This is a genomic window from Serratia sp. M24T3 (assembly GCF_000257645.1).
In the GTDB taxonomy this organism is placed as follows: Bacteria; Pseudomonadota; Gammaproteobacteria; order Enterobacterales; family Enterobacteriaceae; genus Rouxiella.
On the sequence record NZ_AJHJ01000019.1, the window covers coordinates 1 to 57,059 of the forward strand.

Consider the following 57,059-nt stretch of genomic DNA (forward strand, 5'->3'; position numbering starts at 1 on the left):
ATCAGTCAACGAACGCAGTTTGATTTGGAGATGATGAACGAGCTGGGCTATTGCTCTGGCATCGAAAACTACTCGCGCTATCTGTCTGGCCGGGGCGAAGGAGAGCCGCCTCCGACGTTGTTTGACTATTTACCGGCTGACGGCCTGCTGATTGTCGACGAATCTCACGTGACTATTCCGCAAATTGGCGGCATGTACAAAGGTGACCGTTCACGTAAAGAAACGCTGGTCGAGTACGGATTCCGCCTGCCTTCGGCGCTGGATAACCGTCCCATGCGTTTTGAAGAGTTTGCTGCCGCGGCGCCGCAGAGTATTTATGTGTCGGCAACGCCGGGCACTTACGAGCTGGAAAAATCCGGCGGCGATATCGTTGAACAGGTTGTTCGACCGACCGGACTGCTGGATCCGCTGATTGAAGTTCGTCCGGTAACGACTCAGGTTGATGACCTGTTGTCCGAAATCCGCAAACGTGTGGCTGTCAACGAGCGCGTGCTGGTAACGACGCTGACCAAGCGTATGGCCGAAGACCTTACTGAATATCTCACCGAGCACGGTGAAAAGGTGCGTTATCTGCACTCGGATATCGATACCGTTGAACGCGTCGAAATCATTCGCGATTTGCGTCTGGGCGAGTTTGATGTATTGGTCGGCATCAACTTACTGCGCGAGGGGCTGGACATGCCAGAAGTGTCGCTGGTGGCGATTCTCGATGCCGATAAAGAGGGCTTCCTGCGTTCGGAACGTTCTCTTATCCAGACCATTGGCCGTGCGGCGCGTAACCTTAACGGCAAAGCCATTCTTTACGGCGACAAGATAACCAAATCAATGGCCAAGGCGATTGAGGAGACCGAGCGCCGTCGCGCCAAGCAGGAGGCGTATAACCTTGAGCGTGGTATCACGCCGCAGGGTCTGAACAAAAAGGTCGGCGATATCCTGCAGCTTGGGCAGCCGAAATTCAAAAAGAACAAGGAACTGCGCGACGCTCAGGCAGCTTCTACTGTCAAGGCGCTTACGCCAAAAGCGTTGGAACAGCGTATCAAGGAACTGGAGGCGCAGATGTATCAGCATGCGCAGAATCTTGAGTTCGAGGCTGCGGCCAACACGCGAGATGAGTTGCATGCCCTGCGCGACCAGTTCATCGCTATGTCCTAAATACCTATATCTTTCACGCCGCAGGTGCGTTGGCTTCCTTATTCGCCCCAGTCACTTACCTGTGTAAGCTCCTGGGGACTCATTCCTCGCCGCCTTCCTGCACCGTGAAATCTATAAGGTATTGAATACCTATATCTTTCACGCTCTAACTTCGTACGCCGCCTTCGTTAACCCCGGTCACTTACCTGTGTAAGCTCCTGGGGATTAGCTCAGTTGCTGCCTTGTTACACCGCGAAATCTATAAGGTATTGAATACCTATATCTTTCATGCTCTAACTTCGTACGCCGCCTTCGCTAACCCCGGTCACTTACTTGTGTAAGCTCCCGGGGATTAGCGTGGTGTGCCGTGAAAGGTATGGGTAGAAGGGCCAAGAAGTGGTAGACTTCGCGCCCCGACTTAATCAGTGACTGCTTCTATGACCGACATCAAACCAAAAGATCCCCTTCACGGCGTTACGCTGGAAAAACTACTCACCGAGTTGGTGGAAAATTTTGGCTGGCTCGCGCTGGCGGGGCAGGTGAATATCAACTGTTTCAAGAGTGATCCCAGCATTAAGTCCAGCCTCAAGTTTTTACGCCGGACGCCGTGGGCACGCAAAGAAGTTGAAACGCTGTATCTGGATTTTGTCGAGGGATTGCTAAAGCCGGATATGAGCCCGGTGAGTAAAAGACGCACCGCGCCTGCATCTGCGGGTAAGCCTGCTGCGGGTAAAAAAGTCAGCAGCGCCAAACCTGCTGCCGACAGTCCGTGGAACAATCATCCGCTGCTCAAAAAAGACGATGCTGATAAAGCGTAGGTTCTCATTAAATGCAGCCTGGGCGCGGTGGTGAAATCACCAAGGCGCCTGAAAAAATACCAGCCGCATCACTATTATTTTGTGTTTTTGACCTTACCCCATGCGCTGCAGCGCTTCTTCCAGCGCCATTCTCAGCAGCTCTCTGTCGTGACGATAGGGCACGTCCAGTGCTTCAAGCGGTCGTTGGATAATCAATCTGCTGCTGGCCTCACCAAGATGAGTACCAGGCCCGACGATAGCGGCAGTGATTGCCGGTCGGCCAATCTGCTTTTCTATCATATTCAGCTTGTCTTGCAGATTCAGCGACGCGGCAGCCGGGCTTAACTCTTTGCCGAGATTGCTGACATAAACTATGTGCGCTCGGCTGCGGCGCAGTTCGGTGGTCAAATCTTTCAGTAGCAGCAACGGCATAAGGCTGGTAAAGAAGCTGCCCGGTCCGATGACAATTAAATCCGCCTCGGCAATTGCATCCAACGCCTCTTTTGTTGCGCTGACCTGCGGCTCAAGCATTAACTGACGCGGTATTGTGCAAAGCTTGTCGACCGCCACTTCGCCATGAATCAAATTACCTTCAATATCAATGGCCGCCAGATCCACCGGATCTTCCGACATCGGGATCAGTTCGGCGTCGACTTTAAGTAAACGACGAACCAGATTCATCGCTTCAAGTGGGCGCACGCTGAGGCTATCGAGTGCGCGGAGGATAAGATTCCCCAGATTATGGCCATCCAGCTCGCCGCTGCCGCTAAAGCGGTATTCAAACATCGCCGACGCCACGCTGGGTTCGGTGATAAGCTGGTTAAGGCAGTTACGCATATCTCCCCAGGCGATACCGCCGACCGAGCGGCGAATTCTTCCCGTCGATCCCCCATTATCAGTGGTGGTAACAATCCCGGTAAGCCGTGATCCCAATGTCGACAGCGAGGACATTACCCGCCCCAGTCCGTGGCCGCCGCCTAACGCGACTACCCTATCTAAATCAGCCAACGCCCTATTGCGCATAATTCCTCTTCATCCTTGACGCCAAAGCTGGGTTATTTTGCTTTATCTTCCCCGCTTACATACTGATGTAATTCACGGGAATGCTAAATCTTGCCGCTTTATGTGACGTCAATATTTCGGTAATTGTCATGGTCTGGCGTTTTAGACACTAACGACAACAACGTGATAACTGATTCGACCGTTAAGGCCTTTGATTTGTTCCAACCTTTAAATACTGGAACCTAAGGCAATAAGATGCGTTATATGTATCAATGTAAAAAATAGTTTCTGAAACAATTTTACCTAATTTTTCGTTAAGTTGTTATCAATCATATCGCTGAGATCGTTAAGTAAAAGGCGCTTGATTTTATGGGTTATTTTGAAGCTATTTAACGAAAAATTCGTTGTATATCCATATACATAGCGAAGAAGATCCTTGGCGGTAAGGTTTTTACGGCGCTACAATAGTGTTCAACCGCGTTCTTGTAGGCTTTGGCTGACAAGAATTGAACTCCTAGCCTTGGTACCTAAGTTTTTTGCCGCCGCGCTTTCTGTTGCCGGCAATAAATACGGTGCCCTGGCCGTGGCTTTACGTCACCAGGGTGCAGGGTAGAAATGCCCGCATCTTCCCGTATTTGGAAAGGTGTTAACAAGGTGCAACAACTAACTGACGCATTTGCGCGCAAGTTCTATTACTTGCGCCTATCGATCACTGACGTGTGCAATTTCCGTTGCACGTATTGCCTGCCCGACGGCTATAAACCTCATGGTCACAACAATAAAAGCTTTCTGTCACTCGACGAAATTCGGCGGGTCAGCCGCGCTTTTGCCCATCTTGGCACTGAAAAAGTTCGTTTAACCGGCGGCGAACCTTCGCTGCGTCGCGATTTTGCCGAAATCATCGCTGCCGTACGCGAAAATCCCCAGATTCGCCAACTTGCCGTGACCACCAACGGGTATCGCATGGCGCGTGACGTTAAAACCTGGCGTGACGCGGGGTTGACGGCAATCAATGTCAGTGTTGACAGTCTGGATGCGCGTCAGTTCCACGCCATCACCGGGCAAGACAAATTTCGCGAAGTGATGAACGGTATTGATGCTGCCTTTGAGGCGGGTTTCGCCAAGGTGAAAGTCAACGCCGTACTGATGCGCGACGTCAATCATGCCAGCCTGCACACCTTCCTTCACTGGATCAGAGATCGTCCGATTCAGCTACGCTTTATCGAGCTGATGGAGACCGGCGAGGGCGGCAGTCTATTCCGCAAACATCACATTTCCGGTGAAGTTATCCGCCAACAGCTGGTTCAACAGGGCTGGACATTAATGGGCCGCAGCCGCAGCGACGGCCCGGCGCAGGTCTTTACCCATCCTGATTATCTCGGTGAAATCGGCCTGATTATGCCTTACGAAAAAGATTTCTGCGCCAGTTGCAATCGCCTGCGGGTGTCTGCTCTGGGCAATCTGCACCTGTGCCTGTTCGGCGAGCAGGGGATTCCATTGCGAGATCTGTTGGCTGATGATTTGCAGCAGGATGAGTTGATGACGCGGATTCAGGGAGGGTTGAGCCTTAAAAAGCAGACTCACTTCCTGCATGATGGCAATACCGGTATCACCCAGAACCTTTCATTTATTGGCGGCTAAACGCCTAGGAAAACCCCGTTATGAGCAAAGGTAGCAGCGAATTTATCGCCATTTCAGTCGCCATTTTGACCGTGTCCGACAGCCGTACCGAAGCGGAAGACAGTTCTGGGGAATACTTGCGAGAGGCGGCCATTGAAGCCGGGCATCATGTTGTCGACCGTCAGGTAACTAAAGATAATCTGTATCAGGTCCGCGCAATTGTATCGCAGTGGATCGCCGACGAGCAGATTGGCGCGGTGCTGGTGAATGGAGGCACCGGATTCACTACCGGTGACCATACTCCGGAGGCGCTGAAACCCTTGTTCGATCGCGAAGTTGAAGGTTTTGGCGAGCTGTTCCGCATGGTTTCCTATGAAGATATCGGCACCGCAACGATTCAGTCACGCGCGCTGGCCGGCATGGCCAATCAGACAGTGATTTTTGCCGTGCCTGGCTCGACCAATGCCTGCAAGCTGGCTTGGGAACACATTATTTCGTCCCAGCTCGATGCGCGTAATCGTCCTTGCAACTTTATTTCTCACGTAAAAAAGTAAAACCAAATTATGTCTACACTGACGCACATTAATGCCTCCGGCGACGCTCACATGGTCGACGTGTCCGGCAAAGCCGAAACTGTTCGCGAAGCGCGCGCCGAAGCGTTTGTCTCGATGGCAGCCAGCACGCTGGAGATGATTATCAAAGGCGATCACCACAAGGGTGACGTGTTTGCCACCGCGCGCATTGCCGGTATCCAGGCTGCTAAAAAGACCTGGGATCTGATTCCGTTGTGCCATCCTCTGCTGTTGACCAAGGTTGAAGTCAAGCTGGAAGCGCAGCCGGAATTTCATCGCGTGCGCATCGAAAGCCTGTGTCGTCTGTCAGGCAAGACCGGCGTGGAAATGGAAGCCTTAACCGCCGCCTCTGTTGCCGCGTTGACTATCTATGACATGTGCAAAGCGGTGCAGAAAGATATGGTTCTCGGCCCTATCCGTCTGCTGGAAAAAAGCGGCGGTAAATCCGGCGACTTCAAGGCGGAACAATGATCGATATTTTGTTCTTTGCACAGGTTCGTGAGCTAATTGGCACTGGTAGCCTGCAGATTCATGCCGAATTTTCCAACGTGGAAACCTTGCGTCAGGCACTTTCGCAGCGCGGCGATCGCTGGGCGCTGGCGCTGGAGTCAGGCAAACTGCTGGTGGCAGTGAATCAGACTTTGGTTGAACCTAATCACCCGATTAAAGCGGGTGATGAAATTGCCTTTTTCCCACCGGTAACCGGAGGCTAACTGATGCAGGCAACACGAATCGTGGTTGATGCGGCGCCGTTTAGCGTCGGGGAAGAATACCAGTGGCTGGCTCAGTCAGACTCTGACGGCGCGGTGGTAACCTTTACCGGCAAAGTGCGAAATCACAATCTTGGCGACAGCGTTAGCGCGCTGACGTTAGAGCATTATCCTGGAATGACGGAAAAAGCGTTGGCTGAAATTGTCGAAGAGGCGCGTCAGCGTTGGCCATTACAGCGGGTGAGTGTTTACCACCGTGTCGGCGCGTTATTTCCCGGTGATGAGATAGTATTTGTCGGCGTGACGAGTGCTCATCGCGGTATGGCGTTCGATGCCACAGAATTTATCATGGATTATCTCAAAACTCGCGCGCCGTTCTGGAAACGTGAAGCCACTGAGCAGGGCGATCGATGGGTTGAATCAAGAGAGTCTGATAAAACCGCCGCCAGTCGCTGGTCCTCTTCGTCCTAGGCACTGTAGCGGCGTTGGCTTCACTCGTTCGCCCGAATCACTTACTTGAGTAAGCTCATCGGGACTTGCTCCTTTGCCGCCTTGCTACAGCACCTATGACTTTGAGGAGCACGGGTTTGCCGCCAGGCACTGTAACGGCGTTGGCTTCACTCGTTCGCTCGAATCATTGACTTGAGTAAGCTCATCGGGACTTTCGCTGCTTTGTAAACCAACTGTTTACTGGTAACAGCTGTAACACCCAGCGGCTGGAATTTATGATAGTCTTAGGTTACCGGTAGGCTGCATGTTCAGCCTTGTTTTTGCCCTCCATGTAAGAGGTAAGCATCATGGATCGATATCCACGCTCTAATGGTTCAATCGTTGAACGCGCAAATAGCGGTATCCAGGCCTATATGGCTCAGGTATACGGCTGGATGACCTGTGGCTTGCTGCTGACGGCTTTCGTGGCCTGGTACGCGTCACGCTCACCTGCAATCCTCGGTTTTATTTTCTCAAGCCAAATTACTTTCTTCGGCCTGATTATTTTACAGCTAGGTTTGGTTTTCGTTATTTCCGGTATGGTCAATCGCCTGAACGGCACCGTCGCGACAGGGCTGTTTATGCTCTATTCCGCGCTGACCGGGCTAACCATCTCAAGTATTTTTATCGTTTATACCGGATCTTCGATTGCGGCGACCTTTGTGGTTGCTGGCGGTATGTTCGGGGCGATGAGCCTTTATGGTTACACCACCAAACGCGATTTAAGCCGCATGGGCAGCCTGCTGTTTATGGCGCTGATCGGTATTGTGCTGGCGTCGGTGGTGAATATCTGGCTGAAAAGCTCGGCGTTGATGTGGGCAGTAACTTACATCGGTGTCGTGGTATTCGTGGGGCTGACCGCGTATGACACGCAGAAGCTGAAAAATATGGGTGAGCAGTTGTCGGTGAATGATAAAGACAACTTCCGCAAATATTCCATTGTTGGTGCGCTGACCCTGTATCTCGATTTTATCAACCTGTTCCTGATGCTGCTGCGTATTTTCGGCAACAGAAGATAAGTTGATTTTAAGCCCTAACCCTAGTTTTCATGGGTAAGGGTCCAGAAGAGGGAGCTGCAAGCACGATGCCTGCCGCTCCTTTTTTTGTCCCGTATTTTATACGCTAATTTTTAAAGCTATTTATTTCACCAGATAGTCAAGCGCCAGCTCTACCGGCTGTGTTGCTCGGGTGTCCCATTGGCGAACCATCAATGGCAGCAGCCCGGTATAGCGGCCGGAAGGTAAGTGGGTGTTGTCTTGTCGTAAAGCATAAACGCTGCCGCTGGTGAAGTTATTCACCCCTGGTCGTGCTTTTTTACATGCCGAGCTGTTCATCGGCGTCCAATTTCCTCGTGCCGAGACCACAACGGTGCAGCTGTTGATCAACCCTGCGCGTAAATTAAGTACGAATTTTTTACCGGTTTTTTGATTGACGACCTCTGCCACCAGCGGGGTCATTCCCGCGTAATCCCCGTCCTGAAAAATATTATCAATCGGAGTCTCTGCCAGCGGGCCTTCACCAGGACGTACCGCGGTGATTCCGCTGCGGAAATTGTCCGTCTCGATGAGTTTCACCAGCGCGTTCTCGCCGGTTGATTTCAGCGTTTTTTTCACCACGGTATGCTTTTGATTGAACGGGGATTTCTGCGGTTGGTACTGGCTATATTGATAATGCAGCATCTGATTGGCAATCAGCTTGCCATTGCTCTTGACCGCGATAGGCAACCAGCTGACCACGCTGTTGCCTTGAGGAACACTGGCGGCATTTTCCTGTGGGTCGATCCAGATGCTCAACGTGGTTGGGCCAGACTTGCTACAGGTTTTTTCAAGATTACTGACACCGCAGGCGTTTTGCTGAGCCAGCCGGAAGATGACAGGGACCTCTTTGCCCAGATTATCCTGCGCTACTGATTTCAGTAGCGAATATTCAGACTTATGGGTGAACTTGCGCCCTTCGACCAGAGGCGAAAAGCTGAGTTTGCTGGCTTTGAAACTGAAGGTTTGTGGCGAGGTGAATGCCGCAAAATCGCGGTAATCTTTTTTGACATGCCCGGTACCCATTACAGCTGTTTCAGGTTCGATCACCATGTTTTGGACTTGAGACAGAATATAGTCGCCGCGAATGCCTTCAGATCCTCGATCTTCTCCAAGCCGAGCGTTCATTCCTACAACTTTGTCATCCAGCATTGAGAATAATGGGGATCCAGAGTTACCCCCAGCTGATTCGCAGTTTGATGCATAGTTGTCAGGTCCAAAATCAGATGAGCGATTAATAGTACAATCTTTCCCTTTATAATCGACAAGCATGGCCCTTTTTTCTCGTTGTACCGGGTCTGGAAGTGGATGGAAACGGTCATGTTTATACAAGCCGTGGCCAATCAGACTAACGCGTTCATTAATCGGGTGACGAGCCGATAGCGCCAGTCCGCCAAAAATCGGTTTAATGGCGGCTTCGCGATATTCCAGAGGATCAAGCCTCAATAAAGACCAATCGTGTAACATGCCGGTAGCACTGGTTGCCAGCAGGCGGTCGAGTTTTATTTTGATAATCTCGGTCAATGTGGCAGCGGGGTCAGATTTAGGCTCACACTCTTTAGTTTGATAATTGAACCACATTGATTGACCTGGAATGAGCCCGACTTTCTCTTCAGGCTTCCCGCCTACAACGTGGTGATTGGTGATCACTGCATTACCGGTACCCAGTAACCAGCCGGTTCCGCCATTAAACTTTTTGGTCACCAGCATGCCGATAGCATCACTGAGTTGATAGAGTTCAGGATGACTGTTTTTGAGGCAGGAAACCGAGCGGCGGTGAGAAAAATCCATCTCGCTGTGAATTTTGGGGGGAAGGCTCACTGCATAACCGGCAAGAATGGCGCTGTCGCCTTTGCCGGGCGTTGCCCCCTGTGGGTAGACAACCCGGACTATCGCGGTGTCGCCATTAATCGCCACGGCATTGAAGAAGCCGTAACGTTTGAATATCGCAGCCAGTTCCTGTGAGGTATAGCGATGGGCCTCGCTGCGCGACGGGGAAGAGACTTCCAACACGGCGCCCTGACTCAATGAAATTTTACTAAAGGTCAGAGTTATCGTGGTGCCTTCCAGGTGCCTGACTGACGCCTGCGCCGCGTTATCGGCCGCCAGTTCTTTTACCAGATCGCGGGGTGCGAGCGGTTTATCTTCCACGGCATAAGCCGTTGTCTGCTTGCTGGCCGGGCTCGCTAAAGAGGGCGAGTGTGCGATCGCCTGACCCGAAGTCAGCGCCAATACAATAGCAGTGGGAACTGCCTTCATCATCCAGTTGTTATTCATCTTAAACTCCTTTTAAAAACAAGGTAATAGTCGTTATTCGGTTGCCCGGAACCTTGCCTGAGAACAACGACTGTTTTTATGCTCGAGACCTGTTTTTGATAAAAGGGAGAAAAAGTTGTTTTTGATTCACTTCTGGCATTAAGAAAGGCGATAAAGATGACATTTATTAAGTATAAAAAAAGGGCCCGTCAGGCCCTTTAGAATTCACTATTATTGCTGTTACTTTATTCGCACGCCGGTGGTGGGCACTTTTCTAAAACTCCACCAAACCTGCGCCGCATTTAACAGTACGAGAATGGCGGTGACCAGAAACACCCAGCGGAAACCGAGCATTGCCGAGACGCCGGAACCAATTAACGGACCCGCAACGTTACCCAGATACATGAATGACTGGTTATATCCAAAGATGCGGCCTGTCACCTGATCGCTGCTGTATTTTACCAAAAGCGCCTGAACCGCGGGCATTAATGCTCCATCGCCGAATCCTAGCAGGAAACGCAGAATGCCCAGCTGCACAGGGGTGGTGATGGTTGCCATAAAGCAGAACAGAATAAAACAGAACACCAGCGCGGCGATCAGCACCCGATGTGCGCCGATGCGATCGCCAAGTTTGCCGAGCTTGGGGGCAGCAAGCAGAGCAGAAATCCCCGGCACCGCCGCGATCACCCCGCTGATAAACGCGATGTTGTCGCTGTTGCCGGAAAGATTGCGAATAAACAGGGTCAGAATCGGGCTGATGGAACCATTCGCCAGCTGAATCATCATGGTGGTGACAAACAGACTTATCATTAGCATCGGATAAGGCAGCGAGCTGAATACTGCTTTTCCGCTGAGGCGATTGGCTTTAGATATCGGGACCACGCGTTCTTTAATCAGAAACAGAGTGATCAGGAAGCTGATAAACAGCAGCCCGGCGGTGACGAAAAATACCATCCGCAGTCCAAGATGATCGGCCATAAAACCGCCCAGTAACGGGCCGATAATCACCCCGGCAACTTGTCCGGTAGACAGTGTTCCCAGCGCCCATCCGCTTTTATCGCGCGGTACCTGTGAGGCGACCAGCGCCATGGCATTGGGGATATATCCGGAGGTTAGACCCATCAGGGTGCGAAAGATAAACAACTGCCAGACGTTTTGCGCAAAGCCCTGTAAAACCATGACAATTGCCATGCCCAACGCGGCGCGCAGCAGCATCAGCTTGCGGCCTTTACGATCGGCCAGGCTTCCCCACAGTGGTGCAACGCAGGCAGAAACCAGGAAAGTGCCGCTAAACACTACGCCAGACCAGATGCTCAGCGCTTCGTGGTCGTGGACGCCCAGTTGTTCAACATACAGCGGAAGAAAAGGGAGGATTTCACTCATCGCCAGACCAGTAAAGAAGCAGCCAAGCCATACAGAGATTAAATTAAGTTTCCAGGTTTCCATTTTGACGGCGATGCCTTAGGGATGAAATAGTTAACCATGGGAATCATAGCAAGCTAATCCTTTCGACGACGTATTAAAAGTGGCGTGTTTTCATTGAAAAGCCAATTTTACGATGCTGTATCAGGCAGAGGCGATTATGCCGAACAAAATATCGTGCTTATCGATTTACTCCGACTCATTTACAGCTTGAATCATATAAATGCGCGCGTTGACAGGTTATCTGTTAGAATCCTCGCAACTGGCGCACTGCAGTTTGTGCCGAATCCTCGTGGTAATGCCTCATTTGCCTCGTCTGATCATCCACTCTTGAAACTGCACCGAACCTGTTCGGGTTAGAGTGGATTGGAGTTTTTCCCTATATGTCATTTGATTCTCTCGGCCTGAGTGCCGACATTCTGCGTGCTGTTGAAGAGCAGGGCTATACCTCACCTACGCCTATTCAACAGCAGGCAATTCCTGTTGTGCTGCAGGGCCGTGATTTGATGGCAAGCGCACAAACCGGTACTGGTAAGACCGCTGGTTTTACTCTGCCTGTTTTGCAATTGCTTCTTAACACTAGCGTTCCGATTCAGGGACGTCGCCCGGTTCGTGCGCTGATCCTGACTCCAACCCGCGAATTGGCGGCACAGATCGGCGAAAACGTGACGGCTTACAGTAAACACCTGAAGCTGCGTTCGCTGGTGGTGTTTGGTGGTGTGAGCATCAATCCACAAATGATGAAACTGCGTGGTGGTGTCGATATTCTTATCGCGACACCAGGTCGCCTGCTGGATCTGGAACACCAGAGAGCCGTTGATTTATCTCAGGTTGAAATTCTGGTTCTGGACGAAGCCGACCGCATGCTCGACATGGGCTTTATTCACGATATCCGTCGCGTACTGGCTAAACTTCCGGCCAAGCGCCAGAACCTGCTGTTCTCCGCGACCTTCTCCGACGAAATCAAAGGGCTGGCCAGTAAATTGCTGACTAACCCGGCTTCTGTTGAAGTTGCGCGCCGTAACACCGCTTCTGCACAGATTGAACAAAGCGTGCATTTCGTTGACAAGCGTCGTAAAAGAGAGCTGTTGTCACAAATGATTGGCACCGGCAACTGGCAACAGGTGTTGGTTTTCACCCGCACCAAGCACGGCGCCAACCATTTGGCTGAACTGCTGAACAAAGATGGCATCACTGCCGCTGCGATTCACGGTAACAAAAGCCAGGGCGCTCGTACTCGCGCATTGGCCGATTTCAAAGCCGGCGGCATCCGCGTATTGGTGGCGACCGATATCGCTGCTCGTGGTCTGGACATCGACCAACTGCCGCACGTTGTTAACTATGAGCTGCCAAACGTGCCGGAAGATTATGTGCATCGCATCGGTCGTACCGGTCGTGCAGAATCTACCGGTGAAGCGATTTCACTGGTTTGCGTTGACGAACACAAACTGCTGCGTGATATCGAACGTTTGCTGAAGCGCGAAATTCCACGTATTGCACTGCCAGGCTATGAGCCGGACCCTTCTATCAAAGCTGAGCCGATCGTTAACGGTCGTCAGGGCAGCGGTGGCGGTCGTGGTGCTCCACGTCAGGGCGGCGGCGGTCAACGTTCTGGCGCTCCGCGTCAGGGTGGCAACGGTCAGCGCAGCGGCAACGGCGGGAATGGCGGCAACGGTTCAGGTGAAAGCCGTCCAGCACGTCCAAGTCGTGGCAGCGCGGCCAATGCGGGCCAGCGTCGTTCAGGTGCCAGCGCATCTGCAGCGGGTCGCAGCCGTAAGCCTTCAGGCGAATAATTCAGCCTACCGATGATTGGGTTAACTTGATGCCCTATCTGGTGATCTGAAGATTGAAGCCCTCTCTCGAGAGGGCTTTTTTATGCCTGTGGATTTGCAAAATAACTAGAGCCAAATCCGATAGGCGCAGCGCCTGGCGCCTTGCAGGATATGCTCGGTGCGCTCCACGTTGGCGTCCAGAGTTTGGCTAAATACTTCACGTTCCGCCCGACAAAATCCCTGACAGGTAGTTGCAGCCGCGCAAATCGGGCAGTGATTTTCTATCAGCAGATAGCTGTCGTCCTGCTGTTTTTCCCATCCTGCCATATAGCCTTCGCGCGTGCGGATCGCTGCCAGTCGGCCGAGTTTTTCCTCAAGCGAATCCGCACCCTGCATCGCCTGCTGATAATTTTTCAATGTTTCAGCCTCTCGGGTTGAAATCAGCTGATTCAGTGCATCTTCGCCCAGCGAGGAGCGGATCATTCTGAGCAGTTGAACGGTTAAATCGGCATGCGTATCAGGAAAACGGGCATGTCCCGCGGCGGTGAGTACCCAGTACTGCGCGGGCCGTCCCACGCCTTGCGTTATTGCCTTATTTTCGACCAGTCCTTCTTTTGCCAGCTTCACAAATTGCTGCCGCATGGCTTCGCCAGTGGTGCCGAGGATCTTGCCCGCGTCACTGGCCTGCAGTTCGCCACGGGTTTTAAGCAGCATCAATAGCCGCTCGGATACACTCTGTTTTACACTCTCTGAATTTTCCAAGTCTTTGCTTGACATATTGGTTGTTCGGGTCCTAGATTAAGCAGGAATTATTATTCCAAGTGAAAACTTGTTTTAATGTAGGCTAATCACCCCGGGAGTGCAATCCCGCTGTGATGATCGATGAAAAGGATGCCAGCAATGTCAGAAAGTCACAGTGGATGGGGCAGTTTATTTACTGCCGAGAATCGAGGCAGCGCAATTACCTTGAGCACCGGCGTCGCGCTTTATGCCACCAACAGTTATATCGTGATCACAATCTTGCCGTCGGTGGTGCTGGATATCGGCGGAATGGCCTGGTACGCCTGGAATACTACGCTGTTTGTGATAAGTGCCATTATGGGCTCGGCGTTGTCTGCGCGATTGCTGAATAAATCTGGGCCACGCTGGGCCTATCTCAACGCGACGGCAATTTTTATGCTTGGCGCAGCTATCTGCACCGTGGCGCCTTCGATGCCAATACTGCTGTTGGGCAGGGCGATACAGGGTCTAGGCGGAGGATTTTTGTTTGCACTTTCGTATGCAATGGTCAATCTGGTGTTTCGGGAAGAGCTTTGGCCGCGAGCGATGGCGCTGATATCGGCAATGTGGGGAGTTGCTACGCTGGTAGGGCCTGCGGTCGGTGGGATATTTGCCGAGCTGCACGCCTGGCGCTATGCCTTTGGCCTGTTGTTACCGGTTACCCTGCTGTTTGCGGTGTTGGTATGGAAAAGCCTGCCTGCTCGCCAGCATAAACCAGCTCCAGCCGAACCTCTGCCGCGATTACAGCTGGTGCTGCTCGCAAGCGCAGTACTGGCAATCTCGGCGGGCAGCCTGTCGCCGCACGGGTGGGTCAATTTTTCAGGGATTGCCGCGGCCATTGTGCTGGTGCTGTGGTTACGAAAAAGAGAATTCAGTCGCTCTGTACGCCTGTTGCCGCGCAACGCCCTGTCATTCACATCTCCGCTGTGCGCGCTGTTTGCCACCATGTCATTGTTGATGATTGGCATGGGCTACGACATTTATGTGCCGTATTTGCTGCAACATCTGCATGGGCAAACGCCTTTATTGGCGGGTTACATCACAGCCGCTGCCGCCGCTGGATGGACTGTCGGCGAAATGTGGAGCGCCGCCTGGAGCGGTAAACGAGCTTCGGCAGCGATCAAGGCTGGACCGTTGATCATGTTGCTGAGCTTGCTTTGTCTGCTGGTTTCGCTGCCGCTAACGGTTGGCGCAGCCTGGCTGCACATGAGCGGTATCGTGATAGGGCTGAGCTTGCTGGGCTTTGCGACCGGACTTGGCTGGCCGCACCTGCTGACTCGCGTTTTGCAGCAAGCCGAGGCACAGGATAAAGAAAAGGCCGGAGCATCGATTAGCGTGGTGCAATCCTTTTCTGCGGCAATGGGCACCGCGCTGGCGGGAACCGTCGCCAACCTTGCCGGAATCAACTCGGTGGGGGGAGTGCAGGGAGCAAGCCAGGCTGCATTGTGGCTGTCGCTAATGTTTTTACTCGCCCCTCTGGCTGCAATAATCACCGCGCGACGGGCCACGCGAGAACAACCGGTGCGAACCCGGCAAGAAAGCCTCAACTATAAGTAAGCTGGCCATTGCCTTGGCAAGCCGTTCGCCCGTATCATTGCGCGTCATTTTTAAGGGTAGAACGGCTATGCGAGTATTATTGGCTCCGATGGAAGGCGTATTAGATCCGTTGGTGCGCGAGCTTTTGAGCGAAGTAAACGATTACGACCTTTGTATCACCGAGTTTTTAAGGGTGGTCGATATGCTGCTGCCGGTAAAATCGTTTTATCGCCTCTGCCCCGAACTGTTAAACAATAGCCGCACACCTTCGGGCACGCGGGTTCGAGTCCAACTGTTGGGGCAATATCCGCAGTGGCTGGCGGAAAACGCTGCCCGCGCTGTCGAGCTGGGTTCCTGGGGCGTTGACCTCAACTGTGGTTGCCCGTCAAAGACGGTTAACGGCAGCGGAGGAGGGGCAACTTTGTTGAAAGATCCCGAGCTTATTTACCAAGGTGCGAAGGCCATGCGCGAGGCAGTTCCTGCGGACTTACCCGTGACAGTTAAAATACGTCTGGGCTGGGACTCTCTGGCACAAACGCTGGAAATTGCCGACGCGGTGCAACAGGCAGGCGCTACCGAGCTTACCGTCCATGGGCGTACCAAGGAAGACGGTTATAAAGCCGAGCGAATTAACTGGCAGGCAATCGGAGAGATCCGCCAACGGCTAAGCATTCCGGTGATCGCCAATGGTGAGATTTGGGATTATGCGAGTGCGCAAAACTGCATGCAGGTTACCGGCTGTGATTCAGTGATGATCGGGCGCGGTGCACTTAACGTACCGAATTTGAGTCGAGTCGTGAAATATAACGAGCCGAAAATGCCTTGGCCCGACGTCATTACCTTACTCAAGAAATATACCTATCTGGAAAAGCAGGGTGACACAGGTTTATATCACGTAGCCCGTATCAAACAGTGGCTAGGATATTTACGAAAAGAATATTCCGAGGCGACTGAGGTATTTACTCACGTTCGTGCACTCAATACTTCCAAAGATATTTCGTTAGCCATTCAGGCATTATAAATTTAGGCCACCCTCGGGTGGTCTTTTTATTGGTGTTGTGAATATATAAAATACTAATCAATTACAGTAAATATCAATATTTTAAATTCCTTAATATTTTAATCTCATCATGAGATTTTTATTTCACTCTGTTAACGTTTCGTCTTCGGATTAATAACCCAAGGATGAGGTGATGACGCGACGTCTGGCAAAAATGGGCGATAAAACCACCCATGGACATATAATCAGCGCCTCCTCAAGCGTTTACGATGAAATGAAGGCGCTGGTCCGCACCGGAGATAAAGCCTGGTGCCAAGAATGCAAAGGCAGCTTTCAAATTGTCGGAACGTATTCCGGCTGGATAGATGAATACATGCTGGTAGGAAATGGGGATCGCGTTGCCTGTCGATGTAAAAGCAATCAAGTTTGGGCGACGTCTGGCTATAGAGGAGACAGTCAGGTCGCCGCTCGTGCTGTGCCTGTTCCACAAAAAGAAGCCGCGCCGCTGCAACATGCACAGGCGGCGAAAAAATCCCCGCAAGTTGTTGAGCAAGTTTCATCGCCACCGCAGCCAATGCCGCTCCCCGCGAGGATCTATGAAACTCAGCGCCAGATGGATGATTATGACGCGGACGATATGCGCTATGGTGATTTGACCGATGAACAACTAAAAAAAGATTTTGGGTTAATTCACATCTCGCCGCATGTTGATCCGTTTGAAGGGGTGAAGTTTATTCCCTATGGTTCGCATCCTTCTCCCTATCCTATTGCATCGGCCAGGCAAAGTATCAGTCTGGAAACCAGCGCCGAAATGCTTTTTGACGAGTTTAGAAGTTTGTCTGATATGTTCTCGTGGACCGGTGAATATAAAGGATTGGTACGGAAAATGATTACCCATATGCAGTATGGCGATGGGAAACCTTTTTCAGACCCGTTATTGGATAAGGCTATGAAGGAGCAGATTTTAAATGATAAATCGGAAGGGAGTACTTTATTAAAAATTAGGGAAGTGCTGTCAGAAAATATAACCGCTACCAATAATTACTACCCATTAACAGCCAGGTTTAAATTTAAAAAAGCAATTAATAGGGATGCTAAGCTTCCTAAGTTTGACGACATAATGGATCGTATTAATGGTTTGGGAATAAGCGTACATGACACGTGGGCAACACATATTACTTTACTGTCTTTGCAAATTGACGGCAATGACTTTGAAGCCGAGATTCATTATCACATACAAGACCATTTTGGTTTGGATAATGATGATATAAGACATTGGCTTTATCAAAATGTGAGGGTTTTCTCAATATGGTTTGTTCTCCAGCGTTGGGATAGATATGCGTTCAAGCCTTTTACTACAGAAATAAATGTGATAGTAAAAATAAAAGGAACTAGAAGTGAGTAAAATAAAAAAACTCTTATTAATTTTTGTTATTGCTGTTACTTTCCTAATATGGAGCATGACTCGTCCGGTGGAAATTATCGCTGTGCATGACGGAGATACTTTATTGGTTAAAAACTTCCCATTGTTTAAATACCAAAAAATTTCATGGTGGGAAAATAATAAAAAAAATATTCACGAGAAATACAAAATACCTTCATTATACAATGATGGATCTTATATGGTATTTATCTTGAATTATGGAGAAGGGTATAGAGTTGATAGAAATACCGATCAGGATTCAGATCTACTTTGTTTCGAAGATATGAAAGTAGCTGCCAACTGTATTGAAAAAGATCCTCTTTTCATGGTTCATAGAGCATCTGCTTCAAGAGTCTATTATCATTAAGATTTCTAAAACGGGTTCACAGATAAAAAGCCCAGCTTTCTACAACAGCCCTTTCATTAGATAAATTAATTCAGTGATAAACGCACAAAAGGAAAAAATGAATAAAATAAAATTTTTTGTTGTTATTGTTATGATCTCTTTTTCGTGTGTAATATGGAAATTGACTCGGCCGGTAGAAATTATTGCTGTGCACGATGGAAATACTTTGCTGGTTAAAAATTTCCCATTGTTTAAATATCAACAAATTTCGTGGTGGGAAGAAAACAAAAAAATATTTATGAAAAATATAAAATCCCTTCACCTGATGCCTATGGCCAATACATGGTGTTTGTTTTGAATTTTGGGAAAGGGTATAGAATTGACAGATGGGTTGATCAAGATTCGAATTTACTTTGTTTTGAAGATATGAAAGTAGCGGCCAACTGTATCGAAAAAGATCCTCTTTTTAGGGTTGTTAGGACATATAACTCAAAGATCTATTACCGGTGATTTCTACAAGTTGATTGATAACGTTAATAACCAGTAGAAAGGCTGCTTCTGAATGGAGTTTATTACAGCTTAATCAAAAGGAAAGGATGATGACGCGACGTCTGGCAAAAATGGGTGATAAAACCACCCATGGACATATAATTAGCGCCTCCTCAAGCGTTTACGATGAAATGAAGGCGCTGGTCCGCACCGGAGATAAAGCCTGGTGCCAAGAATGCAAAGGCAGCTTTCAAATAGTCGGGACATATTCCGGCTGGATAGATGAATACATGCTGGTAGGAAATGGGGATCGCGTTGCCTGTCGATGTAAAAGCAATCAAGTTTGGGCGACGTCCGGCTATAGGGGTGAAAGTCAGGTCGCCGCTCGCGCTGTGCCTGTTCCACCAACAGCAGCCGGGCCGCAGCAACATGCGCAAGCAGCGAAAAAATCGCCGCAAGTTGTTGAGCCAGTTTCATCGCCACCGCAGCCACTGCCGCTTCCCGCGAGGATCTATGAAACTCAGCGCCAGATGGACGACTACGATGCGGACGATATGCGCTATGGTGATTTGACCGAGGAGCAACTAAAAAAAGATTTTGGGTTAATTAATATCTCGCTGCATGTTGATCCGTTTGAAGGGGTGAAGTTTATTCCCTATGGTTCGCATCCTTCTCCCTATCCTATTGCATCGGCCAGGCAAAATATCAGTCTGGAAACCAGCGCCGAAATGCTTTTTGACGAGTTTAGAAGTTTATCTGACATGTTCTCGTGGACCGGTGAATATAAAGGATTGGTACGGAAAATGATTACCCATATGCAGTATGGCGATGGGAAACCTTTTTCAGACCCGTTACTGGATAAGGCTATGAAGGAGCAGATTTTAAATGATAAATCGGAAGGGAGTACATTATTACAGATTAAGGAAGTTTTAACCAACGGCATTGATTATAAAAAAGGTTTTTATCCAGCCGAAGCCAAATGGATATTTATAAAGAAAATAAATGAACAAACAAACCTGCCAAAATTTAACAATTATTTGAATTACATAAATGGATTAGTGATCAGTGTTCATGATATTTGGTCAGCTCATATTACGTTAGAATCATTGATAGTAACTGGAAAAAAATTCCATGCAGTAATTGATTATCGTATCCAAGATCATTTTGGTCTAGATAACACTGACATAAATCATTGGATTTATAATAAAGTAAATATTTTTAATATTTGGTTTGTTTTACAACGCAGTAGCAAATTTGGCTTCAAGCCTTTCATTACTGAAATAAATATTAAAGTGGATGTTTATGGTGAAAAGGATGTTTAAATTCAAGATTGTTGTAATTCTTATAGTTATACTGTTTTATTCTTTTATATGGAAGGTTGGACAACCTGTAGAAATTGTTGCTACCCATAATAAGAGTGTGATTTTAGTTAATAACTTCCCTTTCTTTAAAAGTTGGCAGATTAATTGGTGGGAAATTAATAAAGAAAAAATACATAAAAAATATGGAATTCCAGAAACCTACAGAGATGGAAGTTTTGGTGTTGTAATTCATGATTTCGGTAATGGCTACCGTGAAGATCGGTGGATTGATCAGGATTCTGACCTACTTTGTTTTGATGATATGCAAATGAAAAAAAATTGCATTAAGAAAAAAATTCTTATGACCATAAATAAGTATAAAGAAAGTAAAATATATTACAGGTAAATTTTGATATTTTAATTAACCCCAGTAAATACACCAAATTCATCAGATTTAAGAGTGTAAAATAATACATGTAAAAACATCTTTGAAAAAAATCACCTTTTTATAAATGTTAAATCGGAGGTAAATAGTGAAAATAAGATTGAGATTTTCGTTTATTTTACTATCGAACTATATAAATTAATTACATTACTTGACAGTTAGTTTGGCCTAGATATATTTTTGCTATACATGAGTAATTACCTTGTTTTTTAAATGGTTCTCATTTTTAAAAATAGGAAAGAGCTTGATGGTAAAGAAATTATGGAATACCGGTTGTAAATAAAAACGGAAACTGTAGTTTTTTTATTTTTGTATTAGTGATGGGTTTAGGATTGATAGTGGCTAGGATCAAAACTTTAATCTGCTCAGCTTTGAGGAGTTGAAAGAAAAACATAATTGTATCGATCAAGTTTCTCTTCTTAATTTTTTGGTGCTCCAAATACAAAGCTGTATTATAGGTGGTTTTTAACTAAATCCATTATCATATCCAAGACCATTTCGGTCTCGATAACGATGATATAAGGCACTGGCTTTATAGCAAAGTAAATATATTTAATCTATGGTTTGTACTTCAACGCTGAGATAAATATGTATTCATGCCTTTCATTACTGAAATTAACGTCGTTGTAAAAATACAAGGGGTAAGACATGAAAAAAATTAAAGTTGCTGCGGCAATCAGTTTAATTGCTGTTTCTCTTATAGTATGGAGAATAAGTCGGCCGGTGGAAATTATCGCTGTGCATGATGGAATGACTTTACTGGTTAAAAACTTCCCATTATTAAAATATCAACAAATTTCATGGTGGGAAGAAAATAAAAAAAGGATTCATGATAAATATAATATTCCTTCAATTGATCGGCTTGGGCATTATATGGTGTTTGTTTTAAACTTTGGGGAAGGGTATAGAGTTGATAGGAATACTGATCAGGATTCAGATCTACTTTGTTTTGAAGATATGAACGTGGCTGCCAACTGTATTGAAAAGGATCCTCTTTTTATGGTTCATGGAGTTTCTTCCTCAAAGGTCTATTACGATTAATTTTCATAAAAGGGGTAATATATAAAAGCCTGGAATTTTATATCAGCCATTTCATTAGATAAATTAATTCAGTGATAAACGCATAAGAGGCAAAAAATGAATAAAATAAAATTTTTTGTTGTTATTGTTATGATCTCTTTTTCGTGTCTAATATGGAAATTGACACGGCCTGTGGAAATTATTGCTGTGCACGATGAGGATACTTTACTGGTTAAAAATTTCCCATTATTTAAATTTCAACAAATTGCATGGTGGAATAAAAATAAAGAGATGGTTTATAATAAATACAAAATTCCATCACCAGATAGCGATGGGCATTATATGGTTTTTGTCTTGGGATATGGCGACGGATATAGAATTGACCGATGGGTTGATGAGGACTCCAATCTACTTTGTTTTGAAGATATGAAAGTAGCTGCCAACTGTATTGAAAAGGATCCTCTTTTCATGGTTCATAGAGCATCTGCTTCAAGAGTCTATTACCATTGAAGCATTTTCAATACCGCTCAAGACAAAAATGCCCAATGCTCAGCACTAGGCTTTTAAGGTATAAATCTGACCGGCCCAATATTAGGCCAGTCATTCTACACGGTTTAGAAGTGCGTATTGATCGACATATAGGCTGTGCGACCGGACTCGTTGTAAGTATATGCTCCAGCACCGTAAAGATATGCACCAGTAGTAGTGTTACCTGTTGTCTGCGCATTGCCTTCGCGGAAGTGGCGTTTATCCAGCAGGTTATCGATTCCCGCCGTGATATCGACGTACTTATTCACGGTATAAGTCGTGCTTAAACCAAATAGCGCATAAGGACTGACTGCCCAGGTTTCGGAACCGGTAGCGTCGTCGCCTTTATAATTATATTTTTTAGGTTTTTGTTTACCGTACCAGGTCATGGTCCCGCTCACTGACCAATTTTCTCGAACCTGCCAATCTACCGTCGAATTAATCGTGAATTTGGGGATTACCGACAAATAGTCATTGGTGGTCTTATTCTTGTTCTCAATATTATAGGTGAAGTTATTTTGCATGGTAATGGTCTGGCTAATCGGGAAATTAAATGTTCCCTCAATACCTTGCACCACCGATTTCGGCACGTTTTCCCATTTATATACATCTGAGGTCCCGTTGGAATATTCCGCCGAATAACCCGCCTCAATCTTGTTGTGATAATCATTGCGATAGTAAGTCAGACCGGCCTGAACATCTTGGTGATGATATTCAATACCGATCTCCTTGTTGACGCTGGTCTCGGCTTTAAGATTTTTATTACCCTGTAGGTAACAAGAACCGGCGCTGGCGTAACAGCCTTGCCCGTTGCTGTAGAGTAAATAGTTAGGGTTAGTCTGATAAAGGTTAGGCGCTTTATAAGCTCGGGCAATACCCATTTTTAAGGTGAAATCACTGCCCAGACCTTGAGACAGGTTCAGTGATGGACTGAAGTTTTTGCCAGTAATGCTTTGATAATCAAAACGTAGTCCCGGCGTCACGGTTGTGGAGTCGGTGACTTCAATATTGTCTTCGGTGAATAGTGAATAGATATTTGCAGATGAGTACGGGCTGCGGCCGGTGCTGCTCAGGCCTTCTACCGTTCCGCCTTGCGCGGTTTGTGTATCGGAGATCGGGTCTTTCATCGTTTGATGATTCCACTCGGCCCCGAAGGTGGCAGTCTGGTGGAAATAAAGCTCAAGCGGGATATTAACCTCGGTGTGCGCGTTTACGTCACTGAGATCAATGGTCGAATACCCTTGATTAGTCGTGCTAAAAATCCCCTCGGTGCCACCGGCAAGACCTTCATTTAGGCGTTTGTTACGGGTGCGCTCGTACTGGACATAGTTGGAGGTGGTTACGCCATTGTCCCATGCACCGGTGTGCTTCAGATTCAGGGTTTGGCGATATAACACGTTGGTTTCTTTGCCATAGTTTGCGCTGACCAGCGCATTGGTGTTGGTGTTCTGTGTATCTCCCGCGTAGAGATTTCCCTGACGGCTAAATCCGGCAGAAAGCTCTAAAGACTGCATGGGCATAAATTCCCAACGCAGGACGCCGTTAATGTCTTTATTAATTACGCCTTCACGACCCGCGGGGACACTGGAGGCATAAGTGCCGGTGCGCGGGGCTTCGTGGCTGGCATTGATGTTTTGCGCATCGGCCTGAGTTTTAGACCAGCCGCCGTAAAGCTTAAAGGTCAGGTTGTCGGTGATACCGCCAGAGAGACTGGCGTTAGAACGCTTGGTTGCGCCTTCGCTTTTATGTTCTGGAGCATTGAAATAGGTATTGAACGAGCCGTGCAGGTCCTGGGTAGTCGGCTTGGTGATGATGTTGATTACACCGCCCGCGGCACCACTGCCATAACGCGCCGCTGCGGGCCCGCGGATCACCTGAATGCTTTGCACCATTTCTGGTGGAACCCAATCGGTGTCACCTCGGCTGTCACGCTCGCCGCGCCAGCCGTAGCGCACCGCATTTTTACTGCTTACCGGCATACCGTCGATCAACACCATGGTATTTTCCGGGCCCATGCCGCGAATATCAATCTGGCGATTGTTGCCGCGCTGGCCGCTGGTTGAGTTACCGGTCAGATTCACTCCCGGCATGGTACGGATAATCTCAGAAAGATCGCGTGCCGGTGGGTGCTTTTTGATTTCATCTTCAGTGATGACTGAAACACCTGGCGCCTGCAAGGTCTGCTGCTTCGCGGTTACAGTAATGGTATCGCCAGGCTCTTGATCTTGTTTATTTTTCTTGGCAGCTGCAGGTTTGGACTCATTGTCTTTGATGCTACTGATTTGTTCGGCTTGAGATATTGATGGTAAGAGCACGCTAAAAGAGGTCACTGAAAATAGCGTCACCTTGGTATAAAACAGGATATTTTTCATAATAATAGCAGACCATTCCGTTGCTTATAATTAGTGCGGCTGTGTTAAAAATTAAATTTATAGGGATGAATTTTTTTGCGCATGAGAATGCTATCAATAATGATTATCGTTATCAATGCAATGTTGTGTAGAGTTTTGAGTGTTTTAGATACGAAATGAGAAATCTAAATGAAAATTTGTGTAACTCGTTGTGTTTTTCTGAGGGCGTTGGTTTCTTTTTTAATAGAAATTTACAGCTAGGGCAGTGAAAATTACACTGCCCTAATTTTGCAACAAGAGGGGTGAGATTAATGAGTGGAAGTTTGCGGTTCGATTGGGCTTTCTGAAACTGCGTTAATTTTTTCCAGTGATTTGCCTTTGGTTGTTGCGCCAAAGATAACCACGATCAACACGCCGGCCAGCAAAATCGTGGTCGTCATGGTAAATACGCCTGCAAAACCCAACGAGGCCGAAAATACCCCGATGATAGTCGGTGCCATGATGCTGCCAATACGGCCAAAGGCGCTGGCAAAACCGCAGCCTGTTGCGCGAATAGCAGTAGGGAAGCTCTCTGGCGTGTAAGCATACAAGCCGGCATAGGCGCCATTCAGAAAGAATGACAACACCGCAGCGGATGTAATGATCGACACATGGCTGGCCGATTGGCTAAGAAACCAGGCGCTGATCGCACCGCCTATCAAATACAGCGCGATGGTGTGCTTGCGATCCAATCGATCGGAAAGCAATGCCGCCGAGAAATACCCCGGAATTTGTGCGATATAAATGATAATCGAAAATTCAAAACTCTTGGTTATCGTGAAGCCTTTGGCAATCAGTAGTGATGGGATCCAGGCAAAGAATCCGTAATAGCAGAAAGTCACCACAAACCAGATCAGCCAGATAACTATAGTTTGCTTGCGCATCGAGGCAGTAAACATCATGCCGACCGACTGTAAGAATCCTAGTGGCGCACTACGCGTTTCAACCTCGGCGGCTGCCGTCGAGAAGGGGATGGCAGGCAGAGGTCGCCCGGTCGAACGTTCAACTTTTTTCTCCAGCGTGGCAATGACTTGCTCGGCTTCTTTGACTCGACCGCGATTAAGCAGAAAGCGCGGCGATTCCGGTAGACTACGACGCCACCAAAGCAGCATCAGGATCGGCAGTGCGGTCATGACCTGCGCCCAGCGCCAACCTTCATCAAATGAAGGCACAATAAAGCGACCAATCAGCGCCGCACCTACAAATCCAAACGAGAAAAAGCCCGCCAAAGCGCCGATAAACCAGCCGCGTTTTTTAGGTGGGATAAATTCGCTCAGATAAGGGGCGATAATAACGCTTTCTGCGCCGACGCCGACCCCTGCCAATACGCGGGCAATCAGGAAGCTCGGATAGTTAGGGGCTATGGCGGCAAATATCGTCATCACACAGTAAATGGCCAAAGCCCAGCACATCACGGATTTGCGGCCAATGCGGTCACCGAGATATCCAGCCATTAGCGCGCCAAACAATACTCCAATTGGCGTGGCGGAGCCTACCAGGCCAAGCTCGGCGCTGCTAAGGCCCCAGACGGCGTGAACGGCGGGCATTAAAAAGGCGATAATGGCGATATCCATGCCGTCAAAGGTGTAGCCGAGGCCGCCGATAAACAGCAGGAAATAATGGGGCGCGCTCAAGGGTAAGCGGTCTAAACGTTGTAACAATGACATAGTGGCGATCTCACGGGTAGGAGGGGACTGCCTGTACAAGGCAGCCGAAGCTGCCCTGATGCCTTAATTGCAAAAGATTAGCGCGACAATAAACCGCTATCTTTAACCACTTCACCCTGACGAATAATCAGCGGCATATGTTTTCCCTGGCCGCTGAGTAAACGGATATCGCTGAGCGGACAGCCGTCGACCACAATCAGGTCTGCACTGGCACCCACTTCCAGACAGCCAATTTCACCCTCCATCCGCAGCAGTTTTGCCGCCAGACTGGTTGCGCTGCGGATCACTTCCTGAGTTGGCAGTACCCGAGATCGAATCTCGAACTCTTCTGACTGATGCACGTGCATATCACCCAGCAGATCACTGCCATAGGCCATTGGCAGTCCAGCTTCATACATGATTTTCAGGCTATCAAGGCCTGCGAGACGGACGTCGTCGATTTTAGCGATCGAGTCAGGCTGTAAACCGTACTGCGCGCCTTCAAGTTTTAACATTTCATAAGTGACCAGCGTCGGGCAGGCCATCGCGCCTTTCGCCGCTGCGTGGGCGGCGGTAGCCGGTGTGATCAAGTTGCAGTGTTCCAGTGAAAGCACCCCGGCATCTACCGCGCGACGAATGGCTTCATCGGTATAAAGGTGGGCGCTGACATAGGTCTTTGCGTTGCTGGCTTCTTCAACGACGGCCTCTAGCTCAGACACTGAGAAGCTCAAAAATTCAATAGGATCGCTAGGCGACGAGACGCCACCGTTTGCCATTATCTTGATGAACTGGGCGCCGCCTTTAATCTCTTCACGCGCGGCGCTGCGAACTTCATCGACGCCGTTACAGACACGTCCCAGGGCACCCAGTTTGTCGGCGTAGAAATCAACATTGCGGCGGTCAAAGCGGCCACGATAGTCGGTGTGCCCGCCGGTTTGTGACAGTGCTTTGCCGCAGACCACCAAACGCGGGCCGTTGATCAGTCCCTCTTCCTGTGCCTGTTTCAGGCCATAGTCCGCGCCGCCGACGTCACGGACTGTGGTAAAACCGCGCATCAGCATTTCGTTCATCAGTTTTGAGGCACGAGCAGTGACCAGTGAATCAGGCAAAAGGGCATTGACGCCGAGGTTGGCGCTGCTGGCGACGACGTGCACGTGGCAGTCGATTAATCCTGGCATCAGCGTCTTGCCCGCCAGATCGATAACGATTGCGTCAGTGGCGTCGATAGTGTCTGCCGAGACCGCAGCAATGCGCCCGTCGCGGATCAACAATTGATGATTTTTTAAAGGCTGATCGGCATTGCCGTCGACCAGATTGGCATTGATAAAAAGGATTGCGTTAGTTGAGGATGTCATAGTCTTAGCGCTCTCGCCTATCTTGGGGTTGTGATTAAATAACTGAAAAATAGCTAATATTATTTTTTTAATTGCCTGCTTATTCTATGAACAGGCTTTTGCAGCATCGGTTATCTGTTTGAAATAATGAAATGAAAAAGGCGCATGCCGCCATGCGTCAGAGGAATGAGGAGACACGGCAAAATTAAACATGCGTTATTGATATTATCGCTTGAGCATTTTTTGCTGATATAAAGGTGTCTGGACGCAATTTAACCATGAGACGAGCAGTGACTATCGTTAACTATATCTCCCGTCGTTACCTGACAACATTTGCTTCGCTGTTGCTGATTGCCGTAAGCGGTTTATGGAATCCATTACCTGCGGCATTGGCTGCGATTCAACCGATTGCAGCCCCGGCAATGACCATCGTAAAGCCGGTAATCGACTGTGCCGATCTGGCCAATGTTGACCTCTCGGCTATTGGCGGAGCAGGTAGCAAAATCATGTCAGTCAGGGAAGTGGTTAAAGGCGATATTTTTTGCGAAGTTAAAGGTTTGCTCAAGCCAACCATCAATTTCACCGTTTTATTGCCGATTAACAGCTGGAGTCAAAGATACTTGCAGGTGGGCTGCGGCGGGCTGTGTGGGCGAGTATTGCTGCAGCTAGACGGCGCGGCAGGATGCAGGCCGCTTGAAACTAGCGGCTTTGTCATTGCCGCAACCGATATGGGCCACGTCACTGGCGAGGCAAACTTCGGCAATAATCCGCAAAAAAGACGCGACTTTGCCTATCGCAGCGTACATCTCACCAGCGTTGCGACCAAACAGCTTATTACGACTTACTATGGACGAGCAGCGGCTTACTCTTATTTCAGCGGGTGTTCTGACGGGGGGCGTGAAGCATTAGTCGAGGCACAACGTTATCCCCACGATTTCAACGGGATTATCGCGGGTGCGCCGGTTAACAACTTTCAGGTGCACAAAGCGTTGGATCACGGCTGGGAAGCGGTTTCCAATACCGATGCCAGCGGTAATGCCATCATTACCGCGCAACTTTTGCCGCTGATTCACCAGGCAGTCTTGCAGCAGTGTGATGCACAGGATGGTCAAAAAGACGGCCTGATTGCTGACCCGCAAAGCTGTCATTTTGATCCGTCGGTATTGAGCTGTGCCGATCTCAGCGCGGATAATATTGCCGGGGAAGATTGTCTGTCGGAACTGCAAATTAGTGTGCTGCGCAAAATTTATGGCGGCCCGCGCGATAGTGTTACTGGTCAGCGCTTGACGGCGGGCGGCCCATTGCCGGGCTCAGAGCTTGGATGGGCAGGACTCTTTGTGCCGAGGAAAACTGGCGATCTGAATTACAGTCAGGGGGTGGCGCTGTCGACGTTGAAATATCTAAATTATGAGAAAAATCCACCGGCTAGTTTTACGCTGAAAGATTTGAAGTTCAATCAGCAGACGCTGGCCGAGCTGATTAAGCTGCATCCGTTGTACGATTCCAGCAACTCCAGCCTGCAGGCGTTTTATGCCGCGGGCGGCAAACTGATTTTATGGCACGGCTGGGCCGACCCAAGTATCACTCCACTTAACACGTTGGCCTATCACCTCGCAATCGGGCAAACCATGGGCACAGTCGAGCGTGATAAATTCGAACGTCTTTATATGCTACCCGGTGTATATCATTGCTCCACCGGGCCTGGGCCTAGCCAGATTGATTTCCTGACGCCGATGCTTGAATGGGTTGAACAGGGCAAGGCACCTGATGCGCTGGTTTCCTATCAAACGGTGCCGGGGCAGAAAAGCAAAATTGTCACCAAGGCTTTGCAAGGGGATATGCGTCTCGAATACGTTGCCGAAGGTGCGCCTTCAAGACCGGTTTTCCCCTATCCAGACTACGCGGTTTACAGTGGTAGAGGAGATGAGGGGCAGGCGGCGAGCTATTTGCGAAAACGACTGGCGACCGTGCCGACCCGCTATCCGTGGTTGGGTGATAAAATGTTTACGCCATATCAGGTGATGAATTAAGGGGCTGAAAAGGTAATAGGCCCTCGTATTCCAGCAACCAACGTTTAAACAGTTTTGTGGCGCGGTTTTCGTGGCGTTGCTGCGGCGTAACCAGATAAAATCCGCCGCCCTGTTGTGCCGATGCAGCACAGGCGCGTACCAGACTGCCCTGTTTCAAGGGGCGATCGATAATGCGTTTCCAGGCCAACGCAATGCCAACCCCTTGAATTGCCAGCTCAATCAGCGGAGGGTAATGATTAACGCGTAAGGTGTTGCTTAGGTTAATGGGCGGCAATCCGTTGAGGTCCAGCCATTCCTGCCAGCCAATCCACTGGCGCTGTGCATCTTCAAGAACCAGCAAGGTTTCCTGCGCTAACTCCTGCGGTGAAAAGGCTTCTTTACCTGCAAGATATTCTGGTGAACACACCGGGAATATCTCCTCGTCAAACAGACGAATAGTATCAAAATGAATAATATTGCTTTGCTTGAGGTAATACATTCCAACGTCAAATTCAAAGCTGGAGAGGGTGCTAATACCGTCGCGCATAATCAGGTTAAAACGAATATCGGGATAAGCCTGACGAAAAGCGCTAAGCCGCTCGGGGATCCAAAATTGCGCAATGCCGGATGAGCAGGCGAGATTAATCTCATTCTCTCCAGCGTGCTTCATCACTCTGGCAGTGGCGTCTGCGCACTCTTCCAGCAGGTAGCGCACCCGATGCAGATAACGTTCACCGGCGGTGGTCAAAACCAGTCCGTTGTGTTGCCGCAGCATCAGGGTTCGCCCCAGAGACTGTTCGAGTGTGGCTATCTGCCTGCTGACTGCGCTTTGAGTCAGGTTGAGTTCTTCGCCGGCACGGGTAAAACTTCCCAGTCGAACGGTGGCTTCGAAGGCGACCAGAGTATGTAAAGGAGGAAGGGGGGATAACGCCATATTACTGTTCTTTTTATTGTGCAAACATGATTGGTAATATGAGCAAGATGATTTAACCGGTCAATCTCTCTGGCTGTTCCTGCCAGTAGATTTTCTTATACTTGCGTGTGGAGTCTACGTTGTTGAGGTTGGTGCAGTCGCTATGAAAGTGTTCACTTACCCGCAAACGCAGGGCACATCTGATGCAATAACTATCTTGTGACAGACTTTGTCACAAATGCGCCCAGTAAATCCGAGTGCGCGGAGCATTTTACTCCCTTATAATTCGCCAGCAGTATTCGCCGTTATATTAATGACAACTTTTTTAAATACAGAGCAATGCATGTGAAAATCCGTCTTTTGGTACTGAGCTTTTTAGCCCTCAATGCAAGCATGATGATGCCTGTCGATGCCATGGCTGGCAGCAAGACGCCGGTTGTCGCTCCTTTAGTTCAAATCGCTTCTGGCAGTGCCATGGTGGTTGATCTCAAAACCCATGAAGTGATTTATTCGCGCGATCCCGATCAGGTCAGGCCGATTGCCTCCCTGACAAAACTGATGACGGCGATGGTGACTCTTGATGCCAAGCAGCCGCTCGATGAAGTGATCTCGGTTGATATCCATAATACTCCCGAGATGCGCGGCGTGTTTTCCCGCGTCAAAGTAAACAGTGAAATTACTCGCCGCCAGATGATCCAGTTGGCTTTAATGTCTTCTGAAAACCGTGCCGCGGCCAGTCTGGCTGCGCACTATCCGGGTGGCTACGACGCGTTTATTCGTGCGATGAATGCCAAGGCGAAAGCGTTGGGGATGACGCACACTCATTACGTTGAGCCGACCGGTCTTTCCATTAATAACGTATCTACGGCGCGTGATTTGACTCGCCTGCTGATGGCAACCCGAATGTATCCGCTGATCGGTGAGCTGAGTACCACTCAGGAAAAAACGGCAGTGTTTAGCCATCCGGCCTACGCGCTACCGTTTCGCAATACCAATCATCTGATCATGAATAATAAGTGGGATATTCAGGTGACCAAGACCGGTTATACCGATGAGGCGGGGCATTGTCTCGCGATGCGTACCGTAATTAACGGTAAGCCGGTAACGCTGGTGGTATTGGACGCGTTCGGCAAGTTTACCGCTTTTGCCGATGCTTCAAGGCTGCGTACCTGGATGGAAACGGGTAAGAGCGTGCCGGTGCCGCAAATAGCTAAAGTTTATCGCAAAGAGAAAGACCAGCGCCGCACTGAGCCCACAGTAGAGCAGGCCACCGACTAATAGAAGACAGGTCGAAATATCCACCCGGCAGAGTCCAACGCCGGGTGGATATTATCTGAGAAAATCAGGTAGAGGTAATCAGAGAGGAAACGTTAGAAGATAAGTTTAAATACGCCCGTTATGGTCAGCAGACCAACGATAAAGATAATGGCAATAATCCATAGAAAGATTTTCATATTTTCTCCTTGAGTAGGTACGCCGCAGAATAAGCATCGCTAATTCAATGATATTCATTACTCAAGTATAGTTCCTGTCTGTAAAAATTCCTTTCAAGCCACAAATTTACGCGACATCACTTCAGGCAGTTTCAGGTGACATTGCCGCGCGCAGCCCACACAGCGGGCTGGTCAACGGGATCCCAAATTGCGTGAGATTCGCCGCTCCTGCCATCGAAGCCTGGGCTAGCACTACCACTTCGGCACCATTTTGATAAGCCTTGTCTGCGGCAGCGGCAATCAGCTGCAAATATCCGGCGCTGTTCCCCTGTTTGAAACGCTCCCAGGCCTCGGCGACCCATGAAAAACTGATATCAGCCTCTCTCTCGCCCTGAACGTCAGCAAACAGCTTTAAGGTGGGGCCTTTTGTCGTCTCAACGGCATACAGCACGGTAATGTGCCCCTCTGCGGCCAGCGCGGTTTCAGCCAATGCCCGGTCGACGCGCAGCATACGCACCGACGTCTGTTTTGCCGCATCTTCCGCCGCCGGGCCTAACGTCGAGCAGGTCAACAAAACGACCTCTGCGTCTTCGGCAAGCTGCAAGAGAGTCTCAACCGTTTGCTGACGGATACTTTGTGTCAAACCTCCCGCCATCTCGCAAGCCTGCAATAAATCCTCTCTGACATGATGGCGAAGATACTGTGCAGGAATATTCAGTTCGACTGCCGCAGCTTTAAATACGGCAATATTGCTTTCGGCGGTGTGCAGTAAATGGATCCTCATGAGCGCTCCCTGAAAGTCGTTTTATTAAATGTAATGTGCCTCACAAAGGTAATCGATTTTTCCCCGTGGAAGTGGTTTTTTTGTCAGTTAATGCTATCCCTTTTTATAGGGGTTTAAGACCGCTCAAGTCAGATGTATTATTTGGTTCGTTTAATGACGCAGTAAAATAAAGGTCTTTTGTTTAAGTGTCGTTTAAACACCCCGATATTGCCTGTTTTGTGCACTTCCGAGCTGTAAATAAATGTTATTTACTATGAGCGCATTTTTCGTGGTTATTAATTAATTGAATTTAAAGTGTTTTTTAATGTACCGCTTGGTACGAAATTGATTACTTTCAGCTAACATCTCCGTATAATCTTTTTCACATTTTTCGGGCCCTTTTTTAGGTCCCGGCATTTACTCGTCATGTAATGTGCGTAACCAGGAGAAATATCGTGAAACGCAGACATTTTCTGACTTCCCTCGGTGTGTTGTTAGTCAGCACAGCCCTGAAAGTCAAAGCAAAAATCATCTCAGGCGGAATGCCATGGGTTGTCCATGCCGTCAGGCCACCTAAGCCGGTTGTTGCCGGTGGCTGGTTGTTCTTCAATCCGCTGGAGGTCACGACGATAGAAGCTATCGCCGATCGCATAATTCCTGCAGATGAGCTGAGCATTGGCGGTAAAGAGGCTGGATGTGCGGTGTTTCTTGACCGCCAGTTAGCCGGTGATTACGGCAGCGCGGTTAGCGTTTATCGCCTTGGCCGTTTTGTTGAGGATGGTTTACCGCAGGCGGGCCCACAGTATAAAGACGTCCCTTCAGAACGTTATCGCCTGGGTCTGGCATCAATCAATGAAGCTTCCAAAGCACGTTACAGCGGCAAAACATTCAGTGAGCTGACCGCAGAGCAGCAGGATGATTTACTCAGCAAAATAGAAACCGGTGACGTTCCTCTGGCTGGTGTCAACGGCAAATTCTTCTTTGCCCAGCTGATCCAGAACATGCGTGAAGGCTTCTTTGCCGACCCGATTTATGGCGGCAACAAAGATATGGCGAGCTGGAAAATGCTTGGCTTCCCGGGTGCGCAATATGACTTCCGAGACGTGATCGACCGTCGTGGTGAAGACCTGCACATCATCCCTGTGAGCATGGTCAGTAACTACAAAAAATCATAAAAAGCCGGTCATCGAGCGGGCATTAGATTCACCTGGAGAGAATTTATGAGCAAAGTAAGAGAGAAGGTCGACGCGGTTATCGTCGGTCTCGGTTGGGCAGGTTCGTTGATGGCTAACGAACTGACACAGGCTGGTTTAAACGTTGTCGCAATTGAGCGTGGCTCCTGGCGCGATACCAGCACCGATTTCCCAACCACTATCGATACCGACGAACTCCGTTTCATCAGCCGTCGTGCAATTTTGCAGCCGACCGCTGTCGAAACCATGACCTTCCGTAATAACCCGATTCAACAAGCATTGCCGCTGCGTGAGTTCAATACTTATCAGTTCGGTATGAACGTTGGCGGTGCGGGTACGCACTGGAATGCCATGACCTGGCGCTTCCTGCCGAACGACTTCCAGACCTATTCCAATACTGTAGAACGTTACGGTAAGCACAAGTTCCTGGAAGGCATGCAGGTGCAGGACTGGGGCGTCACCTATAACGATCTCGAACCGTTCTATGACAAATTCGAACGTTTTGCCGGTACTTCAGGCAAAGCCGGTAATATCAAAGGCGAGAAAATCGACGGTGGTAACGTCTTCGAAGGTCCGCGCAGCCGTGATTATCCCCTGCCTGCACTGAAGCGTACTCAGCTGTCGATGATTTTCGACAAGGCGACCCGCGAGATGGGCCTGCACCCATTTGCAGTGCCGGCCGGCAACACTTCTGGCGCGTATACCAATACGCTGGGCATCAACATGGCGCCGTGCACCTACTGCGGTTATTGCGAATTCTTCGGCTGTGGTAACTGGTCCAAGAGCAGCCCAAATGCCTGTATCTTGCCTGCGGTAATGCAGCGTCCAAACTTCTCGGTGATCACTGATTCTGAAGTACTGCGCGTTAACAAAGCGGCAGACGGTAAAACCGCGACCGGCGTAACCTTTATCGGCAGCGACGGCGTAGAATGGGAACAACCGGCAGATATCGTGGTTATCTCGGCTTATCAATTCGATAACGTCCGCCTGATGTTGCTTTCCGGCATTGGCCAACCTTACAACCATGCAACCGGTGAAGGTGTGGTAGGCCGTAACTACGCCTATCAAACGATTTCGGGTGCTGGCGTATTCTTCGAAAACGAAAATCTTAACCCATTCATCGGCGCGGGCGCTTTGGCGCAGGCGGTTGATGATTACAACAGTGATAACTTTGACCACACCAACCACGATTTCATCGGCGGCGGCGTGGCACTGGTTCACTCCACCAACGGTCGTCCAATCACCTTGTCAGGCGCTGTCCCTCCGGGCACCCCAAAGTGGGGTTCCAAGTGGAAGCAGGCAGCCAAAGACAGCTACCAGAACTACAACTCTGTTTATGTGATGGGCAACAGCTATCCACATCGCGACGTGTTCCTCGATCTGGATCCAGAATATAAAGACCGTCACGGCCAGCCTCTGCTGCGTGTGACCTTTGACTGGATTGAAAACGACAAGCGTTCCGGTAAATTCATGGCCGACCGTTCAGTTGAAATCGGTCACGCAATGGGCGCTAAAACCGTGGTTCGTCAAGAACCTACCGCTGCACCATTCTCGCCGATGGATAACCTGTCATCGCACACAACCGGCGGTGCATGTATGGGCGATGATCCGAAAACCAGCGCGGTTAACCGTTATCTGCAAAGCTGGGATGTGCACAATGTCTTCGTATGTGGCGCATCGGCATTTGCCAACAACGGCGGTTACAATCCGACCGGTACCGTTGGCGCACTGACCCTGTGGGCGGCTGAGGCTATCAAGACTCAGTATCTGAAATCTCCTGGTCCATTGGTGAGGGTGTAAGCATGGGCGTTAAGAAGACGATAGCTTCGGTAGTTGGCGTTGTTGCTGTGGTTGGACTGGGATTTGTCGGTTATAAAACCTGGCACAACGCCCATCAGACTTACTCTTTCCAGGCACCGGTTTCTACCGGCATGACGGGTCAAACGGCTATCGAACGCGGTAAGTATCTGGCGCAGGCCGGTGACTGTGTGGCCTGTCATACGGCACCGGGCGGCAAACCGTTCGCTGGTGGATTGGGGCTGAGCACGCCGTTTGGTGTGATTTATGCAACCAATATTACTCCGGATAAAGATACCGGGATTGGTGGCTGGACCGATCAGCAGTTTATGGATGCAGTGCGAAAAGGTAAGGGCGTTCACGGAGAGAATCTGTATCCGGCGATGCCTTACAACGTTTATACCCAGGTAAGCGATGCCGATCTGAAAGATCTGAAAGCCTATCTGGATAGCGTGCCTGCGGTGCATTACGACGGTCCTAAAACCGACCTGCCATTCCCGTATAACATCCGCCTGATGATGTTTGGCTGGAACCTGCTGTTCCTGGATAACGCACCGTTCAAAGCCGATCCTAAACAGTCGGATCAGTGGAATCGCGGCGCATATCTGGTTGAAGGACTGGGTCACTGTACTTCGTGTCACACCGCTAAAAACCTGCTGGGCGCTGATAACTTTGGTGTTCACCTGCAAGGGTCGCAGCTCGAAGGCTGGCTGGCTCCGGAAATCACCGGTAATACCCGTCAGGGCGTTGGCGCGTGGAGTAACGATGAGTTGGTAGATTACCTGAAAACCGGTGCTAACGACAAAACTGTGGCAGCTGGCCCAATGGCTGAAGCGGTACACAACTCTCTACAACACCTGAACAAGCAGGATCTGACGGCAATTGCGGTTTATCTGAAGAGCTTGCCGGGCAGCAAAGACGAGACCCAGACGCTGGTTAACACTCAGGACGTAATGGCGCGAGGTAAAGACATCTACCTGAGCAACTGCGCGGCCTGCCACCAGTCTAACGGTGAAGGCGTGCGCAACATGGTGCCAGCACTGAAGGGAAATAACGCATTGCAGGCCGAAGCTCCAACCAACGTGTTGCACGTTATTATGGTTGGCGCGCAGGGCGCAGCAACGGACAGCAACCCAACCAGCGCAGCAATGCCTGAGTTTGGCTGGAAGCTGACCGACCAGCAGGCGGCGGATGTCAGCACCTACGTGCGTAATAGCTGGGGCAACGCGGCTCCATTGGTTACTGCAGAGCAGGCGGCGGACGCGCGCAAACTGCTTAAAGGTGATGCAGCACTGCAAAATCCAGCAACTAAGTAAACGCTGGAACATAATGGAAAGGCTCCCGAGGGAGCCTTTTTTATTGAAAAAAACGGGTGCTTAAGAATCTACGCCAACAACGTTCAACAGACGGGAGCGAACCCCCGCCGTTGAGTCGCATTATCTCATAGTATCGCAAGATAATAATGCCGCAACCTCCCACAATCCATTCTTGATACTTATTTCACAAAGCGATTTCTCGGTTATTGCCGCGTGCAATATCCATGAAGTACAAATTGCGATAACTATCAGAACAGCTGCTATAGGTTTATAAGGCATTAGTGCCTCCTTCTACTTGTTTTTAAGTAAAAAAGGCGCTACCTTTACGTTCTTCGGTGTAAAAGATGGCGCCCCGAATTAACTAATAATTAATCGGGGCTCTTCTCTTTCTGGTCTTTACAAACTCATCCATTCTTGCAACAGATAATCCGTTATTAGAATAGTTAATAAAACATGCTCAGACCTGATCGATTCTGAGCACCCGCACGAAGTGTATCAGCCTTTTTAAAATACACCCATAAAAAATATCAACAAAATCATAAGTTTATTTTTAATTAATGTTATTTTTTATATATTTTAATTTTGAGGTTAAAAAATAGGATTTAAAAAAATAAAAATCCTTCATTCAAGTTAAAAGATGTTTTTGAATTCCATAAATATAATTATCGATTTAAGTAGTTCATCAACCTTAATGACTCGTCTAGTTTTTTTGCTCCATAAGTCAATTATCTTAGATAAATTTTGGTCTTGATGTTTTAATAATTAGAAAAGTGTCAGCCTCATGGCTTGAAGCCAAGCTTCCAAAATTTTTAATCTGCTTTATAAATAGATTAAGTATAAAATTAGTAAAATAACTCATTAAGCTTAGTTGGAGTTTGGAGTTTGAACGGGCAAGCCATTAATTGATGTTGAGTCATGCGGTTTTTTTGTCTGACTTGGCGTAAACCGCCTAAATGATTAGTATTTTCCCACTCAGCTTTCACTTTTAGAAAACATTTTTCCCATAGCTCGCACCTATACCATGACAGGCTATACTTGTTTATAAGGTCGCCACCTTTTTATCTCTGTCGCAAGTGAGAATTTACAGAGCGAAAGGATTTAAACGGGCCGCTGTAGGCGACTGGCAGCCGGCAAGGGGGTGTATCATGGTAAATCATGTCTGGGGACTAATGTCTCATCCAGGTCCCGAACTGCAACGCATTCAACGTGAACATGAAACGGTTTCGCACGTCTATTCTCATCATGTCCTGCTGATGGCAGCCATTCCCGTGGTGTGTTCATTTATAGGCACAACGCAGATCGGATGGAATTTAGGTGATGGGCAAAATATGCAAATCTCCTTGCTCACATCAGCTTCTATCGCCGTAGCTTTTTATGTATTAATCCTTTGTGCCGTAGCGCTAATGGGCCGAATCATCTATTGGATGGCGCGTAGGTACGAAAGTCGGCCCAGTCTGAACAGCTGTATTGTGTTCGCGGGCTATGTGGCAACACCGATGTTTCTCAGCGGACTCGTCGCGTTGTATCCACTGGTCTGGCTGTGCCTGTTTGTCGGGCTGATAGGCCTGTGTTACAGCGGTTATCTGCTGTATCTCGGGATCCCCAACTTTCTGGAAATTGACCATCGCGAAGGCTTCCTGTTCTCCAGCTCAACGCTGGCTATGGGGGTTCTGGTGCTAGAGTTTCTACTGGCACTGACGGTTATCATGTGGGGATATGGTTCACGGCTTTTCTAAATGAGGACAAATTATTAACGCATTAACTGAAGCTCTATAAATCCCCGTCCGGTACACGCCAGTCGGGGATTTTTTTATCCTGCGATTTAGCCCTGCCAATCTTTTAGCTTGCTGGTTTTACCAATTCCAGGATTAAAACTGTTGGTGGGATCGGCCTGCTGATAAAACTCTCGCAGATGCGGTTTGGCCATATAAAGATGGCCGACATTGTGTTCTGCCGGATACTCGGCCCCTTTGGCATCAAGGATTTCCAGCATTTTGTGCTTCAGAGCCTTGCTGTCTGCACCTTTCTTGACAATATAATCCTGATGGAAAACGTGACACATAAAATGCCCGTAATAGAGTTTTGCCACCAGTTGCTGGTCAATCTCTGGCGGAAGAACCTCAAACCAGTCGCGATCGTTGCGGCGCAGGGCAATATCCAGCGCCAGAATATCCTCTACCTCTTTATCATGAACCGCGTGATAACGAACCGCTGCTCCTGCCGCCGCAAAGCGATGCAGAAATGCTTTCTTGCCTTCGTCTGCACTACAGACAAAAAAGTCGCCGTCGCGGTCGGCAAAAAAGTGGGTCAAAAAGTTTTGTGCTTCTTCGATACCCGCACCAGACATTTTCAACAACAGGTGGTGTTCATAGCGATCACGGTATTTTTTCATTCGCGGCGGCAGATGATTGGGCAAGGCCCGGCTCAGGCACTGCATCACGCGATCGCTAAAGTTTGACGGCAAAAACGGCACTTTATTGGCTTTAGCGTCAAACTTTCCTTTAGCCGTGAACATGTCCGGCATTTTATCGGTGCCGAGTTTATCGATCATGATAAAAGTGTCTTTCCCGTAAACCTCGGTGATATCAAAGATATCGCGATGCATATATTCACCGGCAACCGGCAGGTTATTGAATTCAGAAAGAATACTGCGGCGCAAATCGGTCAATACTGCAGTATTGTCGGTTCCGATATAGAAAACCTGCTGCTGTGCTTCCGCCTCGAAGGTATCTAGCCTGACGGCAAAGATCGCGCGTTTTCCTGCGCAGCCCGAAGCCTCATACAAGCGGCGATGGTCAGCATTAAAGCGCGAGGGGGTATCGGCATCAACGTCGCGCACCCTCTCGGCATATTCATGGTCAGAGGCCTTCAACTCACCGTATTCGATATCAGCCTCTGCATATTCTGCATTCTCAAGACGAGTCAGGATCTCCTGTGGAGAATTGCCAAGGTGAATACCTAGATGATTAATAAGCTCGAGATTGCCCTGCAGGTTTATTTGCGCGTAGAGCGCCATTTCAGTGTAGGCCGGACCACGTTTTATCAGCGAACCGCCAGAGTTATTACAGACTCCGCCAACTACCGATGCGCCAATGCACGAGGAGCCAATCACGGAATGCGGTTCTCGTCCCAACGGTTTCAGACGTTTTTCCAGCTCATATAAAGTACTGCCCGGGAAACCGATTATCTGCTTGCCCTCATTAATTAGCTGAATACCATTTAGCTTAAGGGTGCTGAAAATAACGATGTCACGGTCATAACCCTCCCCGCTGGGTGTCGAGCCTTCAGTCAGCCCAGTATTGGCTGCCTGCATAATAACGATTTTATCGGCCTCGACGCAGGCCTGCAGTAATTGCCATTGTTGCAGCAACGTTTGCGGAAATACCACGGCCAATGCTTTTCCACCACCAGAACGGAATCCTTTACGGTAGCGTTCGGTTTGACTTTCCGAGGTCAGGACATGGCGATTACCTACAATCGACTTGAGTTTTTCCAGAAATGCGCTGTTATCGGCTGGCGTTGACTGTTGCTGAAATTTCATTCTGCCTCCCTGTCATTATTGTCGGCACTATTGTCGGCACTCAGGCCGTTATCTGCCATTAATCATAGGCGTTGTTTCTACATTAGGCAGTAAGCATGCCCGATATCAATATTTGAAGGTCATCTTTCAGCCATCAAAACATCATTAATCTGTCACAGAAGTCGCGCTTAATGGACGACAGAATCTGTAAGCAACCGGAGACAGCATAATGGCGCAAGCTCAACTTAAGCTGGCACAGGCTGAATATCCTCAGGCCCAGCCACAGCATCAGAATAAAGTGTTAGACGTGAAAGGTCTGGTTAAGTCCTACAAATCCGGGACGCGCGTACTTAATGATATTAATTTCGAACTGCATGCCGGCGAATTTGTTGCGGTAATTGGTCGCTCGGGCGCGGGTAAATCAACTTTATTACACGTGCTTAATGGAACCATTCCTCTGAGTGAGGGCAGTGTTGTTTGCCATTATGACGGCGGAGACAAACAAGAGCTGGCAGGTTTGACCGGCAAGGCCCTGCGGCGTTGGCGGGCTGGTTGTGGCATGATTTTTCAGGATTTCTGTCTGGTACCTCGTCTAGACGTTTTAACTAACGTGCTTCTGGGTCGTCTGAGCCAGACATCAACCCTGAAGTCTTTTTTTAACCAGTTTGATGACGAAGATCGTGCTCGCGCCATTTCTTTGCTCGAATGGCTCAACATGCTGCCGCACGCTCTGCAACGCGCCGAGAATCTGTCGGGTGGACAGATGCAGCGCGTGGCTATCTGCCGTGCGTTGATGCAAAACCCGAGAATTTTACTGGCCGATGAGCCGGTTGCCTCGCTGGATCCGAAAAATACTCAGCGAATTATGAATGCTCTGAAAAAAGTTAGCGAAGATAACATTGCCGTGATGGTGAATTTGCACTCGGTTGAGCTAGTAAAAGATTTCTGTACCCGAGTGATTGGTATTGCCCACGGCGAAATTATTTATGACGGACATCCAGATTATCTAACCGATTCTATTTTACACAAACTCTATGGCGAAGAAAGTGAAGCGGTAAACGCATAATTCACCCAACTATAAAAGGTTAATAATAAATGAAGAAGCTATTACGTCTGGCGGTATTTGTTGCAGGGTCAATGGCAGCAATGAATAGTATGGCCGCAGATGCACCAAAAGAATTAAATCTGGGGATTCTTGGTGGCCAGAATGCCACACAGCAAATCGGCGATAATATGTGTGTAAAGCAGTTCTTTGATAAAGAGCTGAATGTCGATACCAAATTACGTAATTCGTCTGACTACTCTGGAGTTATTCAAGGGCTGCTGGGTGGGAAAGTCGATATGGTATTAAGCATGTCACCTTCTTCTTATGCCTCGGTTTATTTGAATAATCCAAAAGCGGTGAGCATTGAAGGTATTCTGGTCGATGATACCGACCAGTCACGCGGTTACCACTCGGTAGTGCTGGTTAAAGCTGACAGTAAGTATAAAAAAGTTGAAGACCTTAAAGGCACCGCATTTGGCTTTGCCGATCCGGATTCAACGTCGGGTTACCTTATCCCGAATGCCGCCTTCAAGAAAATGTTTGGCGGCACGACTGACGATCAGTACAACCATTTCTTCTCAAGTACCACGTTCTCTGGCGGCCACGAGCAAGATATTCTTGGCGTGCTGAATGGTCAGTTTGCCGGTGCAGTCGCCTGGTCATCAATGATTGGCGATCCGTCAACGGGTTATACCTCGGGTGCTTTTGGCCGCATGATGCGCATGGACCATCCAGACCTGATGAAGCAAATCCGCATCATTTGGGAGTCACCATTGATCCCGAACGGTCCAATTCTGGTCAGCAACTCTTTACCCGCCGATTTTAAAGCTAAAGTCGTGGCGGCTATCAATAAGCTGGATAAAGAAGATCACGCCTGCTTTGTCAAAGCCGTGGGTGGCAACCAGCACATTGGCCCTGCGAGTATCGCTGATTATCAACAGATCATCGATATGAAAAGAGAGCTTACTCAAGGTAGTCGCTAATATCCTTTATCTTTAAGCCGCTAAGGTGTTGGCTGCTTTATTCGCCCCGGTCACTTATTTAATGTAGTTACCGGGGACTTGTTTAGTCGCCGCCTTCTGGCTACCTGTAATCCATGGGATATAGGCAATAACTTATCTTCTCACGTCCTAATAAGATTAACTTAAGCACTGATAATAACTTTCTCCGCCATTAACTTGTGGAAGCCTTATTTTGAATACAGAATTTCACCATTATTACCAGCAAATACGCAGCAAGCAAAAACGTGAGGCGCTGATATGGTCTGGCTTGATGTTGGTCCTTTATTTATGGGCGGGGAGTATTTCTGAACTCAATCTAAAAACTATTATTGTCAACGCGCCGCATTTCTTCGACTATATCGGTCAGACTGTGCCGACATTACACTGGGACGTTCTGTTTGCCGATGGTCATACTAAAGGCTCTTTTGCTTACTGGGGCTATCGCCTTAATATTCAGTTACCGCTGATTTGGGAAACCATCCAGCTGGCTTTTTCTTCGACAATTCTGTCGACCTTATTATCCGTGGTACTGGCATTTATCGCCGCTAACAATACGGATTCGCCAAAATGGCTTAAATTTAGCGTGCGAACCTTTGTTGCTTTCTTGCGTACCATGCCAGAGCTTGCCTGGGCGGTGATGTGTGTAATGGCGTTTGGGATTGGTGCGATTCCCGGTTTTATTGCCCTGACTCTGCACACTGTTGGCAGTCTGACTAAACTGTTTTATGAATCGATTGAAACTGCTTCAGACAAACCGGTGCGTGGTTTAAAAGCCTGCGGTGCGGGCCGTTTGCAAAGAATGCGCTATGCGCTTTGGCCACAGGTGCAGCCAATATTTCTCTCTTACAGCTTTATGCGTCTTGAAATCAACTTCCGCCAGTCAACTATCCTTGGTCTGGTCGGGGCCGGTGGAATAGGGCAGGAACTGATGACCTCAATCAAGCTGGACCGGTACGATCAGGTTAGCATGACCTTATTGCTGATTATTCTGGTGGTGTCGATTATGGATTACGCCTCCGGCAAACTGCGCAAGCGCGTCGTAGAAGGAACATTCTGATGCTGACAGGTTCGTTGAATACCGCAGCGGTGGAAAGCATGAAACAGCAACATCCGCATCTTTTTGCTGCCCAGCGGCGTTATCTGCGTTCTCTGGCGATTGCAGTTGCCGCTATCGTGCTTTATTACCTGTTTTTCTTCCACTTTTACGGCATTGCCTTGCCACAGTTTGCTCGAGGCTGTGCAGATATTGGCCAATACTTCTTGCGGATGTTTGTCTGGCAGAACTTCTCCCAGTGGCCACTGATGTATTACTTCACGCAAATCGCTATCACCTTGGCAATTGTATTTGCCGGCACTGTCACCGCCTCATTTTTGGCACTGCCACTGTCTTTCCTGGCGGCTCGCAATGTGATGTCGACTCCAGTGTTACGACCTATCTCACTGATAATTCGCCGTATTATGGATGTTCTTCGCGGGCTGGACATGGCTATATGGGGCTTGATTTTTGTTCGTGCGGTAGGCATGGGGCCGCTGGCGGGTGTGCTGGCTATTATCATGCAGGACTTGGGTTTACTGGGTAAGCTGTTTGCCGAAGGGCATGAAGCGGTTGAGCGATCTCCAAGTCGAGGATTACGCGCGCTGGGGGCCAATCCATTGCAAACTCATCGTTTTGGGATTTTTACTCAATCTTTTCCCACCTTTTTGGCGTTGTCGTTGTATCAGATTGAATCTAATACCCGTTCTGCGGCGGTGCTGGGATTTGTCGGCGCGGGTGGGGTAGGCCTGGTGTATGCCGAGAATATGCGCCTGTGGAACTGGGACGTAGTGATGTTCATCACACTGATTCTGGTGGTTATCGTGATGGCCATGGATAAAATATCATCGATGCTGCGGGCAAAATATATTGTTGGCAAAGAGATTGATTTATACAAATCCGAGGAAACAAAGCGCCCAAAAATGGAGTTGTTTCGCGGTGAGCAGGATTAGAATTTTATAAAAGAGATGCTGCTGATAAAAGGGATTTTGGATGGGGGAGTTACTAAAAAATGCAGTCTTTCACTCCCCCGGAACTCCCCGACCGAGGGGGAGTTAATCAGATAAATATTAAGATTTTTCGGCCAGTACGACCAATTTTTGGTTCACAAATTCTTTAATACCCAGATCGGAAAGCTCGCGGCCAAAACCTGAACGTTTAACTCCACCAAACGGAAGCTCGGGGGCGGTGTTAGTCAGCGAGTTGACATAAACCATCCCGGTTTCAATCTGCGTTGCCAGTTTGCGCGCGCGTTTTAAGTCACGAGTAAACAGGGCACCCCCCAGGCCGTAGTGTGAATCGTTGGCCAGTTTCACCAACTCCTCATCATTTTTAACCACGTAGAACTGCGCGACCGGTCCGAAAAACTCTTCGAAATATGCCGGATTATCACGAGTGATGCCGGTCAAAATGGTCGCAGGATAGAAATTACCCGGATTGTTGCCGATAGGCTCGCCACCAAGATGCAGCTTGGCACCGTGTTTAACCGCCTCTTTCACCTGCTTGGTCAGGGTCTTCAGCGCGTCAGCAGAAGAAAGCGGACCCAGCGTAGTTTTGCTATCCAACGGGTCGCCAATTTTCAGCTCACTTAAATGCTGGGTGAACTTTCTGAGAAATTCATCCGCCACTTTTTCATTGACGATAAAGCGTTTCGCCGCGGTACAAACCTGGCCCGCGTTGGCAACGCGCGCTTGCGCACCCACTTTGGCCGCCAGGTCGATATCGGCATCTTCCAACACGGCGAAAATATCGTTACCGCCCAACTCGAGCGTGGATTTTTTAAGCTTGCCTGCTGCTCTTGATGCCACAGCAGCACCGGCTTTTTCAGAACCGGTCAAAGCCACACCCTGTACGCGGTCGTCATCAATGATTTCTGATACCTGATCGGAAGAGATAAACAGGTTGGTATAAGCCCCTTTTGGCGCGCCTGCTTCAATAATCAGTTTCTCAAAGGTTTCTGCGCTATGAGGGACGATGCTGGCGTGCTTGACCAATACACTGTTACCCGCTGCGAGATTAGGTGCCAGTACGCGGATCAACTGATAGAACGGGAAGTTCCAGGGTTCAACCGCCATAATCACCCCTATCGGTGAATTTTCGACCCACGCTTCACCCAGGCTAGATTTGTACGGCACGGGTTTCAGAAACTCTTCGGCGTTTTCCGCATAGTATTTGGCAATGTCGGCAGTCAGTTGAACCTCGGCACGGCTTTGCTCGATCAGTTTACCCATTTCGGTACTGATACCTTGAGCCAGTTCTTCAACTCGCGAGGAAATAATCTGCGACAGTTTATGCAAGACTTGCAGACGAGGCTGGATATCGCCCTGAGCCCATGTGGATTTATACAACTGGTGAGCCGTTTCCAAAGCCTGTTCAACCTGCTGATCATTATGAGTTTGATATTCTTTGATGAGCTTGTTGTTGAAAGGATTGATAGTTTGATAAGGCATGAATTGCTCCTTGTTTTGCTGCTCGGAGACACAGAAAAAGGTTAACTCTCCGAACATGAATTGAGGTGCGTTATTCAGCATTTGCTGCGGCTGAACATTAAGCATAGTCAAACGACTGCGTATTTTTGAGCTTTAGCTGCGGTTTACATAACTTTTCGTTATTAAAATTCCTCTTTCTAACCGTTTGCCCGCTTTCTTAATCTACGGAACGCATTAGGCAATTGATCGCCAAGCCATTCACTTCTATTCTGGAATCCCCCGTTTTGCACGAGACTAAGATGAAATTATCAGCTATTCCGTTTTGTACTACCGATTGGAGCACGATTGAGCCGACTCGACACGCGGGTGAAAATGGCGAAGCCCTGTGGCGTACTCAGCATTTTGGCGACGAAACCCAACCTATTCGGGTGCGTATTGTCGAATATTCGGCGGGCTATCTGGCCGATCACTGGTGTGAGAAAGGGCATGTCCTGTTCTGCCTCGAAGGTGAATTGCATACCGTGCTCGACGATGGCCGCAAATTTGTTTTAACGCCGGGCACGAGCTATCAGGTCGCGGATCACGCCGAAGCGCATCAATCATCAACCCCAATCGGCGCAAAATTGTTCATCGTTGATTAAAAGCAGTCTGTGAGGAGTAGAAATTGAGTAAATTACGCGTGGGTATCATTTTTGGCGGCAAATCATCAGAACATGAGGTGTCATTGCAATCCGCCCGCAATATCGTTGATGCCTTAGATCAGCAACGTTTCGACGTCACTCTGCTGGGAATCGATAAACAGGGTGAATGGCATATTAACGATGCCAGTAATTATCTGCTCAACGCTGAAGATCCTGCGCTGATTGCCCTGAATCGCTCAAACCAGCAGGTAGCGCTGGTGCCCGGTCTGGAAAAAAATCAGCTGATTGATACTCAGGATGCGCATGCCATGTCGCAGCTTGATGTCATTTTCCCGATTGTTCACGGCACGCTGGGTGAAGACGGTTCATTGCAGGGACTGCTGAGGATGGCCAATATCCCTTATGTCGGTTCCGGGGTACTTGGCTCGGCGGTGTGTATGGATAAGGACGTGACGAAACGGCTGCTGCGTGATGCCGGACTTAACGTTGCGCCTTTTGTTACCCTCACTCGCCGCACGCGGGCGCAAACCAGTTTTGACTATGTGGTGGAACAACTCGGGCTGCCGCTGTTTATAAAACCGGCTAATCAGGGGTCGTCAGTAGGCGTTAGTAAGGTCAAGAGCCGTGATTCTTACGAACAGGCCTTAGACAGCGCGTTTAGTTATGATCACAAAGTATTGGTCGAATCGGCGATTAAAGGTCGAGAGATCGAATGTGCGGTATTAGGTAATGATTTTCCTAAGGCCAGTACCTGCGGTGAGGTGATCCTGCACGATGAATTTTATTCCTACGACACTAAGTATATAAATGAGCAAGGCGCGTCAGTTGCTATTCCTGCCAATATTGCTGCTGAAATTAACGACAAAATTCGCGCTATCGCCATTCAGGCTTATCAGGCACTGGAATGTCGCGGTATGGCGCGGGTAGACATTTTCCTCACCGAAGAGGGAGAGGTGGTAATAAATGAAATCAACACATTGCCTGGCTTTACCAATATCAGCATGTATCCCAAGCTTTGGGCAGCCAGCGGTCTGGATTATACCGCGCTGATTACTGAATTAATTGAGCTGGCGATTGAACAGCATCAGTTAGACAGTGGCTTAAAAAGCTCGTCTAGCTAAGGTATTTAAACCTCTTGACCGGCATGAATTAAAGCTGGGATTGTAAATTGCAGACACGAAAAAGGCGGCAAACGCCGCCTCTTCAGCTTTATTACTTGTGGTACTAAAACTGTATAACTTATTTATAAATTTCTGCGGTACCAAACAGGTGATTATCACCACCGGCAGCTACGATGCGGTAAGAACTTGCACCTTCCTGAGCGGCTTTGGCAGCCAATTTACCCTGCAGAGAACTTAAATCATTACCGTTAGTTGTAGCACTTACTGTACCGATACTTTGTGCGTTAACGGGAGCAGAGGTTACTTCAGTAGCAGCAAAAGTTGCGAATGAAGCGGTAGTCAGTGCGATCACTGCAAAAGCTTTTGTCAGGTTTTTCATAATATTTGTCCTATATGTCGTTGTTGTCTAATTTCAGTGACGGTATTTTTTACCGCTCGCTTGAGAAATTAGAACCTTAATACTGTCCGATTTATCAGGTCTCGCACTAACGTGTAATGACCTTGATAGTTACCCTTACTTCCTACAACTCACTTCAGTCACTTCAGTCACTTCAGTCACTTCAAATCATTCAAATGTATTGGCGATAACGTCAACCTTATTTGTAGATTTCAGCGGTACCGTACATGTGATTTTCACCACCGGCAGAGATGATGCGGTAAGAACTTGCACCTTCCTGAGCGGCTTTGGCAGCCAATTTACCCTGCAATGCACTCAGGTTGCTGTCGTTAGTTGAAGCACTAACAGTACCTAAAGTTTGCGAATCATTTGGCGCCATATTCACTTCGGTAGCGGCGAAAGTCGCGAATGAAGCGGTAGTGAGTGCGATAACAGCAAATGCTTTAGTCAGGTTTTTCATGGTCTTATTTCCTATTCTTGTTTATTTCAGTCTTAATATTCAGGAGGACGATATTTGTTATCGTTCGTTAACTAAATACTAAGCCTTGAGACTGTTTGATGCAAGATGTTTATTTAATAATCGTTAACTAATTGTGCTGATCGATTTATTGCTAACGCTTATTTGTAGATTTCTGCAGTACCGTAAAGATGGTTTTCACCACCGGCAGAGATGATGCGGTATGAACTTGCACCTTCCTGCGAGGCTTTGGCAGCCAGTTTGCCTTGCAGCGAGCTGAGGTCACCGCCGTTCACAGAGGCGCTAACAACACCGACACTCTGTGAACCCGCTGGCGCCATGTTGACTTCAGTAGCAGCGAAAGTAGCGAATGAAGCGGTAGTCAGGGCGATAACGGCAAATGCTTTAGTCAGGTTTTTCATGATTGCTTCCTCATTAATTTGTTTTCCGAAATCATCACTTATCGACTTCGGTGATTAATTCTTGTTCGTCGTTATTAATTAACGTTCGATAAGTTAATGATAGAGGCAGATCAGTTTCTGTGCAATCTGTTTTTATATTAATCGTTAACTAATTGTGCTGATCGTTAAAACGAGGATCTGAAAGGGGGCATTTTAGAAATGAAAAAGGCGACCAAAGTCGCCTCTTCTTCACACTACTTATATCGATGACACAACACATATTATCTATATAACAACATAAATTTGTTCAGAGAATTATTTATAGATTTCTGCGGTACCGTAAACATGGTCTTCACCACCGGTAGAGATGATGCGATATGAACTTGCACCTTCCTGTTCGGCTTTAGCCGCCAATTTATCCTGCATGGTACCTAAGTCACCGTTATTTGCCGATGCGCTTACCATACCCACGCTGTGTTGGCCTGCGGGAGCTGCATCAACTTCTGTAGCTGCAAAAGTGGCAAATGAAGCGGTAGTCAGTGCGATCACTGCAAAAGCTTTAGTCAGGTTTTTCATGATTTAGTCCTATTAGTCGTTGTTGCTTAATTTTCAGTGACGACATGAGTGCCGTTCGCATTATGAAATTAAGCGAATTTACTGTCCGATGCCTATCGTCGGGGCTTTTGCCTCTACGAAAGGTCTTAACCCTTACTACTTAACTTATGTCACTAATTTCTACGCCAGATGTGTCTTAAACTGTAGCGCCAAGCTTATTTATAGATTTCTGCAGTACCGTACATGTGGTTTTCACCGCCGGCAGAAATAATACGATAAGAACTTGCACCTTCTTTAGCCGCTTTTGCAGCCAGTTTGTCTTGCAAAGTACCCAGGTCACTATTGTTGGTTGAAGCACTCACCATACCTGCGCTTTGTTGACCTACTGGTGCAGAATTAACTTCTGTGGCAGCAAAGGTAGCGAATGAAGCAGTAGTCAGTGCGATAACGGCAAAAGCTTTAGTCAGGTTTTTCATGATTTTTACTCCTACTCTTTTAAGTTCACTGTAATTTTCAAGGGGACGATATTTGTTATCGTTCGTTAACTAAATAGTAGTCCCTGATTCCGTATGCTGCAAGTTGTTTATTTAATAATCGTTAACTAATTGTGCTGGCTGAGCTGTTATTTATAAATTTCTGCGGTGCCATAAAGATGATTTTCACCACCGGCAGAAATGATGCGATAAGAACTTGCACCTTCTTTAGCCGCTTTTGCAGCCAGTTTGCCTTGCAGCGTAGTCAGGTCATCGCCGTTTGTGGATGCGCTTACTACACCAACGCTTTGTGCGCCTGCCGGAGCAGAGTTCACTTCAGTTGCTGCGAAAGTAGCAAATGACGCGGTGGTCAAGGCGATAACAGCAAATGCTTTAGTCAGGTTTTTCATGATTGCTTCCTCATTATCTTGTTTGCCGAATTTGATGCTTATCAAACCCGGATAAATTTTCTTGTTCGTCGTTAACCTGAAATGTTTATTAGTTAACGTTCGATAAGTAAATGATAGGAGCTGTTCGCAATCTGTGCAATATGTTTTTATATTAATCGTTAACTAATTGTGCGGATCGCTGATTGAGCAGGGAAAGTGAGTAGATCAAAACTTATTTATACAGCTCGGCGGTACCATGAAGCTGGTTGGCTCCTGTGGCAGAAATAATACGAAAAGACGTGGCTCCGGCTTCCTCTGCTTTGGCATTGAGATTACGTTCAAGGTTTGAAAGGTCATTGCTCGCGGTTGCGGACACTTCGCCGATTTTCTGCGCGTGAGTCGGTGCTTGAATAACTTCAGTTGCAGCCAGGCTAGAAAATGATGAGGTAGCCAGCGCTAATGCGGTAAAAATCATGCTTAAGATTTTCATGTTCGGTATTCCTGATAATGGATAAATGCGAATTAAATGGTGATTCACAAATAAATTAACACTCGATAATTAAATGTTATTCATATCCGATCGCTATAGCAATTTATTTTTATATCGATTGTTAACTAAATGTGCTGTAGCACGCTAACTCCCAGAAGTAGTGGGAGATTTCCGCAGGTTAGCCACCAGAAGATGTTCACCAATAATGCTGGGTGATCTGTAATTTCAAGTGATTCTAAAGATTGCACTCTGAATGAGTGAAGAAGAGTAAAATCTGACAGGCATGTTTGTAAGATATTAAATCACATTGCTTTTTTCATTAATCTGCAATGGTTATCCAATATAGTCATTCGGAAATGTTTCAATAAAAGTTTATTTTAATACCTACTAATAAATTCTTGAGCTATGGGGGGGAGGGTGTTAAAAAAGAAGGCAGCCCAAATGCACTGCCTTTGCTTTTTTAAAGCCTGTTCATCTTCAGAAAGGCTTACCGCCAGCTAGCGGTGGCTTTGACGGGATGCATTTACCAAGGATTAATAGTAAATGGCTGATGGCGCGTTACGAGCCGCATTGGGGGCTGGTGGAATGGTCGGTGAACTCGTAATACCAGGTTGTAGCGGTTTACGATTCAAGGTGCCCTGTGGCGGTTGGACAACATTGCTGTCGCCAGTCACATTGACCATTGCGATTTCCTGAGTCTGCGCAGGCATCATGTAAGTCTGCTGTGCGGCAACATTAGCAACCGGCACAGCGGTCAATGCCAGTACTGCAAGAACTAATTTGATGTTTCTCATGATGTTATGTCCTGGGTGACTATTTTATAGCTGGGTCGATATCCGTAGGGAGTGATTTATTTATCGCTCGATAATTAAATATTAATCTCTACTGGACTTCTTCGCAACTATTTTTAATAATGATCGTTAAGATATTTTGACAACCATAATCACAATGGTGATGAAAGGAGGGTGTATGAGCACTGAACAGACGGCACTAGTCCGTAAAAGTCGTGGTCGCCCAAAACAGTTCGATCGTGGAACTGCTCTGAGTAAAGCGCTAAATCTGTTCTGGCGTCACGGCTATGAAGCAACATCGTTAGCAGACTTGGTTGAAGCAACTGGCGCCAAAGCCCCTACCTTGTATGCTGAATTTGGCAACAAAGAGGGTTTGTTTCGTGCGGCTGTAGAGCATTATCTGGCAACCTTTTATGAAAAAAGTTTGTGTTTGCTGAGTCGGTCAGACCTGTCTGTCGAACAGACTATCGAGCAGTATCTGCGTACCACGGCAGAGATGTTCACTGACTGCGACACCCCGAACGGCTGCTTTATTATTAGCGCTGCCTCAGGAATGTCTGCCGCATCGCAGGAAATATCCGAGATGTTGCGTTCGCGCCACTTGTCTCAGGAACGCACGCTGTTTGAATTTTTCGAGAAGAAAAAACTCACGGGTGAATTCCCTGGCGATACTGACAGTTCGCTGCTGGCAAAATATGTTGCCACCACCGTTCAGGGAATGTCTGTGCAGGCTCGTGATGGGGCCAGCAATGAACAGCTGGATGCCGTTATTGATATGTTGATGTATGTATGGCCACAGCTACGTACTGTTCCAATGGCTAAGACCGTTGCACACTAAAAACTCTTTGAGAATCAGGTGCCATGGCATTAGCCGACGTGGTTAGAAATAAGATTGAGCGCCAGGTGTTAAGCATTTCTGGCCTGGCGCTGGGAGGAATAGACTTTGAACAGCCTCTTGGTGATGTCGGGCTTTTTGGCCCTGACAGCGTAGTGTGGCGCGTTCATGGCGATTTCTCGAGCATGCTGTGTGGTGGCGTCAGTGCCTTGCTGCTACAAATGCTCCATCCTCTTGCTCTGGCGGGCGTGTGGGACCATTCGAACTTTCGCCAGGACATGCTTGGACGTTTACGACGTACCAGCCAATTCGTTTCAGGAACCACCTTTGCCTCGTTGGCCGATGCCGAAAAGCTTATCGAGCGCGTAAAATCCATTCATTTAAACGTCACTGGCCAGGATGCCCGCGGGCAGCCTTATGCAGCCAGCGATCCAGAATTGCTGGTCTGGGTACACGTCGCTGAATCCTATAGTTTTCTCCAATCCTATCTTCGCTATCGCAACCCCAGTTTAAGTCTGGCCGAACAGGATCAATACTACCTTGAAGTTGCTCGCGTTGTTGAAGGTTTGGGCGGCGAAAACGTGCCCACCAACGTACAGCAGATCAACGCCTATTTAGAAAATATTCGCCCTTTATTACGCTGCGACGAAAGAACTCTAGAAGTGGTGAGACTGCTGAAAAATGCCCCGGCACCCAGTAAAATTGCGGTGCCGGTCGGCAAACTGATGGTCTGGGCAGGCATCGAACTCTTACCGCAGTGGGCGCAAGATCAGTTGGGGATTAAAATCTCGCCATTGACCCGTAAGGGGATTGAGTTTTCCATGCATCGGGTGGCTAAAGTACTGCGCTGGGCAGTGCGCAATGGTTCCTGGAGCAGGGCGATGCGGCGCGTAGGACGATTGCCCTAGCGCCGCAGGTGTCCGCTTTAAGACGGCATGTGCGGATAGACGCCCGGACCAATCGGCAGCCCCAACAGATACCAGACCACCAGCATTAACAGCCAAACGATGAAAAATACCACCGGATACGGCAGCACCAGCGAGTAGTAGGTGCCAAGCTGCGCATTCTTGTTGTAACGTTGCAGGAATCCCAGGAACAGCGGCAAAAACGGTGACATCGGGGCCAACGGCAGCACAGAAGAATCGGCGATACGGAACACGATTTGTGCAAAGGCCGGATGAAAGCCGAGTAGCATAAACATTGGAATGAAGATCGGTGCCAGTATTGACCAGATAGCCGATCCGCTGGCGATAAACATGCACAGCAGTGCCGACAGGAAAATCAGCCCGACGAACGCCGGTATGCCAGTCATCCCCAGTTTTTCAAGCACATCGGTCAAGCCGATCGCCATAAATTTGCCCATATTGCTCCAGTTAAAAAACGCCACAAACTGGGACAGCGGGAAAACCATCACGATAAAACCTGCCATGCCTTTCATTGGGTCGACTAACAGATTCGGAATGTCACTTTGCGATTTGATCTGTTTAGTTACCAATCCATAAGGGATCGAGACCACGAAGAAAAATAAAATAATCAGCGGCACGATACCCATAATGAACGGCGACGGAACAATGCCGTGAGTATGCGGATTGCGCAGCGGTGCAGATTCCGGCACCACCAGCAAAGCCACCAGCGCGATAAAGATTACAGCCGCAATCCCGCTGGCCGCCAAACCACGATTCTGCTGCGGGCTCAACTTCTTCATCTGCTCGTTGCGTTCGCCCTCATAGGCTGGCAGCCGCGGTTCAACAAACTTGTCGGTAAGAATACCACCGACCAAAGTCAGTAAAATCACCGAGGCGGCCATAAAGTACCAGTTATCCACCACGCTGACTTGTACCGCCGGGTTAATCACTTTTGCGGCTTCCGAGCTAAGGCCGGAAAGCAATACGTCAGTGGTCACTATCAGCAAGTTAGCCGTAAATCCGCAACCGACACCGGCGATAGCAGCCAGCAAACCGGCAACCGGGTGGCGTCCTACGGCAAGAAAAATCAGCGCGCCCAACGGTGGCATCACCACAAGTGCCGCATCGGAAGAAATATGGCTAAAGAAAGCGATAAAGATAACCAGATAGCTGGCATAGCGAGCGCTAACACCGGCCGCCATTTTATACATCAGGCTCTGCAACAGGCCGACGCGCTCGGCAAGGCCCGCGCCTAGCACCAGTGCCAGAATGGATCCCAGTGGTGCAAAGCCGCTAAAATTCTTTACTACGTTGGGCAAAATCCACTGTATTCCCTCGACGCTGAGTAGATTTTTAACGTGGATAATCTCGCCATTGGTCGGATTGACCGCGGTAATATTGAGCCAGGATATCGCGGCGCTGCTTAACATCAGCAGCACTATTAGATAGACAAACAGTAAAAATGGATTGGGGATTTTATTCCCTACGCGCTCAACCCAGCCGAAGAAGCCGCCTGGGCTGTGATGATGTTCCTGTGCTTCAATACTCATAAAACCCCTCGTCGAAAATAGTCGTCATTGAATTCCGCCGGTCATGCCGTGCGGTTTTATTATTTTTTATACCCAGCGGCGAGATTGAACGAAGCTCGGCGCTGGGTAGTCGATCTTTTTAACGTGTTTTACTTTAAAGGTGAAGGTTTAATCCCCTCCGGGATTGGGCAATGATAAGGACGACGGTTTCGAGCGGCGCGATGCTCCTGTTGACAGGCTTCCAGCAGCGCCGGTTCACTGAGCAGGGCAATCGCGGTTGAACCCATCACTTTTGCGGCCAGACACATACCCTTGTGTGCCAGAGAAGTTCTGCCCTGCGAGACGATTTGCCAGGTGTGCAGCGGCGAGCCAACCACGAAGCACGGGCTGAAACACTGCGCGGTGGGCACCAGCCAACTGACGTCGCCGACGTCGGTGGAACCATAAAGAATATTGTCGTTGGCGCAATAGGGCGCGACAGAATCGGTCAACGGTGACTTGCGCAGCGTTTCTGCAAACTCACGCCCCGCAGTGCCGCCCGTTTTTGCCATACTGTTCAGGCTATTATCAATATCCTGATCGTTCAAGGTAGCATAAATTGATTGCGCAAAGGCTCGCTCTTCTGCCGTGTAGTCTGGCGTGCCAAAGGCTTGCACGTACTGGTACATCAGGGATTCAAGCTCGCGGTTCGGCGCGTAGTTAGAGCAGGCTTTATCGAAACGCAGGGTCATTTTGGTGCCCGTCATCAGCGCCGCGCCTTTGGCAATATCAATCACCCGCTCAAAAATAGCCTGTGCCTGATCCAGCTGCGGCGCGCGAACCAGATAAAGGACTTCTGCATCGGCCTGCACCACATTTGGCGAAATACCTCCGGCATTGGTTACCGCATAATGGACTCGCGCTTCCTGAATAATGTGCTCGCGCAGGAAATTGGCGCCAGTGTTCATCAGGGTTAACGCATCCAGCGCGCTGCGGCCCAGATGCGGCGCGGCAGCAGCGTGAGAAGCCGCGCCTTTAAAATGAAACGCCGCCTGAATATTGGCAAGTGTCGGGTTGCTGAACATGCCGCTAAAGGTTTCCGGATGCCAGGTTAGTGCCGCGTCAACGTCGTCGAACAGGCCCTCGCGCGCCATAAAGGTTTTACCCGAGCCGCCTTCCTCGCCGGGACAGCCATAAAATCTTACCGTACCTGCGATGCCTTCTCTTTCCAGCCAGGCTTTCACTGCCAGCGCGCCGCCCAAAGCCGCCGTGCCCAGCAGATTATGGCCGCAGCCGTGGCCATTACCGTTTTCTTCCAGCGGCTCGGCATAGTCACAACCAGCCTGTTGACTCAGGCCTGCCAGCGCGTCGAATTCTCCCAGCAGGGCGATCACCGGTTTACCCGCACCCGTGCTGGCGATAAATGCCGTTTCCATGCCGCCGACGCCGCGTTGCACCTGAAAACCGCTGGCTTGCAGTTTGTCGGCCAACAGGGCTGAGGAATGAGACTCTTCAAAACGCGTTTCCGGATGATCCCAGATTTCGTCACTGATCGCCGAAAGTGCGTCTCGCTGGTTGTCGATAAAATCATTGATAAAACTGATCACAGGTTTTGAGGCAGACATATTCACTCCTTGTTGAAAGAGGCAATGTTAAGCGCCAGCGCGGCCAGCGTTTTAATCCCCTGAGTCATGACTTGTTCGTCAAAATCGAATTTTTCGTTGTGGTGACCCGCGCTGAGATCGGTGCCGAAAATAACATAAGACGCCTCACCGCCCAGCGATTTCACCCGTTCCATCATGTAAGTGGCATCTTCCGAACCGGCTGCGCCTTCCTGACGGTCAATAATTTCCTCAAACAGACCCAGTTTTTGTGCCTGTTGATGAATGTAATTGACCCATGCGGCAGTAGGTTTGCTGCTTTGCGCCGCACCCATCAGTTTGGTTTCAAACTGCACCTGATACATTTCTGCCGCGCCGGAAATCACCTTCAGCGCCTGCTGGTAGATAAATTCGTTAACCTCGTTAGTCGCGCCGCGCGTTTCAACCTTCATCATGGCGCTGGACGGCACCACGTTACGACCCGTGCCCGCCTGCAACACGCCAACATTGATCCTCGAGCTGCCCGCGCTGTGTCGTGGCAAGGCATGCAGGCCGAGAGTTGCCTGGGCCGCAGCCAGCAAAGCATTGCGACCCTGTTCTGGATTGCCGCCTGCATGGGCCGCGACGCCGGTGAAAGTCACGTCGAGTTTGGTGGTCGCCATAAATGTATCATTGCCACAAACGATATGATTGGCGGGAACGCCGGTGCCGATGTGCACGGCGGTGAAGAAGTCGACGTCGTCTACCACACCCGCGGCGACCATTGATTTCGCGCCGCGCGTGCCTTCTTCGGCAGGCTGGAAAATGATTTTAACGGTGCCGCAAAGCTGGTCGCGGATTTCCATTAGTAGCTGCGCCAGACCTAATCCAATCGTGGTGTGGCCGTCGTGGCCGCAGGCGTGCATCATGCCGCCGTTCAAAGAGGCAAAACCTTCGCGGAATGGGCGATGCTGGTCGTTAAGTACTTCATTAAGGTCCAGTGCATCCATATCAACGCGAT

The 57,059-nt window shown here is 48.7% G+C and carries 55 protein-coding genes, 1 pseudogene and 1 riboswitch (1 of these 57 running past the window's edge); of the genes and pseudogenes, 33 read left to right on the top strand and 23 right to left on the bottom strand.

Annotation, left to right across the window (positions count from 1 at the left end):
- A partial coding sequence (locus SPM24T3_RS14885) for a helicase-related protein (RefSeq protein ID WP_009637608.1) occupies positions 1-1,152 on the top strand: 1,152 nt, incomplete at its 5' end.
- A gap of 416 nt (positions 1,153-1,568) precedes the next feature.
- Positions 1,569-1,949: a VF530 family DNA-binding protein gene (locus SPM24T3_RS14890; protein WP_009637609.1), complete on the top strand. Its 381-nt coding sequence runs from the start codon at positions 1,569-1,571 to the stop codon at positions 1,947-1,949.
- A gap of 93 nt (positions 1,950-2,042) precedes the next feature.
- Here the strand turns inward: SPM24T3_RS14890 and yvcK are convergent, their stop codons facing one another.
- Positions 2,043-2,951, bottom strand: a complete 909-nt coding sequence (gene yvcK / locus SPM24T3_RS14895; protein ID WP_009637610.1) for a uridine diphosphate-N-acetylglucosamine-binding protein YvcK — start codon at positions 2,949-2,951, stop codon at positions 2,043-2,045.
- Positions 2,952-3,429: 478 nt separating this feature from the next.
- A riboswitch (molybdenum cofactor riboswitch) is annotated at positions 3,430-3,592 on the top strand.
- Between yvcK and moaA the strand changes: the two genes are divergently transcribed.
- The 6 genes from moaA to SPM24T3_RS14925 all read left to right on the top strand — a co-directional run bounded on the left by moaA (position 3,585) and on the right by SPM24T3_RS14925 (position 7,340).
- Complete coding sequence (gene moaA, locus SPM24T3_RS14900; RefSeq protein WP_009637611.1) at positions 3,585-4,571, top strand: GTP 3',8-cyclase MoaA; 987 nt, start codon at positions 3,585-3,587, stop codon at positions 4,569-4,571. Its footprint overlaps the riboswitch before it by 8 nt.
- Positions 4,572-4,591: 20 nt before the next feature.
- Positions 4,592-5,104: a molybdenum cofactor biosynthesis protein B gene (gene moaB / locus SPM24T3_RS14905; protein ID WP_009637612.1), complete on the top strand. Its 513-nt coding sequence runs from the start codon at positions 4,592-4,594 to the stop codon at positions 5,102-5,104.
- A gap of 9 nt (positions 5,105-5,113) precedes the next feature.
- A complete protein-coding gene (moaC, locus tag SPM24T3_RS14910; RefSeq protein ID WP_009637613.1) occupies positions 5,114-5,593 on the top strand; it encodes a cyclic pyranopterin monophosphate synthase MoaC in 480 nt (159 codons plus the stop codon).
- The gene (moaD, locus tag SPM24T3_RS14915; protein ID WP_009637614.1) at positions 5,590-5,835 is read left to right on the top strand and encodes a molybdopterin synthase sulfur carrier subunit; all 246 of its coding nucleotides are present in this window, start codon (positions 5,590-5,592) and stop codon (positions 5,833-5,835) included. The genes moaC and moaD overlap by 4 nt, the downstream gene beginning before the upstream one ends.
- A gap of 3 nt (positions 5,836-5,838) precedes the next feature.
- Positions 5,839-6,303 carry a molybdopterin synthase catalytic subunit MoaE gene (gene moaE / locus SPM24T3_RS14920; protein ID WP_009637615.1) on the top strand — a complete coding sequence of 155 codons (465 nt, stop codon included), beginning with the start codon at positions 5,839-5,841 and terminating at the stop codon, positions 6,301-6,303.
- A gap of 326 nt (positions 6,304-6,629) precedes the next feature.
- Positions 6,630-7,340: a Bax inhibitor-1/YccA family protein gene (locus tag SPM24T3_RS14925; RefSeq protein WP_009637616.1), complete on the top strand. Its 711-nt coding sequence runs from the start codon at positions 6,630-6,632 to the stop codon at positions 7,338-7,340.
- 120 nt (positions 7,341-7,460) lie between these two features.
- Here the strand turns inward: SPM24T3_RS14925 and SPM24T3_RS14930 are convergent, their stop codons facing one another.
- Positions 7,461-9,632 (bottom strand): serine protease, encoded by a 2,172-nt coding sequence (locus tag SPM24T3_RS14930; RefSeq protein ID WP_009637617.1) that lies wholly within the window; start codon positions 9,630-9,632, stop codon positions 7,461-7,463.
- A gap of 219 nt (positions 9,633-9,851) precedes the next feature.
- Complete coding sequence (locus SPM24T3_RS14935; protein ID WP_009637618.1) at positions 9,852-11,057, bottom strand: multidrug efflux MFS transporter; 1,206 nt, start codon at positions 11,055-11,057, stop codon at positions 9,852-9,854.
- Between the two features lie 359 nt (positions 11,058-11,416).
- On the opposite strand from SPM24T3_RS14935, the gene rhlE reads away from it, so the two are divergent.
- Positions 11,417-12,826 (top strand): ATP-dependent RNA helicase RhlE, encoded by a 1,410-nt coding sequence (rhlE, locus tag SPM24T3_RS14940; protein ID WP_009637619.1) that lies wholly within the window; start codon positions 11,417-11,419, stop codon positions 12,824-12,826.
- Between the two features lie 105 nt (positions 12,827-12,931).
- Here rhlE and SPM24T3_RS14945 read toward each other — a convergent pair whose 3' ends face one another.
- Complete coding sequence (locus SPM24T3_RS14945) at positions 12,932-13,582, bottom strand: metalloregulator ArsR/SmtB family transcription factor (protein ID WP_037378735.1); 651 nt, start codon at positions 13,580-13,582, stop codon at positions 12,932-12,934.
- A gap of 123 nt (positions 13,583-13,705) precedes the next feature.
- Here SPM24T3_RS14945 and SPM24T3_RS14950 point away from each other — a divergent pair, with 123 nt between their 5' ends.
- The 10 genes and pseudogenes from SPM24T3_RS14950 (at position 13,706) to SPM24T3_RS14995 (ending at position 21,655) form a co-directional block, all read left to right on the top strand.
- The gene (locus SPM24T3_RS14950) at positions 13,706-15,142 is read left to right on the top strand and encodes an MFS transporter (protein WP_009637621.1); all 1,437 of its coding nucleotides are present in this window, start codon (positions 13,706-13,708) and stop codon (positions 15,140-15,142) included.
- A gap of 67 nt (positions 15,143-15,209) precedes the next feature.
- Positions 15,210-16,142, top strand: a complete 933-nt coding sequence (gene dusC / locus SPM24T3_RS14955; RefSeq protein ID WP_009637622.1) for a tRNA dihydrouridine(16) synthase DusC — start codon at positions 15,210-15,212, stop codon at positions 16,140-16,142.
- 172 nt (positions 16,143-16,314) lie between these two features.
- A complete protein-coding gene (locus SPM24T3_RS14960) occupies positions 16,315-17,526 on the top strand; it encodes a PAAR domain-containing protein (protein ID WP_009637623.1) in 1,212 nt (403 codons plus the stop codon).
- Complete coding sequence (locus SPM24T3_RS14965; RefSeq protein WP_009637624.1) at positions 17,519-17,911, top strand: DUF943 family protein; 393 nt, start codon at positions 17,519-17,521, stop codon at positions 17,909-17,911. The genes SPM24T3_RS14960 and SPM24T3_RS14965 overlap by 8 nt, the downstream gene beginning before the upstream one ends.
- A gap of 97 nt (positions 17,912-18,008) precedes the next feature.
- Positions 18,009-18,400: pseudogene (locus SPM24T3_RS24745) on the top strand (DUF943 family protein).
- Positions 18,401-18,486: 86 nt separating this feature from the next.
- Entirely contained in the window at positions 18,487-19,701 is a 1,215-nt protein-coding gene (locus SPM24T3_RS14975; protein ID WP_237713076.1) for a PAAR domain-containing protein, read from the top strand.
- Positions 19,694-20,086 (top strand): DUF943 family protein, encoded by a 393-nt coding sequence (locus tag SPM24T3_RS14980; protein WP_009637627.1) that lies wholly within the window; start codon positions 19,694-19,696, stop codon positions 20,084-20,086. The genes SPM24T3_RS14975 and SPM24T3_RS14980 overlap by 8 nt, the downstream gene beginning before the upstream one ends.
- Before the next feature lie 524 nt (positions 20,087-20,610).
- Positions 20,611-20,706 carry a DUF3289 family protein gene (locus tag SPM24T3_RS25940; RefSeq protein ID WP_255346525.1) on the top strand — a complete coding sequence of 32 codons (96 nt, stop codon included), beginning with the start codon at positions 20,611-20,613 and terminating at the stop codon, positions 20,704-20,706.
- A 67-nt stretch (positions 20,707-20,773) separates the two neighbouring features.
- Entirely contained in the window at positions 20,774-21,166 is a 393-nt protein-coding gene (locus SPM24T3_RS14990; protein ID WP_009637628.1) for a DUF943 family protein, read from the top strand.
- Between the two features lie 96 nt (positions 21,167-21,262).
- Positions 21,263-21,655, top strand: a complete 393-nt coding sequence (locus tag SPM24T3_RS14995; RefSeq protein ID WP_009637629.1) for a DUF943 family protein — start codon at positions 21,263-21,265, stop codon at positions 21,653-21,655.
- A 104-nt stretch (positions 21,656-21,759) separates the two neighbouring features.
- Here SPM24T3_RS14995 and SPM24T3_RS15000 read toward each other — a convergent pair whose 3' ends face one another.
- From SPM24T3_RS15000 to SPM24T3_RS15010, 3 genes are all read right to left on the bottom strand, one after another.
- On the bottom strand, positions 21,760-24,045 hold the full coding sequence (locus SPM24T3_RS15000) for a TonB-dependent siderophore receptor (RefSeq protein WP_009637630.1): 2,286 nt from the start codon (positions 24,043-24,045) through the stop codon (positions 21,760-21,762).
- 287 nt (positions 24,046-24,332) lie between these two features.
- The gene (locus SPM24T3_RS15005; protein ID WP_009637631.1) at positions 24,333-25,730 is read right to left on the bottom strand and encodes an MFS transporter; all 1,398 of its coding nucleotides are present in this window, start codon (positions 25,728-25,730) and stop codon (positions 24,333-24,335) included.
- A gap of 77 nt (positions 25,731-25,807) precedes the next feature.
- Positions 25,808-27,064 carry an amidohydrolase family protein gene (locus SPM24T3_RS15010; RefSeq protein ID WP_009637632.1) on the bottom strand — a complete coding sequence of 419 codons (1,257 nt, stop codon included), beginning with the start codon at positions 27,062-27,064 and terminating at the stop codon, positions 25,808-25,810.
- 257 nt (positions 27,065-27,321) lie between these two features.
- Here SPM24T3_RS15010 and SPM24T3_RS15015 point away from each other — a divergent pair, with 257 nt between their 5' ends.
- Positions 27,322-29,073 carry a tannase/feruloyl esterase family alpha/beta hydrolase gene (locus SPM24T3_RS15015; RefSeq protein ID WP_202799597.1) on the top strand — a complete coding sequence of 584 codons (1,752 nt, stop codon included), beginning with the start codon at positions 27,322-27,324 and terminating at the stop codon, positions 29,071-29,073.
- On the opposite strand, the gene SPM24T3_RS15020 is transcribed toward SPM24T3_RS15015, so the two are convergent.
- Positions 29,048-29,986: a LysR substrate-binding domain-containing protein gene (locus tag SPM24T3_RS15020; RefSeq protein ID WP_009637634.1), complete on the bottom strand. Its 939-nt coding sequence runs from the start codon at positions 29,984-29,986 to the stop codon at positions 29,048-29,050. The genes SPM24T3_RS15015 and SPM24T3_RS15020 overlap by 26 nt on opposite strands.
- Positions 29,987-30,304: 318 nt before the next feature.
- Here SPM24T3_RS15020 and pbpG point away from each other — a divergent pair, with 318 nt between their 5' ends.
- The gene (pbpG, locus tag SPM24T3_RS15025) at positions 30,305-31,243 is read left to right on the top strand and encodes a D-alanyl-D-alanine endopeptidase (RefSeq protein WP_037378743.1); all 939 of its coding nucleotides are present in this window, start codon (positions 30,305-30,307) and stop codon (positions 31,241-31,243) included.
- A gap of 297 nt (positions 31,244-31,540) precedes the next feature.
- Here the strand turns inward: pbpG and SPM24T3_RS15030 are convergent, their stop codons facing one another.
- Complete coding sequence (locus SPM24T3_RS15030; protein ID WP_009637636.1) at positions 31,541-32,182, bottom strand: aspartate/glutamate racemase family protein; 642 nt, start codon at positions 32,180-32,182, stop codon at positions 31,541-31,543.
- 434 nt (positions 32,183-32,616) lie between these two features.
- On the opposite strand from SPM24T3_RS15030, the gene SPM24T3_RS15035 reads away from it, so the two are divergent.
- Genes SPM24T3_RS15035 through SPM24T3_RS15045 form a run of 3 tightly spaced genes read left to right on the top strand, consistent with a single transcriptional unit; the run spans position 32,617 to position 36,467 of the window.
- Entirely contained in the window at positions 32,617-33,336 is a 720-nt protein-coding gene (locus SPM24T3_RS15035; RefSeq protein WP_009637637.1) for a gluconate 2-dehydrogenase subunit 3 family protein, read from the top strand.
- 45 nt (positions 33,337-33,381) lie between these two features.
- Positions 33,382-35,154 (top strand): GMC family oxidoreductase, encoded by a 1,773-nt coding sequence (locus tag SPM24T3_RS15040; protein ID WP_009637638.1) that lies wholly within the window; start codon positions 33,382-33,384, stop codon positions 35,152-35,154.
- Between the two features lie 2 nt (positions 35,155-35,156).
- Positions 35,157-36,467 carry a cytochrome c gene (locus tag SPM24T3_RS15045; RefSeq protein ID WP_009637639.1) on the top strand — a complete coding sequence of 437 codons (1,311 nt, stop codon included), beginning with the start codon at positions 35,157-35,159 and terminating at the stop codon, positions 36,465-36,467.
- A 120-nt stretch (positions 36,468-36,587) separates the two neighbouring features.
- Here the strand turns inward: SPM24T3_RS15045 and SPM24T3_RS26160 are convergent, their stop codons facing one another.
- The gene (locus SPM24T3_RS26160) at positions 36,588-36,746 is read right to left on the bottom strand and encodes a Hok/Gef family protein (protein WP_009637640.1); all 159 of its coding nucleotides are present in this window, start codon (positions 36,744-36,746) and stop codon (positions 36,588-36,590) included.
- Between the two features lie 866 nt (positions 36,747-37,612).
- Here SPM24T3_RS26160 and SPM24T3_RS15050 point away from each other — a divergent pair.
- On the top strand, positions 37,613-38,203 hold the full coding sequence (locus tag SPM24T3_RS15050; protein WP_009637641.1) for a Yip1 family protein: 591 nt from the start codon (positions 37,613-37,615) through the stop codon (positions 38,201-38,203).
- An 86-nt stretch (positions 38,204-38,289) separates the two neighbouring features.
- Here SPM24T3_RS15050 and dld read toward each other — a convergent pair whose 3' ends face one another.
- Positions 38,290-40,008, bottom strand: a complete 1,719-nt coding sequence (dld, locus tag SPM24T3_RS15055; protein ID WP_009637642.1) for a D-lactate dehydrogenase — start codon at positions 40,006-40,008, stop codon at positions 38,290-38,292.
- Positions 40,009-40,216: 208 nt separating this feature from the next.
- On the opposite strand from dld, the gene phnC reads away from it, so the two are divergent.
- From phnC to phnE (SPM24T3_RS15075), 4 genes are all read left to right on the top strand, one after another.
- On the top strand, positions 40,217-41,053 hold the full coding sequence (phnC, locus tag SPM24T3_RS15060; RefSeq protein ID WP_009637643.1) for a phosphonate ABC transporter ATP-binding protein: 837 nt from the start codon (positions 40,217-40,219) through the stop codon (positions 41,051-41,053).
- 29 nt (positions 41,054-41,082) lie between these two features.
- A complete protein-coding gene (phnD, locus tag SPM24T3_RS15065) occupies positions 41,083-42,015 on the top strand; it encodes a phosphonate ABC transporter substrate-binding protein (RefSeq protein ID WP_009637644.1) in 933 nt (310 codons plus the stop codon).
- A gap of 211 nt (positions 42,016-42,226) precedes the next feature.
- A complete protein-coding gene (gene phnE, locus SPM24T3_RS15070; RefSeq protein WP_009637645.1) occupies positions 42,227-43,090 on the top strand; it encodes a phosphonate ABC transporter, permease protein PhnE in 864 nt (287 codons plus the stop codon).
- On the top strand, positions 43,090-44,019 hold the full coding sequence (gene phnE / locus SPM24T3_RS15075) for a phosphonate ABC transporter, permease protein PhnE (RefSeq protein WP_009637646.1): 930 nt from the start codon (positions 43,090-43,092) through the stop codon (positions 44,017-44,019). Before phnE (SPM24T3_RS15070) ends, phnE (SPM24T3_RS15075) begins: the two co-directional genes overlap by 1 nt.
- Before the next feature lie 117 nt (positions 44,020-44,136).
- On the opposite strand, the gene SPM24T3_RS15080 is transcribed toward phnE (SPM24T3_RS15075), so the two are convergent.
- Positions 44,137-45,516: an NAD-dependent succinate-semialdehyde dehydrogenase gene (locus tag SPM24T3_RS15080; protein ID WP_009637647.1), complete on the bottom strand. Its 1,380-nt coding sequence runs from the start codon at positions 45,514-45,516 to the stop codon at positions 44,137-44,139.
- Between the two features lie 278 nt (positions 45,517-45,794).
- Between SPM24T3_RS15080 and SPM24T3_RS15085 the strand changes: the two genes are divergently transcribed.
- Positions 45,795-46,136 carry a DHCW motif cupin fold protein gene (locus SPM24T3_RS15085; RefSeq protein ID WP_009637648.1) on the top strand — a complete coding sequence of 114 codons (342 nt, stop codon included), beginning with the start codon at positions 45,795-45,797 and terminating at the stop codon, positions 46,134-46,136.
- Positions 46,137-46,159: 23 nt separating this feature from the next.
- The gene (gene ddlA, locus SPM24T3_RS15090) at positions 46,160-47,257 is read left to right on the top strand and encodes a D-alanine--D-alanine ligase (protein WP_009637649.1); all 1,098 of its coding nucleotides are present in this window, start codon (positions 46,160-46,162) and stop codon (positions 47,255-47,257) included.
- Between the two features lie 118 nt (positions 47,258-47,375).
- Here ddlA and SPM24T3_RS15095 read toward each other — a convergent pair whose 3' ends face one another.
- The 8 genes from SPM24T3_RS15095 to SPM24T3_RS15130 all read right to left on the bottom strand — a co-directional run bounded on the left by SPM24T3_RS15095 (position 47,376) and on the right by SPM24T3_RS15130 (position 51,213).
- Positions 47,376-47,636 carry a YdgH/BhsA/McbA-like domain containing protein gene (locus SPM24T3_RS15095; protein ID WP_009637650.1) on the bottom strand — a complete coding sequence of 87 codons (261 nt, stop codon included), beginning with the start codon at positions 47,634-47,636 and terminating at the stop codon, positions 47,376-47,378.
- 217 nt (positions 47,637-47,853) lie between these two features.
- The gene (locus tag SPM24T3_RS15100; RefSeq protein ID WP_009637651.1) at positions 47,854-48,114 is read right to left on the bottom strand and encodes a YdgH/BhsA/McbA-like domain containing protein; all 261 of its coding nucleotides are present in this window, start codon (positions 48,112-48,114) and stop codon (positions 47,854-47,856) included.
- Between the two features lie 158 nt (positions 48,115-48,272).
- A complete protein-coding gene (locus tag SPM24T3_RS15105) occupies positions 48,273-48,533 on the bottom strand; it encodes a YdgH/BhsA/McbA-like domain containing protein (RefSeq protein ID WP_009637652.1) in 261 nt (86 codons plus the stop codon).
- A 294-nt stretch (positions 48,534-48,827) separates the two neighbouring features.
- On the bottom strand, positions 48,828-49,088 hold the full coding sequence (locus SPM24T3_RS15110; protein WP_009637653.1) for a YdgH/BhsA/McbA-like domain containing protein: 261 nt from the start codon (positions 49,086-49,088) through the stop codon (positions 48,828-48,830).
- Between the two features lie 194 nt (positions 49,089-49,282).
- A complete protein-coding gene (locus tag SPM24T3_RS15115; protein ID WP_009637654.1) occupies positions 49,283-49,543 on the bottom strand; it encodes a YdgH/BhsA/McbA-like domain containing protein in 261 nt (86 codons plus the stop codon).
- 146 nt (positions 49,544-49,689) lie between these two features.
- Positions 49,690-49,950 carry a YdgH/BhsA/McbA-like domain containing protein gene (locus SPM24T3_RS15120; RefSeq protein WP_009637655.1) on the bottom strand — a complete coding sequence of 87 codons (261 nt, stop codon included), beginning with the start codon at positions 49,948-49,950 and terminating at the stop codon, positions 49,690-49,692.
- 211 nt (positions 49,951-50,161) lie between these two features.
- On the bottom strand, positions 50,162-50,419 hold the full coding sequence (locus SPM24T3_RS15125) for a DUF1471 domain-containing protein (RefSeq protein WP_009637656.1): 258 nt from the start codon (positions 50,417-50,419) through the stop codon (positions 50,162-50,164).
- 533 nt (positions 50,420-50,952) lie between these two features.
- Positions 50,953-51,213, bottom strand: a complete 261-nt coding sequence (locus SPM24T3_RS15130; RefSeq protein ID WP_009637657.1) for a hypothetical protein — start codon at positions 51,211-51,213, stop codon at positions 50,953-50,955.
- 175 nt (positions 51,214-51,388) lie between these two features.
- Between SPM24T3_RS15130 and SPM24T3_RS15135 the strand changes: the two genes are divergently transcribed.
- Positions 51,389-52,048 carry a TetR/AcrR family transcriptional regulator gene (locus tag SPM24T3_RS15135; RefSeq protein ID WP_009637658.1) on the top strand — a complete coding sequence of 220 codons (660 nt, stop codon included), beginning with the start codon at positions 51,389-51,391 and terminating at the stop codon, positions 52,046-52,048.
- A gap of 23 nt (positions 52,049-52,071) precedes the next feature.
- A complete protein-coding gene (locus SPM24T3_RS15140) occupies positions 52,072-52,953 on the top strand; it encodes an oxygenase MpaB family protein (RefSeq protein ID WP_009637659.1) in 882 nt (293 codons plus the stop codon).
- Between the two features lie 17 nt (positions 52,954-52,970).
- Here the strand turns inward: SPM24T3_RS15140 and abgT are convergent, their stop codons facing one another.
- The 3 genes from abgT to SPM24T3_RS15155 form a co-directional block, all read right to left on the bottom strand.
- Positions 52,971-54,500: a p-aminobenzoyl-glutamate transporter gene (gene abgT, locus SPM24T3_RS15145; protein WP_009637660.1), complete on the bottom strand. Its 1,530-nt coding sequence runs from the start codon at positions 54,498-54,500 to the stop codon at positions 52,971-52,973.
- A 128-nt stretch (positions 54,501-54,628) separates the two neighbouring features.
- Positions 54,629-56,083: a M20 family metallopeptidase gene (locus tag SPM24T3_RS15150; RefSeq protein ID WP_009637661.1), complete on the bottom strand. Its 1,455-nt coding sequence runs from the start codon at positions 56,081-56,083 to the stop codon at positions 54,629-54,631.
- Positions 56,084-56,085: 2 nt separating this feature from the next.
- Positions 56,086-57,059, bottom strand: the 3' portion of a protein-coding gene (locus tag SPM24T3_RS15155; RefSeq protein WP_009637662.1) for a M20 family metallo-hydrolase. It continues 376 nt past the right edge of the window; only the last 974 of its 1,350 coding nucleotides appear in the window; the start codon falls outside the window, past its right edge; it ends in the stop codon at positions 56,086-56,088.

Bases quoted from the DNA above. Each gene is read 5' to 3' on its own strand.
- SPM24T3_RS14890 (WP_009637609.1), top strand. From the start codon at position 1,569: ATGACCGACATCAAACCAAAAGATCCCCTTCACGGCGTTACGCTGGAA.
- yvcK (WP_009637610.1), bottom strand. From the start codon at position 2,951: ATGCGCAATAGGGCGTTGGCTGATTTAGATAGGGTAGTCGCGTTAGGC.
- moaB (WP_009637612.1), top strand. From the start codon at position 4,592: ATGAGCAAAGGTAGCAGCGAATTTATCGCCATTTCAGTCGCCATTTTG.
- moaC (WP_009637613.1), top strand. From the start codon at position 5,114: ATGTCTACACTGACGCACATTAATGCCTCCGGCGACGCTCACATGGTC.
- moaD (WP_009637614.1), top strand. From the start codon at position 5,590: ATGATCGATATTTTGTTCTTTGCACAGGTTCGTGAGCTAATTGGCACT.
- moaE (WP_009637615.1), top strand. From the start codon at position 5,839: ATGCAGGCAACACGAATCGTGGTTGATGCGGCGCCGTTTAGCGTCGGG.
- SPM24T3_RS14925 (WP_009637616.1), top strand. From the start codon at position 6,630: ATGGATCGATATCCACGCTCTAATGGTTCAATCGTTGAACGCGCAAAT.
- SPM24T3_RS14930 (WP_009637617.1), bottom strand. From the start codon at position 9,632: ATGAATAACAACTGGATGATGAAGGCAGTTCCCACTGCTATTGTATTG.
- SPM24T3_RS14935 (WP_009637618.1), bottom strand. From the start codon at position 11,057: ATGGAAACCTGGAAACTTAATTTAATCTCTGTATGGCTTGGCTGCTTC.
- rhlE (WP_009637619.1), top strand. From the start codon at position 11,417: ATGTCATTTGATTCTCTCGGCCTGAGTGCCGACATTCTGCGTGCTGTT.
- SPM24T3_RS14945 (WP_037378735.1), bottom strand. From the start codon at position 13,582: ATGTCAAGCAAAGACTTGGAAAATTCAGAGAGTGTAAAACAGAGTGTA.
- SPM24T3_RS14950 (WP_009637621.1), top strand. From the start codon at position 13,706: ATGTCAGAAAGTCACAGTGGATGGGGCAGTTTATTTACTGCCGAGAAT.
- dusC (WP_009637622.1), top strand. From the start codon at position 15,210: ATGCGAGTATTATTGGCTCCGATGGAAGGCGTATTAGATCCGTTGGTG.
- SPM24T3_RS14960 (WP_009637623.1), top strand. From the start codon at position 16,315: ATGACGCGACGTCTGGCAAAAATGGGCGATAAAACCACCCATGGACAT.
- SPM24T3_RS14975 (WP_237713076.1), top strand. From the start codon at position 18,487: ATGATGACGCGACGTCTGGCAAAAATGGGTGATAAAACCACCCATGGA.
- SPM24T3_RS14980 (WP_009637627.1), top strand. From the start codon at position 19,694: ATGTTTAAATTCAAGATTGTTGTAATTCTTATAGTTATACTGTTTTAT.
- SPM24T3_RS14990 (WP_009637628.1), top strand. From the start codon at position 20,774: ATGAAAAAAATTAAAGTTGCTGCGGCAATCAGTTTAATTGCTGTTTCT.
- SPM24T3_RS14995 (WP_009637629.1), top strand. From the start codon at position 21,263: ATGAATAAAATAAAATTTTTTGTTGTTATTGTTATGATCTCTTTTTCG.
- SPM24T3_RS15000 (WP_009637630.1), bottom strand. From the start codon at position 24,045: ATGAAAAATATCCTGTTTTATACCAAGGTGACGCTATTTTCAGTGACC.
- SPM24T3_RS15005 (WP_009637631.1), bottom strand. From the start codon at position 25,730: ATGTCATTGTTACAACGTTTAGACCGCTTACCCTTGAGCGCGCCCCAT.
- SPM24T3_RS15010 (WP_009637632.1), bottom strand. From the start codon at position 27,064: ATGACATCCTCAACTAACGCAATCCTTTTTATCAATGCCAATCTGGTC.
- SPM24T3_RS15015 (WP_202799597.1), top strand. From the start codon at position 27,322: ATGAGACGAGCAGTGACTATCGTTAACTATATCTCCCGTCGTTACCTG.
- SPM24T3_RS15020 (WP_009637634.1), bottom strand. From the start codon at position 29,986: ATGGCGTTATCCCCCCTTCCTCCTTTACATACTCTGGTCGCCTTCGAA.
- pbpG (WP_037378743.1), top strand. From the start codon at position 30,305: ATGCATGTGAAAATCCGTCTTTTGGTACTGAGCTTTTTAGCCCTCAAT.
- SPM24T3_RS15030 (WP_009637636.1), bottom strand. From the start codon at position 32,182: ATGAGGATCCATTTACTGCACACCGCCGAAAGCAATATTGCCGTATTT.
- SPM24T3_RS15040 (WP_009637638.1), top strand. From the start codon at position 33,382: ATGAGCAAAGTAAGAGAGAAGGTCGACGCGGTTATCGTCGGTCTCGGT.
- SPM24T3_RS15045 (WP_009637639.1), top strand. From the start codon at position 35,157: ATGGGCGTTAAGAAGACGATAGCTTCGGTAGTTGGCGTTGTTGCTGTG.
- SPM24T3_RS26160 (WP_009637640.1), bottom strand. From the start codon at position 36,746: ATGCCTTATAAACCTATAGCAGCTGTTCTGATAGTTATCGCAATTTGT.
- SPM24T3_RS15050 (WP_009637641.1), top strand. From the start codon at position 37,613: ATGGTAAATCATGTCTGGGGACTAATGTCTCATCCAGGTCCCGAACTG.
- dld (WP_009637642.1), bottom strand. From the start codon at position 40,008: ATGAAATTTCAGCAACAGTCAACGCCAGCCGATAACAGCGCATTTCTG.
- phnC (WP_009637643.1), top strand. From the start codon at position 40,217: ATGGCGCAAGCTCAACTTAAGCTGGCACAGGCTGAATATCCTCAGGCC.
- phnD (WP_009637644.1), top strand. From the start codon at position 41,083: ATGAAGAAGCTATTACGTCTGGCGGTATTTGTTGCAGGGTCAATGGCA.
- phnE (WP_009637646.1), top strand. From the start codon at position 43,090: ATGCTGACAGGTTCGTTGAATACCGCAGCGGTGGAAAGCATGAAACAG.
- SPM24T3_RS15080 (WP_009637647.1), bottom strand. From the start codon at position 45,516: ATGCCTTATCAAACTATCAATCCTTTCAACAACAAGCTCATCAAAGAA.
- SPM24T3_RS15085 (WP_009637648.1), top strand. From the start codon at position 45,795: ATGAAATTATCAGCTATTCCGTTTTGTACTACCGATTGGAGCACGATT.
- SPM24T3_RS15095 (WP_009637650.1), bottom strand. From the start codon at position 47,636: ATGAAAAACCTGACAAAAGCTTTTGCAGTGATCGCACTGACTACCGCT.
- SPM24T3_RS15100 (WP_009637651.1), bottom strand. From the start codon at position 48,114: ATGAAAAACCTGACTAAAGCATTTGCTGTTATCGCACTCACTACCGCT.
- SPM24T3_RS15105 (WP_009637652.1), bottom strand. From the start codon at position 48,533: ATGAAAAACCTGACTAAAGCATTTGCCGTTATCGCCCTGACTACCGCT.
- SPM24T3_RS15110 (WP_009637653.1), bottom strand. From the start codon at position 49,088: ATGAAAAACCTGACTAAAGCTTTTGCAGTGATCGCACTGACTACCGCT.
- SPM24T3_RS15115 (WP_009637654.1), bottom strand. From the start codon at position 49,543: ATGAAAAACCTGACTAAAGCTTTTGCCGTTATCGCACTGACTACTGCT.
- SPM24T3_RS15120 (WP_009637655.1), bottom strand. From the start codon at position 49,950: ATGAAAAACCTGACTAAAGCATTTGCTGTTATCGCCTTGACCACCGCG.
- SPM24T3_RS15125 (WP_009637656.1), bottom strand. From the start codon at position 50,419: ATGAAAATCTTAAGCATGATTTTTACCGCATTAGCGCTGGCTACCTCA.
- SPM24T3_RS15130 (WP_009637657.1), bottom strand. From the start codon at position 51,213: ATGAGAAACATCAAATTAGTTCTTGCAGTACTGGCATTGACCGCTGTG.
- SPM24T3_RS15135 (WP_009637658.1), top strand. From the start codon at position 51,389: ATGAGCACTGAACAGACGGCACTAGTCCGTAAAAGTCGTGGTCGCCCA.
- SPM24T3_RS15140 (WP_009637659.1), top strand. From the start codon at position 52,072: ATGGCATTAGCCGACGTGGTTAGAAATAAGATTGAGCGCCAGGTGTTA.
- abgT (WP_009637660.1), bottom strand. From the start codon at position 54,500: ATGAGTATTGAAGCACAGGAACATCATCACAGCCCAGGCGGCTTCTTC.
- SPM24T3_RS15150 (WP_009637661.1), bottom strand. From the start codon at position 56,083: ATGTCTGCCTCAAAACCTGTGATCAGTTTTATCAATGATTTTATCGAC.